This is a genomic window from Methanosarcina siciliae T4/M (assembly GCF_000970085.1).
Taxonomy (GTDB): Archaea; Halobacteriota; Methanosarcinia; order Methanosarcinales; family Methanosarcinaceae; genus Methanosarcina; species Methanosarcina siciliae.
The window spans coordinates 576,715-634,385 of the sequence record NZ_CP009506.1 but is presented as its reverse complement, the minus strand read 5'-3'; the positions used below and the strand labels follow the sequence as shown (position 1 = coordinate 634,385).

General features: G+C 43.1%; 55 protein-coding genes, 2 tRNA genes and 2 pseudogenes (1 of these 59 running past the window's edge). 7 read left to right on the top strand and 52 right to left on the bottom strand.

The window, feature by feature from the left end:
- Positions 1–21: 21 nt before the first annotated feature.
- Complete coding sequence (locus MSSIT_RS02850; protein WP_048169828.1) at positions 22–1,350, top strand: glycosyltransferase; 1,329 nt, start codon at positions 22–24, stop codon at positions 1,348–1,350.
- A 182-nt stretch (positions 1,351–1,532) separates the two neighbouring features.
- Positions 1,533–2,975, top strand: coding sequence for an oligosaccharide flippase family protein (locus MSSIT_RS02845; protein WP_048174467.1), 1,443 nt, complete (start codon positions 1,533–1,535; stop codon positions 2,973–2,975).
- A 420-nt stretch (positions 2,976–3,395) separates the two neighbouring features.
- Here MSSIT_RS02845 and MSSIT_RS02835 read toward each other — a convergent pair.
- The 5 genes and pseudogenes from MSSIT_RS02835 to MSSIT_RS02815 form a co-directional block, all read right to left on the bottom strand.
- Positions 3,396–4,095, bottom strand: a pseudogene (locus MSSIT_RS02835) (IS1 family transposase).
- A gap of 59 nt (positions 4,096–4,154) precedes the next feature.
- The gene (locus MSSIT_RS02830) at positions 4,155–5,177 is read right to left on the bottom strand and encodes a GDP-mannose 4,6-dehydratase (RefSeq protein WP_048169822.1); all 1,023 of its coding nucleotides are present in this window, start codon (positions 5,175–5,177) and stop codon (positions 4,155–4,157) included.
- Positions 5,174–6,292, bottom strand: coding sequence for a DegT/DnrJ/EryC1/StrS family aminotransferase (locus MSSIT_RS02825; RefSeq protein ID WP_048169820.1), 1,119 nt, complete (start codon positions 6,290–6,292; stop codon positions 5,174–5,176). The genes MSSIT_RS02830 and MSSIT_RS02825 overlap by 4 nt, the downstream gene beginning before the upstream one ends.
- Before the next feature lie 865 nt (positions 6,293–7,157).
- Positions 7,158–7,229 (bottom strand) — tRNA-Thr (locus tag MSSIT_RS02820).
- 447 nt (positions 7,230–7,676) lie between these two features.
- Positions 7,677–8,687, bottom strand: coding sequence for a class I SAM-dependent methyltransferase (locus MSSIT_RS02815; RefSeq protein WP_048169818.1), 1,011 nt, complete (start codon positions 8,685–8,687; stop codon positions 7,677–7,679).
- 147 nt (positions 8,688–8,834) lie between these two features.
- On the opposite strand from MSSIT_RS02815, the gene MSSIT_RS02810 reads away from it, so the two are divergent.
- Positions 8,835–9,269: a hypothetical protein gene (locus MSSIT_RS02810; RefSeq protein ID WP_156157247.1), complete on the top strand. Its 435-nt coding sequence runs from the start codon at positions 8,835–8,837 to the stop codon at positions 9,267–9,269.
- Between the two features lie 63 nt (positions 9,270–9,332).
- Here the strand turns inward: MSSIT_RS02810 and MSSIT_RS02805 are convergent, their stop codons facing one another.
- From MSSIT_RS02805 to MSSIT_RS02795, 3 genes are all read right to left on the bottom strand, one after another.
- On the bottom strand, positions 9,333–9,986 hold the full coding sequence (locus MSSIT_RS02805) for a LysE family transporter (protein ID WP_048169815.1): 654 nt from the start codon (positions 9,984–9,986) through the stop codon (positions 9,333–9,335).
- Positions 9,987–10,190: 204 nt separating this feature from the next.
- Positions 10,191–11,204, bottom strand: coding sequence for a transcription initiation factor IIB (locus tag MSSIT_RS02800; RefSeq protein WP_011020659.1), 1,014 nt, complete (start codon positions 11,202–11,204; stop codon positions 10,191–10,193).
- Between the two features lie 193 nt (positions 11,205–11,397).
- On the bottom strand, positions 11,398–11,658 hold the full coding sequence (locus tag MSSIT_RS02795; RefSeq protein WP_048174465.1) for a Gar1/Naf1 family protein: 261 nt from the start codon (positions 11,656–11,658) through the stop codon (positions 11,398–11,400).
- A 319-nt stretch (positions 11,659–11,977) separates the two neighbouring features.
- Between MSSIT_RS02795 and ppdK the strand changes: the two genes are divergently transcribed.
- On the top strand, positions 11,978–14,629 hold the full coding sequence (gene ppdK, locus MSSIT_RS02790) for a pyruvate, phosphate dikinase (RefSeq protein ID WP_048169814.1): 2,652 nt from the start codon (positions 11,978–11,980) through the stop codon (positions 14,627–14,629).
- Between the two features lie 240 nt (positions 14,630–14,869).
- Here the strand turns inward: ppdK and MSSIT_RS02785 are convergent, their stop codons facing one another.
- Positions 14,870–15,835 carry a polyprenyl synthetase family protein gene (locus MSSIT_RS02785; protein ID WP_048174464.1) on the bottom strand — a complete coding sequence of 322 codons (966 nt, stop codon included), beginning with the start codon at positions 15,833–15,835 and terminating at the stop codon, positions 14,870–14,872.
- Positions 15,836–15,870: 35 nt separating this feature from the next.
- Positions 15,871–17,214, bottom strand: a complete 1,344-nt coding sequence (locus tag MSSIT_RS02780; protein ID WP_048169811.1) for an RNase J family beta-CASP ribonuclease — start codon at positions 17,212–17,214, stop codon at positions 15,871–15,873.
- Positions 17,215–17,292: 78 nt separating this feature from the next.
- Between MSSIT_RS02780 and MSSIT_RS22790 the strand changes: the two genes are divergently transcribed.
- Complete coding sequence (locus tag MSSIT_RS22790; RefSeq protein WP_156158777.1) at positions 17,293–17,433, top strand: hypothetical protein; 141 nt, start codon at positions 17,293–17,295, stop codon at positions 17,431–17,433.
- A gap of 1,045 nt (positions 17,434–18,478) precedes the next feature.
- On the opposite strand, the gene fni is transcribed toward MSSIT_RS22790, so the two are convergent.
- The 15 genes from fni to MSSIT_RS02700 form a co-directional block, all read right to left on the bottom strand.
- Positions 18,479–19,576 (bottom strand): type 2 isopentenyl-diphosphate Delta-isomerase, encoded by a 1,098-nt coding sequence (fni, locus tag MSSIT_RS02770; RefSeq protein ID WP_048169808.1) that lies wholly within the window; start codon positions 19,574–19,576, stop codon positions 18,479–18,481.
- Between the two features lie 3 nt (positions 19,577–19,579).
- Complete coding sequence (locus MSSIT_RS02765; RefSeq protein ID WP_048169806.1) at positions 19,580–20,362, bottom strand: isopentenyl phosphate kinase; 783 nt, start codon at positions 20,360–20,362, stop codon at positions 19,580–19,582.
- A 154-nt stretch (positions 20,363–20,516) separates the two neighbouring features.
- Complete coding sequence (locus MSSIT_RS02760; protein WP_048169804.1) at positions 20,517–21,428, bottom strand: mevalonate kinase; 912 nt, start codon at positions 21,426–21,428, stop codon at positions 20,517–20,519.
- 262 nt (positions 21,429–21,690) lie between these two features.
- Complete coding sequence (locus MSSIT_RS02755; protein ID WP_048169802.1) at positions 21,691–22,494, bottom strand: MEMO1 family protein; 804 nt, start codon at positions 22,492–22,494, stop codon at positions 21,691–21,693.
- A 68-nt stretch (positions 22,495–22,562) separates the two neighbouring features.
- Positions 22,563–23,306 carry a 30S ribosomal protein S2 gene (rpsB, locus tag MSSIT_RS02750; RefSeq protein WP_052721491.1) on the bottom strand — a complete coding sequence of 248 codons (744 nt, stop codon included), beginning with the start codon at positions 23,304–23,306 and terminating at the stop codon, positions 22,563–22,565.
- Positions 23,307–23,377: 71 nt separating this feature from the next.
- A complete protein-coding gene (locus MSSIT_RS02745; protein ID WP_048169800.1) occupies positions 23,378–23,560 on the bottom strand; it encodes a DNA-directed RNA polymerase subunit K in 183 nt (60 codons plus the stop codon).
- 113 nt (positions 23,561–23,673) lie between these two features.
- Positions 23,674–23,748 (bottom strand) — tRNA-Pro (locus tag MSSIT_RS02740).
- Positions 23,749–23,937, bottom strand: a complete 189-nt coding sequence (locus MSSIT_RS02735) for a DNA-directed RNA polymerase subunit N (protein ID WP_048169798.1) — start codon at positions 23,935–23,937, stop codon at positions 23,749–23,751.
- A gap of 8 nt (positions 23,938–23,945) precedes the next feature.
- Positions 23,946–24,350: a 30S ribosomal protein S9 gene (locus tag MSSIT_RS02730; protein ID WP_048169796.1), complete on the bottom strand. Its 405-nt coding sequence runs from the start codon at positions 24,348–24,350 to the stop codon at positions 23,946–23,948.
- 13 nt (positions 24,351–24,363) lie between these two features.
- A complete protein-coding gene (locus tag MSSIT_RS02725; protein WP_048169795.1) occupies positions 24,364–24,786 on the bottom strand; it encodes a 50S ribosomal protein L13 in 423 nt (140 codons plus the stop codon).
- A gap of 10 nt (positions 24,787–24,796) precedes the next feature.
- Positions 24,797–25,177 carry a 50S ribosomal protein L18e gene (locus MSSIT_RS02720; RefSeq protein WP_048169793.1) on the bottom strand — a complete coding sequence of 127 codons (381 nt, stop codon included), beginning with the start codon at positions 25,175–25,177 and terminating at the stop codon, positions 24,797–24,799.
- Between the two features lie 155 nt (positions 25,178–25,332).
- The gene (locus MSSIT_RS02715; RefSeq protein WP_048169791.1) at positions 25,333–25,857 is read right to left on the bottom strand and encodes a DUF2240 family protein; all 525 of its coding nucleotides are present in this window, start codon (positions 25,855–25,857) and stop codon (positions 25,333–25,335) included.
- A gap of 180 nt (positions 25,858–26,037) precedes the next feature.
- Positions 26,038–27,609, bottom strand: coding sequence for a phosphoglycerate dehydrogenase (gene serA, locus MSSIT_RS02710; protein ID WP_048169784.1), 1,572 nt, complete (start codon positions 27,607–27,609; stop codon positions 26,038–26,040).
- Between the two features lie 158 nt (positions 27,610–27,767).
- On the bottom strand, positions 27,768–28,634 hold the full coding sequence (locus MSSIT_RS02705) for an RPA family protein (RefSeq protein WP_048169780.1): 867 nt from the start codon (positions 28,632–28,634) through the stop codon (positions 27,768–27,770).
- The gene (locus MSSIT_RS02700; RefSeq protein WP_048169778.1) at positions 28,627–29,979 is read right to left on the bottom strand and encodes a Single-stranded DNA binding protein; all 1,353 of its coding nucleotides are present in this window, start codon (positions 29,977–29,979) and stop codon (positions 28,627–28,629) included. The genes MSSIT_RS02705 and MSSIT_RS02700 overlap by 8 nt, the downstream gene beginning before the upstream one ends.
- Before the next feature lie 410 nt (positions 29,980–30,389).
- On the opposite strand from MSSIT_RS02700, the gene MSSIT_RS02695 reads away from it, so the two are divergent.
- Entirely contained in the window at positions 30,390–31,496 is a 1,107-nt protein-coding gene (locus MSSIT_RS02695) for a NosD domain-containing protein (RefSeq protein ID WP_048174462.1), read from the top strand.
- 134 nt (positions 31,497–31,630) lie between these two features.
- Here MSSIT_RS02695 and MSSIT_RS02690 read toward each other — a convergent pair whose 3' ends face one another.
- From MSSIT_RS02690 to MSSIT_RS25470, 22 genes are all read right to left on the bottom strand, one after another.
- Complete coding sequence (locus MSSIT_RS02690; RefSeq protein ID WP_048169775.1) at positions 31,631–33,346, bottom strand: glutamate--tRNA ligase; 1,716 nt, start codon at positions 33,344–33,346, stop codon at positions 31,631–31,633.
- Between the two features lie 332 nt (positions 33,347–33,678).
- Positions 33,679–33,984, bottom strand: coding sequence for a hypothetical protein (locus MSSIT_RS02685; RefSeq protein ID WP_048169773.1), 306 nt, complete (start codon positions 33,982–33,984; stop codon positions 33,679–33,681).
- Positions 33,984–34,718: a fumarylacetoacetate hydrolase family protein gene (locus MSSIT_RS02680; RefSeq protein ID WP_048169771.1), complete on the bottom strand. Its 735-nt coding sequence runs from the start codon at positions 34,716–34,718 to the stop codon at positions 33,984–33,986. The genes MSSIT_RS02685 and MSSIT_RS02680 overlap by 1 nt, the downstream gene beginning before the upstream one ends.
- A gap of 77 nt (positions 34,719–34,795) precedes the next feature.
- Entirely contained in the window at positions 34,796–35,575 is a 780-nt protein-coding gene (locus MSSIT_RS02675) for a dihydroorotate dehydrogenase electron transfer subunit (RefSeq protein ID WP_048169769.1), read from the bottom strand.
- Positions 35,575–36,480, bottom strand: a complete 906-nt coding sequence (locus tag MSSIT_RS02670) for a dihydroorotate dehydrogenase (protein WP_048169766.1) — start codon at positions 36,478–36,480, stop codon at positions 35,575–35,577. The genes MSSIT_RS02675 and MSSIT_RS02670 overlap by 1 nt, the downstream gene beginning before the upstream one ends.
- Before the next feature lie 38 nt (positions 36,481–36,518).
- Positions 36,519–37,472: a hydroxymethylbilane synthase gene (hemC, locus tag MSSIT_RS02665; protein WP_048169763.1), complete on the bottom strand. Its 954-nt coding sequence runs from the start codon at positions 37,470–37,472 to the stop codon at positions 36,519–36,521.
- 63 nt (positions 37,473–37,535) lie between these two features.
- On the bottom strand, positions 37,536–38,810 hold the full coding sequence (hemL, locus tag MSSIT_RS02660; RefSeq protein ID WP_048169761.1) for a glutamate-1-semialdehyde 2,1-aminomutase: 1,275 nt from the start codon (positions 38,808–38,810) through the stop codon (positions 37,536–37,538).
- 445 nt (positions 38,811–39,255) lie between these two features.
- The gene (hemB, locus tag MSSIT_RS02655; RefSeq protein WP_048169759.1) at positions 39,256–40,230 is read right to left on the bottom strand and encodes a porphobilinogen synthase; all 975 of its coding nucleotides are present in this window, start codon (positions 40,228–40,230) and stop codon (positions 39,256–39,258) included.
- Positions 40,231–40,385: 155 nt separating this feature from the next.
- Positions 40,386–41,750 carry a glutamyl-tRNA reductase gene (gene hemA, locus MSSIT_RS02650; protein ID WP_048169757.1) on the bottom strand — a complete coding sequence of 455 codons (1,365 nt, stop codon included), beginning with the start codon at positions 41,748–41,750 and terminating at the stop codon, positions 40,386–40,388.
- Positions 41,751–41,892: 142 nt separating this feature from the next.
- Positions 41,893–42,555: a precorrin-2 dehydrogenase/sirohydrochlorin ferrochelatase family protein gene (locus MSSIT_RS02645; protein WP_048169755.1), complete on the bottom strand. Its 663-nt coding sequence runs from the start codon at positions 42,553–42,555 to the stop codon at positions 41,893–41,895.
- Between the two features lie 230 nt (positions 42,556–42,785).
- The gene (gene ahbB, locus MSSIT_RS02640) at positions 42,786–43,244 is read right to left on the bottom strand and encodes a siroheme decarboxylase subunit beta (protein WP_048169753.1); all 459 of its coding nucleotides are present in this window, start codon (positions 43,242–43,244) and stop codon (positions 42,786–42,788) included.
- Between the two features lie 4 nt (positions 43,245–43,248).
- Positions 43,249–43,797, bottom strand: coding sequence for a siroheme decarboxylase subunit alpha (gene ahbA / locus MSSIT_RS02635; protein ID WP_048174461.1), 549 nt, complete (start codon positions 43,795–43,797; stop codon positions 43,249–43,251).
- An 11-nt stretch (positions 43,798–43,808) separates the two neighbouring features.
- Positions 43,809–44,858 carry a heme b synthase gene (gene ahbD / locus MSSIT_RS02630; RefSeq protein ID WP_048169751.1) on the bottom strand — a complete coding sequence of 350 codons (1,050 nt, stop codon included), beginning with the start codon at positions 44,856–44,858 and terminating at the stop codon, positions 43,809–43,811.
- A 1,142-nt stretch (positions 44,859–46,000) separates the two neighbouring features.
- Positions 46,001–46,414, bottom strand: a complete 414-nt coding sequence (locus tag MSSIT_RS02625; protein ID WP_231590388.1) for a hypothetical protein — start codon at positions 46,412–46,414, stop codon at positions 46,001–46,003.
- 302 nt (positions 46,415–46,716) lie between these two features.
- Positions 46,717–47,172, bottom strand: coding sequence for a hypothetical protein (locus tag MSSIT_RS02620; RefSeq protein WP_048169747.1), 456 nt, complete (start codon positions 47,170–47,172; stop codon positions 46,717–46,719).
- A 559-nt stretch (positions 47,173–47,731) separates the two neighbouring features.
- Positions 47,732–48,142: a hypothetical protein gene (locus tag MSSIT_RS23925; protein WP_048169744.1), complete on the bottom strand. Its 411-nt coding sequence runs from the start codon at positions 48,140–48,142 to the stop codon at positions 47,732–47,734.
- A gap of 33 nt (positions 48,143–48,175) precedes the next feature.
- Positions 48,176–48,568, bottom strand: coding sequence for a hypothetical protein (locus MSSIT_RS21060; RefSeq protein ID WP_231590387.1), 393 nt, complete (start codon positions 48,566–48,568; stop codon positions 48,176–48,178).
- Between the two features lie 637 nt (positions 48,569–49,205).
- Positions 49,206–49,721 (bottom strand): hypothetical protein, encoded by a 516-nt coding sequence (locus MSSIT_RS02605; protein ID WP_048169742.1) that lies wholly within the window; start codon positions 49,719–49,721, stop codon positions 49,206–49,208.
- Between the two features lie 42 nt (positions 49,722–49,763).
- The gene (locus MSSIT_RS25180; protein ID WP_269430801.1) at positions 49,764–49,898 is read right to left on the bottom strand and encodes a hypothetical protein; all 135 of its coding nucleotides are present in this window, start codon (positions 49,896–49,898) and stop codon (positions 49,764–49,766) included.
- A gap of 239 nt (positions 49,899–50,137) precedes the next feature.
- Complete coding sequence (locus tag MSSIT_RS02600) at positions 50,138–50,611, bottom strand: transposase (protein WP_082088854.1); 474 nt, start codon at positions 50,609–50,611, stop codon at positions 50,138–50,140.
- 82 nt (positions 50,612–50,693) lie between these two features.
- Positions 50,694–50,945: a transposase gene (locus MSSIT_RS25600; RefSeq protein WP_156158775.1), complete on the bottom strand. Its 252-nt coding sequence runs from the start codon at positions 50,943–50,945 to the stop codon at positions 50,694–50,696.
- Positions 50,946–51,129: 184 nt separating this feature from the next.
- Positions 51,130–51,228, bottom strand: a complete 99-nt coding sequence (locus MSSIT_RS25470; protein WP_331456178.1) for a hypothetical protein — start codon at positions 51,226–51,228, stop codon at positions 51,130–51,132.
- A 396-nt stretch (positions 51,229–51,624) separates the two neighbouring features.
- Between MSSIT_RS25470 and MSSIT_RS02590 the strand changes: the two are divergent.
- A pseudogene (locus tag MSSIT_RS02590) lies at positions 51,625–52,775 on the top strand (ISH3 family transposase).
- Positions 52,776–52,850: 75 nt separating this feature from the next.
- On the opposite strand, the gene MSSIT_RS02585 reads toward MSSIT_RS02590, so the two are convergent.
- The 5 genes from MSSIT_RS02585 to MSSIT_RS02560 all read right to left on the bottom strand — a co-directional run.
- Positions 52,851–53,216 carry a hypothetical protein gene (locus MSSIT_RS02585; protein ID WP_048174459.1) on the bottom strand — a complete coding sequence of 122 codons (366 nt, stop codon included), beginning with the start codon at positions 53,214–53,216 and terminating at the stop codon, positions 52,851–52,853.
- Positions 53,217–53,359: 143 nt separating this feature from the next.
- Positions 53,360–54,160, bottom strand: a complete 801-nt coding sequence (locus tag MSSIT_RS02580; protein ID WP_048169739.1) for a hypothetical protein — start codon at positions 54,158–54,160, stop codon at positions 53,360–53,362.
- A gap of 1,135 nt (positions 54,161–55,295) precedes the next feature.
- Complete coding sequence (locus MSSIT_RS02570; RefSeq protein ID WP_231590386.1) at positions 55,296–55,916, bottom strand: F-actin-capping protein subunit alpha; 621 nt, start codon at positions 55,914–55,916, stop codon at positions 55,296–55,298.
- Between the two features lie 419 nt (positions 55,917–56,335).
- Positions 56,336–56,875, bottom strand: coding sequence for a hypothetical protein (locus MSSIT_RS02565; protein WP_187151852.1), 540 nt, complete (start codon positions 56,873–56,875; stop codon positions 56,336–56,338).
- A gap of 154 nt (positions 56,876–57,029) precedes the next feature.
- On the bottom strand, positions 57,030–57,671 hold the 3' end of the coding sequence (locus MSSIT_RS02560) for a DUF3160 domain-containing protein (RefSeq protein WP_048174457.1). Its footprint extends 1,728 nt past the window's final position; only the last 642 of its 2,370 coding nucleotides appear in the window; its start codon lies off the right edge, out of view; the stop codon is at positions 57,030–57,032.

The window sequence follows — 57,671 nt, the reverse complement described above, 5'->3', positions numbered from 1 at the left end:
ACATATAGGAAGGCGAATTGGGTGATTAAGGAGTACAAAATATTAATAGGTTTGGAAGAAATTGCTGGCTACAATAGTAATTTAAAAAAAGGATTTAAGAAACTCGGCATCGATTGCACGTTTATAGATCTGACTTATCATTCATTTCAGTATGGTGGGGATGATAAACCCAATATTTTTGTCAAGATGTACAGATGTGTTCTTCACCAAAGAATAAAGCATGATTCTGGAATTTTAAAAATACCTTTTTTTATTATCTTAATGTTGCTTAGAATTCTGATTTTTTTATGGGCTATAATTAATTATAATGTATTTATTCTTACAGGTGGCAGTTCTTTTTTCAGACATAATGGTCATTATTTTGACTTTCCGTTATTAAAACTATTGAACAAAAAAATAATTATCTCTTCTTTTGGTTCTGAGGAACGCCCGCCTTATATAAATTGGAGTGCGTCACGAATAAATGGTAATAACGATATGGGATTATACAAAAAGAAAACAGACATGATCAAAAAACGTGTTGCAGCTATTGATAGATATTCAAATTATATTGTGACGCATCCTGGATATGCTCATTTCCACCAAAAAAATTTCATAAAAGGATTAGCAATAGGCATTCCATTTAACGCTTCAAATCTGAACTTTAGCGCATCAAATCAGAACAACACTATCGGGACAAAACCAACAAAGAGCGTAAGAATCCTGCATTCTCCATCAGATCCAATCGGAAAGGGTTCAGCTCATATTAAAAAAGCGATTTCTACGCTGAAGGAAAAAGGATATCTTATAAACTTCATTGAGATAACTGGCAAGCCACATCAAGAAGTTATCAAAGAATTACAAAGTTGTGACTTTATCGTAGATCAGGTTTATTCTGACACACCAATGGCCGTCTTTGCCACAGAAGCTGCTTGGTTTGGAAAACCTGCTATAGTTGGAGGATACTATTCAGGCTACATCCATAATCACTATTCTCAAGAGCAAATCCCACCAAGCATCTATTGCCATCCAGATGAGATTACACCAGCGATAGAACGGCTAGTCGTGGATAAAGAATTTCGGTTGAACTTAGGAAAAAAAGCGCATAACTTTGTCAGAACAACATGGTCCGCAGAACAGGTAGCGAAGCGATATATGCAAATTATCGAGGGTACCATCCCCGAAGAATGTATGTTCGATCCCAATAATATCCGTTATGTTCAGGGATACGGCATGCCAGAACCCCAAAGCAAAGAAATTATCCGTAATATGATCGAACAATACGGCATAGAATCCCTCTGCCTCTCAGATAAACCGGAACTCGAACAAAGGTTCAGGGAATATGCATATGATGTCCGTGAATCAAAATAATTTTACAATAGATGAGCTGATCCCAAAAATCAACATCACTTTCCGGAATCCCTATCCAAATTAATCAATCGATTTCGTGATTACGAAAATAGTCCTGAACTTTATGGATTAAAGGGATAAAATTAGTTTTGGGATGATTTATATTATAAAAACCCGGGGAAATATTGGAGGAAACATCCAACATGATTCGCAGATTCTTCCGCGACAGTGCTATCTACACCATTCCCTCAATCTTAAGTAATGGAATTTCATTCTTTTTAATCCCATTATACACTCGTGTTCTCTCCCCCTCCGACTACGGAGCCCTCGATATGATCACAGTATTCGGATCACTGATCGCAGTTACCGTAGCTCTGGAGATCTCCCAGGCTTTTTCACGTTTTTACCGGGATGAGAAGACGGATGAGGGTAAAAAGGTTTTAGCCTCAACTGCCCTCTGGTTTACAATACTTATGTTTTCGGGATTTCTGATCGTGACTTTAGCCTTTGCACAGGAACTCTCTCTCATTGTGATTGGTATACCTGGGCTTGATGATGTCTTTCGTCTTGGAGTAATTTTCATCTGGATGAATGGACTCTTTTATCTGTTGAGGAATCAGCTTCGGTTCGAGCTCCACAGCAAAGCCTATTCTATTGTTAGCATAGTCCAGTCTCTTACAACAGCAGGTGCATCGGTACTGCTTACCTATGTATTTCATTTCGGCATCTACGGTTTTCTTGCAGGCATGATCATCGGGACAGCAACAGGGACTTCAATCGGATTCTATTATCTCAAAACAACATTTCAACTCCGTTTTGATCTCACAAAACTTAAAACGATGCTTGCCTTCTCGATACCGCTCGTACCCTCAAGTATCGCTGTTTTTACAAACATGTACATCGATCGATTAATGATCAACTGCTACCTCTCACTCAAAGAAGTTGGTCTTTATGGTATGAGTTACCGTCTGGCAAACATATCGACTCTTGTCCTTGTCGGTTTCCAAACAGCTCTGATCCCACTAGTGTACAAGCATTACCAGGAACCTGAAACACCCAACCAACTTGCGACGATATTCAGAGCTTTTCTGTCAATTATGATCATGATATTCTTAATTCTCTCCCTCTTCGCTGACGTTGCCCTCTGGATCCTCACGACGCCTGAATATTATGCTGCCGATAAGATGGTAGTCTTTTTGGTTCCTGCGATCCTGCTCTCGCAGATGTATATCTTTGCGCCCGGGATCGGGATTTCAAAGAAGACATATCTGTACATATGGATTAACGTTGCAGGAGCAATTCTGAATATCTTATTTAACTGGCTTTTAATACCCCAGATTGGCCCTATCGGAGCAGGTATTGCAACCTTAATAGGATCTGCATTCGTCTTTGGCGCATATATGTATTACAGCCAGAAATTCTATTATGTACCACATGACTGGGAAGCTATCGCCAGCGTTGTCCTCGTGGCGGTGGCACTCGTGACCATCGGGTTGCATATTCATTTAGAATTGTACATTAACCTGTTCATCAGGGGTTGTCTTATCCTCCTGATGCTGGGAGTGTTTTTATTCTTCGGAATCCTAAAGTGGAAAGAGATAGTTCACGTCCGCAATTTGGTACCGGCCAGATGGAGTCAACGGTGACCTGCTAAGAAGTGTATACGATGTAATATACGAGATGTGAGATAGGTGGAGTTATTTCAAAACAAGCCTCCGGTTTCATTCATACAGTCGGTGAACAACCCCTGTATCCGCCGCGGATCCGAAAGCGAGTTAATTTCCTCGACGGCACGCACAGGAACATCTGGTAAAGGAATACCAGGAACTTTTCATAAAACATAATAATGATGACCATAAAAAAGAGTAGAAGAGCTGATTGATAACTTAACTGTTTATGATTCACCGATGAGTTTCAACAAAAATGCGGGAATGAGGATTTGAAAGAGGATTGGTATAGAAAAGCATATTGTCCTTCTACAGCAAAACCCTATGAGACAAGTTTTTTCAACCTTATTACAGCAGAATTTGGATACATGGGGGGTCCTGATGTAGTCAAACTTTTCGTTAAAAAATTGGGTATTGTATATTAAATATAGTTAACTCTTTATTTCTGTATTTCATCAATAGAAGGACAGAATAATTTAGCATTTCAAGACTCTTCGTATAACATTTTGTATTTCGTCTCAACCTTGCCAAAAAGTGCCTCAATATGCCATAATATCCTTCAACTGTATACGTTTCTGCTTTGGATTGAGTATGGATAGTTTCAGGAAAAAACTCTGCATATGCTCTCCAGTGATCAGTCATCACTTCTCCAATCTCTTTCTTCTTTAATTTTTCCCAGAGTAGTTTCCAGTTTCCGTTCCTCTGCTGCCAAAAGAGCAGTCGATGAACTTTTTCCCAACTCTATCAACAGCAATCCAGATCCAGCAATATTTTTTTTGTTACCGATGTAAGTGTGCATCTCATCCATTTCAACAATAGATAGCTCATTTTCACTTTTTAGGTCCTCTAACTCCTGACCAAATTTCTTTATCCATTTTTGGACAGAAACATGACTTACCCCTAAAAATCGTCCTATTGAGCGAAATCCTAATCCCTCAAGATAAAGTTGCAAAGCCTGTCTCTTAACTAAAGGAGAACTAGCAGTTGATTTTAGCTCGACTGAATAGTTATATCCACAATCGTGGCATTTGTAGCGTTGACGTCCACAAACTATACCGTTCTTTTTATGAGTGGAACTCTTACATCTTGAGCAGTTCATGCAGAACTATAGGTTCTCATAATAAATATACCTATACTTAAGTACCAATACCTAAATATTTAATTCACCGAAATTGGAAGATTCTTAACCGCCGTTGACAATTCATTCTTTAATTCATTTTCCTTTGAAGCACTTTTATACCAATCAATTGTCTTTATGAGTCCTTCATCAAAAGTAACTGCAGGTTTAAATTGAATCAAATCTTCTGCAGAATAGATATTTGCTATATGTCTTTTTACGTCTCCAGTTCTTGGAGGCTCGTAAACAATTCGATTTTCACAACCTAGATACTTAGCAATAGAAGTAACCAAATATTGTATGGACACTTCTTTTCCACTTGCAATGTTTAAAACTTTGCTTCTTGTTTTGTGAGATTTGTATATGTTTATTGCTGCGTCTGCTGTATCAGTCACATACAAATAATCTCTTGTTTGCTTTCCGTTTCCAAAAATTACAGGTGCCTCCCCTCGCAAAATCCTGTTTATTGTTATTGGAATTACTCCGGCATAGCTTCGGTCATTTTGCCTAGGACCATAATTATTAAATGGTCTAATTATTGAGGCGTCTATACCAAATGTTTCACAATATGAAAATATTAGAACATCAGAAGATGCTTTACTAGCTGCATAAGGTGTTGTGCCATTTAATGGATGATTTTCATCCATAGGAGCGTATACAGAAGTCCCATAAACTTCAGATGAAGAAAAATGGATTAAAGTATCAAAAATATCATTACGAACTAATTCACACATTGAAGTAGTAATATCGACGTTGTGTTTGAATGTCCACGCTGGCTTTTCAAGGCATGCCGGCAAGGGAATTACTGCAAGATTGAACACAACATCGATTCCTTCGTTTTCCATAATAGATTTCATTTGTTCATAATTTGAACAATCTTGATTTAATATTTTTAAGTTTGGGTAATTTTTCATTGCATCATTTAAATTTTCCTCTTTTCCCAAAAAAAATGAGTCCACTACAACCATATTATCTGGATTTTCAAGGGTCAATCGATCAACAAGATGACTGCCGATAAATCCCGCACCTCCAGTGACAAGTATAGATTTATTACTTAACTTCATTTCAGCCCACCAACCAATTCTTTAATAGTTTTTGTTATAAAGTCGATATCTTCCTCTTCTAAAGTGTAGTATAAAGGCAATGCCATTGCTCTATTGAATATATCCAATGAATTTGGACATTTATGCCGAGAATTATATACTGGTTGGATATGAGACGCATATGTTCCAATTTGCGTTTGAATCCCATGCTTCGCCAATATTGAAATTAATTTGTTCCTGCTTTTTCTTTTGTCAATGAGAGTCACATAACTTTGATAGACATGTCTAACATTATTTTGGACGTAAGGCTTACTAATAAAATCAATGTCTTCTAATTGTTCATTCCAATATTTTGCTAATTTCTCTTTTTTTTCAATAATCTTATCTATTTTTTTTAGCTGAGCAACTCCTACAGCAGCTGTTATATCACTCATTTTGTAATTATAACCAACGTCCAAAAATTCAGGAATAGTCGGAACCTGATACTTTTCTCTATCCCATGCAGATTTCATTCCAAAAACAGATAAATATTTAAGTTTCTCAGCAAGGTTTTTATCATCGGTAACAACCATTCCTCCTTCTCCAGTGGTGATACCTTTTCTTGCATGAAACGAATAACATCCTACATCCCCAATGGTTCCAGCATACTTATTTCTGTATTTTGCGCCCAGGGAACAAGCTGCATCTTCTACAATCTTAAGATTATAGTCATGAGCAATTTTCACAATTTTATCCATTTCAGCTGGTTGGCCAAATGTGTGAACAGGAATGATTGCCTTTGTACTTTCGGTTATTTGTTCCTCAATGTTATCACAATTGATATTGTAAGTGTCTGTATTTACATCTACAAAAATTGGCTTTGCTCCACAATATAATACCGAATGACCAGTAGCCGGGAAGGTATAATCCGCTACCAATACTTCATCTCCCTGGCCAACCCCAAGACTCAAAAGTGCCAAATGGAGTGCTGCCGTGCAATTTGTAACAGCAATGGCATACTTAGCACCAACATAATCTGCAACTTTATCTTCGAATTCTTTTGCTTTAGGTCCTTGAGATACCCACCCAGAGTCCAATACTTTTTTTATCTCATGCAATTCTTCAGAATCAAAATATGGTCTAGCCAATGAAATCATTAAATCAAAACCCCTCCTCTAACAATGATTTAAACAAGTTATTTCATAAATTTCCACATTATCAACTATTATTTAAACTGTATAGGGTGATGTTTTGAAGTGTCTAATATAATGAAGTATCTAATTTAACTTGTTGAATCACCTTCTTTTTCTGTTAGATTTACTGTGTGAATTTTTTTAATAGATTAATCCAATTAAATAACTTTTTTCTATGTTTTTCCAAGAACACCGCATAACTGAATTAATTTTTAGAAAGTAACTCTTTAAATTATTTAAATGAATCGGTTTGTGAATAGTTATTATTGAACTTGTTTTTCTTAATTACTCCCTTATATTTAGGATATTTTTTGTTCACATAACTAAAAAAATTTATAAATACATTTTCATAAAAGTTTACTTCAAAGTGGGTTTTCATACACCTGAAAATCAGGATAAACACTTATCAAAAGCATAGTGAAGAGACTGATTATCTAGAACAGTACTAACTACGCCTCCCTGAAGGAGCATCTTTTGTCCCTTTACGGATACATAAAAAAATCCAAAACTGAATAAGAAAGGCTGAACTGACAAGCAAGTATTCTCCAGCAGACCTTATTGAACAATTTCGCAAGGTTTACTTGATGGATTTAGACGGACAATTGATTTTAACAGAAGTGTCGAAGAAGATTGGTGAGATTGAGAAAAAGATAAATTTGAATTTATTCCCTAAATGAGCAGAATTAAGGTTAGAAATCGCTACTTCCATTGCCCTATAGTCCTTAGAAAGTAAGCTTTAAACTAAAGAAGCAAAAGAGTAGACCTTCTGCTGCGTATCGATGCGCAGGTTAAGTCCTGGAAAACAAACTTCGAACCAAATAAGTAAAAGAGCCGTCAGGGGGACTTGAACCCCCGACCTGCTGATTACGAATCAGCCGCTATACCGCTAAGCCACGACGGCACATATATTTGAGAATAAGCAGACTTAAAATAGCGATCAAGAATTTAACTATTTCGCTCAACGTAGTTCTTTTATTTAAGCTTGTTGTACTTTATGGAATTATTTTCTCTTTTTGTAGTACCTGATGTAGAACCATATAAAGATAAGGGCAAGCAAAACTGAGAAACCTATCATGAAATAGGCAAATGTGGACATAGGAAATCAGCTCCCTTTAGATATAAATGTGATATAATAATTGAGCATGTTTAAGCAACTTTATTGAAATTGATCCGCAAATGTTTAAACATTTCTTTTATGCAAGGATCTGAGTTATGATTCTTTTGATTCCTTCTTTTCCACCTGCAAAGGAATTTTTTACTGGTGCATCATCCCGGAAGCCCATGAGAGACGTACACAGAAAGCATTCTATATTCCGAATCCTGCCAGGAGCAGGCAGGGGGAAAAAGCTCAAATTATCCTTGCTTCGATGCATATATTATACTGGTGAGGAGCATATGAACGGACTACCCTTTTCTCCAGGACTTCAATCTTCCTTCCTGCTTTTTCTGCCGCTTTTCGAATAAGTTCGACGGAACTTTCAAAGAGGTCTTCTTCGGGAGTTATTCCATAGTAATGGATTACCCCACCAGGTTTTGTAAGGAGGACAGCAGAGTCAAGGAACTCGTGGGCATTGTGAGGCAGGTTCATGATCACATGATCGGCAGTGCCTGCAAACCTTTTTGCCTCTTCCCGTGCATCACCTTCTATTGCTTCAATATTTTTTGCGGAATTAAGGCTTATATTTTCTTTAAGATAGTGTACCGCGTAAGGATTTTTGTCGATTGCCACAACTTTGGAAGGCTTGTTGCTCTTTGCAAGCAGGATGCTGTAAGGACCGACCCCTGAAAACATATCGACAACAGTATCGCCTTCCTTAACCCTGGAGAGGATTCGCGAGCGTTCGGTAGAAAGGCGAGGGGTGAAATAAGCCTTTGAAAGGTCAACTTTGTAGCGGCAGCCGTACTCCCTGTGGACGGTCTCGGTCCCTGGGTCACCTGCAATTACTTCAAATTCCCGGACCCTGAACTCACCGATAACAGGGGTAAGGGACTTGACCACGGTTTTAATGTTTGGCCGGGTAAAGAGGAGGGCTTCGGCAATTCTTGAGGCTTTTTGAGAATCAAGGTCCGGATCTTCCAGAAGCGCAATATCCCCTATGAGCTCATAAGCCGGATTGAAGCCAAGAAGATCTCCGGGAGCGGGATTTTTCTCCTGAGCCTCAAAATCAAACTCAGCAAGTTCGGCTTCTGCGGGAAGAACTGCCAGTTCATTCGAAAGAGGCTCTCGGGAAAGAGGAAGATAAAGAAAAGTATTATCCGAACCTATTTTAAGGGAGTTATCAAGAATTTCAAAATCAAGGAGTACTCTCCTTGCAGATTCTCCTTTCTTTTTGGGAATTCTTATGCATTGCCGTTTCATAGGGATCCTACCTTCTGAACCTCTAAAGCTATCCTTTTGTTATTAAGTTTTCTCAATATCGAAATTGAGCCGGTAACTTATTTTAAGAATTTTACTACCAACGGTATCTTTATACATTGAACCGTATAAAAAAGGAATAATTAGAAAGTGTTAAAATCAAAAGGAAGGGGTAATCTGGGACTTGAAACAACAATATATAGTCTGAGAACGATATCATTTGGGCTACAAATCGGGGTTTTACTGTTATTTTTGTTAAGCCTGATAGTATTGAAAAAGAAATCAAAAAAAGGGGGAATAAAAGGACATGGAAAGATAGCAACCGGGGGATACGCCCTTGCCTTATTATCGGTTCTTTATATGCTTTATTCGGCTTACAACCTGACAATTAGCGGGAGGGATCCTTCAGTCATATATACTCACGGCCTTTTTGGAGCCATCTCCCTGTCTTTTGGCTTTATTTTCGTAATTAACAGGTGGAGATGGAAAACTCGTAGAAATATGAGAATACTGCTGGCTTTATGGGTGCTTACCTTCATTGGAGGATTATCGATCTATCTGACTTTTACTGGAAGGCTCCCCTGAAGAAAAAATTGAAGAAAAAGATAAAAGAGAATTCCATTAAATAAGAAAAATAAAGGCCTTATCTCACGACAGCTGAATGGGATTATTATAGTTAAGCATGAAATAAAGCCCGAAAATCACTAAAAATCCTCCGCAGACGTAAAGGACCATTTCGTGGGTACGCCCGGAGAACAGGGTTTTTCCCCGGCTGAATGACCCGGATACGGCAGTGAACCAGCTAAGGTCTGCTGTCCAGTGCCCCAGGAGATAGGCCAGTGAAACAAGAGCTCCCAGCTCATACGCCCTCAGTACGAGCGCACTGCCCGCAGTCAGCCACCAGATCCAGAAGTAGGGGTTTGAAACCGAGGTGAAAAAACCCAATGCTATGGGACTTGAACTTAGTTTCAAGCCTGAAGTTCCCGGGGGAATTCCTGCAGAAGCTGCAGCTTTTGCATCCTTTGCCGTAAGCAGTCCGAATATCACAAGTGCAAGTCCACCAATAACGGAAATAGCTGAGATTGTACCGCTGCCCATAAGTGAAGCAACTCCGAAGAGAATCAGCACGGAAAGTACAAGCTCAACCAGCATATGCCCGAAAACAACTTTCGGACCTGCAAGCCATCCTTTTTTGAGAGAAAGTTCTATGGTTGCAAAGAGCATCGGTCCCGGGACCAGGGCACCTGTAAGCCCTATAGTAAAGCCCAGGAGAAGGGCTTTGAAAGTCTCAATTGTCAGCATTCTCAACCTGCAAACGAAATATACCCATATTTCTAAAAACTCATCTAAAAACGGAACTTGGAACACTATCTGAAAAAATATATGCACAGCTAAAAGATCCCGATCCGGGAAGATAGAAAGCAGAAAAAAGAGGGCGCATTTTACCCTCCAGATACAGAAAACTTAAATCAGACTGGCTAAAAAAAGAAGCGTTTAGAGAAGCATTTAGAGGATAATTTCGATATCCAACTCTTCTGCAAGCTCCTTATACCTGTTCCTGATGGTAACTTCCGTAACCCCGGCAACATCTGCGACTTCGCGCTGAGTCCTCCGCTCCCCACAGAGAATGGATGCAATGTAAATTGCAGCTGCGGCAACTCCTGTAGGCCCTCTTCCGCTTGTGAGTTCTTTTTCGGAAGCCTGCCTGAGAATCTCAACGCTCTTTGACTGGACTTCTCCTTTCAGGTTAAGCCCTGAGCAGAACCTCGGGACATAGTCGATAGGGGAAGTTGGCATGAGTTTTAAGGCAAGTTCTCTGGAAATGAAACGGTAAGTCCTTCCGATTTCTTTTCTGCTAACCCTTGATACCTCTTCGATTTCATCAAGCGTCCTCGGGACACTGCACTGGCGGCAGGCTGCATAGAGAGCCGCTGCGGCTACACCTTCAATACTGCGCCCACGGATAAGGTTCTTGTCAACAGCTTTTCTGTAGACAACTGCTGCAGTCTCCCTGACAGTTCTTGGCAGACCAAGAGCAGAAGCCATTCTGTCCAGTTCGGAAAGGGCAAAAGCCAGGTTTCTTTCCGTTGCGTTGCTTACACGAATTCTACGCTGCCATTTTCTTAAACGATAAAGCTGAGCACGATTTTTGGAGGAGATAGACTTTCCGTAGGAATCACGGTTCCTCCAGTCAATCATTGTGGAAAGCCCTTTGTCGTGTATTGTATATGTCATGGGCGCACCCACACGGGAACGCTTCATGCGCTGATCATGATCGAAAGCTCGCCATTCCGGTCCTTCATCCACAAAGTCGGCATCGATGACAAGTCCGCAGTCCCCACACACGAGCTCAGCTCTCTCATAATCGTGAACAAGGTTCCTGCTACCGCATTCTGGACACACGGCCTTTTCGTTCTCAAAACTTTGCTCTTTTTGCTTTTCTTTGCGAGCTTTAATCATGGCACGTATTTTTTCCCTTTCAAGAGTGTCCGAATAGCGAACTCTTTCGACTTCTACCATATTATATCACCTTACAAATTAACATGACTATGTTTATGATTCCCTGCAATCTCTAGTCTGCACCATATAAATTACAATATATATATAAAAGAAGGGACAAGAAAACCTGCGACTATAACCAGCAAAAAACATATAAACCAGTTAAAGTTAAACCATAGTAAAGGATTAAAACCTTCATCGAATGTCAGAGATCTCACCGAATATAGACCCTTTCATTAACGAGAGCCCGAGTTTCCGAATCAGGAATTCGCTTAAAGCCCTTCACAAAAAAATATGGATGGTTTACGGGTCCAAAGACACTGGCAATTGTGCCAATCCGATTCAGGGCTTTGTCAACAACAACCGAATTCAACTTAGGAAGACTACCTGAGACGTTATCGGGTCTTACCTCATCCCCTCTAATTATCAGGTTTCTATGACCTGACCTGTGCAGCACGGTACCGAGTCGTTTCATATCAGCCACGAATAGTTATGCCTCTATGCACAGGGCAAAATACCCCGGCTTCGAGTGGATTTAACAGTCAGTCCCAATAAGAATATATATCATAGACTGAAAAGCATATGTAGTCTATGCTTATTATATATAAAGATATCGCAAGGCCTATATTATACTTGAATTAAATTAAGTTAAAAGAGTAAAGTATAAGAGACAGGAGGGGGGGAATCCACAAGCTTATATATTAAATGGACATTGTTGGCAACAACCAGGCCATAGGTCTGGGGATATCCAACTCTAACTCTGATTAATGATCTCGTTCCAAGGAGGAGAATCATTGTCCAAGTTCGTATATTTTTTTGGAAAGGATGTAACTGATGGCAAGAGTAGTATGAAAGACCTGCTTGGAGGTAAGGGTGCAAACCTTGCCGAGATGGCAAATCTCGGAGTCCCCGTACCACCAGGTTTTACAATAACAACCGAAGTCTGTGTACTTTATCTAAAGGGAAATAAATATCCTGAAGAAGTGCTCAGCCAGGTAGGAGAAGCAATTGATAAACTGGAAGCCTTAAACGGCAAAAAGCTGGGAAATCCCGAAGATCCGTTGCTGGTCTCAGTAAGATCTGGTGCCAGGGTGTCCATGCCAGGAATGATGGACACGGTTCTGAATCTTGGACTTACGGATAAATCCGTAATCGGGCTCGCAAATAAAGTCAATGACGAAAGATTCGCTTATGACTGTTACCGAAGATTTATCGCCATGTTTGGGGACGTGGTGCTTGGAGTTGAATTCAGGAAATTCGATTCCTTAATCGATGACAAAAAAAAGGAACTTGGGGTAAAGTCCGACACGGAGCTTGATTCAAAAGCATTAAAAGAATTGGCAGAAAGATTCAAGGAAGTTATCAAACTCGAAAAAGGATTTGAGTTTCCCCAGGATCCGAAGGTTCAGCTTCAGATGGCAATTGATGCTGTTTTTGATTCATGGAATAACCAGAGAGCCATCACCTACAGGAAGCTTAACAACATTGACGACAGCTGGGGCACAGCAGTCAATGTTCAGACCATGGTCTACGGGAACAGAGGAAACACCTCAGGTACAGGCGTTGCTTTTACAAGAAACCCATCTACAGGCGAAAAGAAGTTCTTCGGAGAATACCTCATCAACGCCCAGGGCGAAGATGTGGTAGCCGGGATAAGAACCCCGGACTTTATTGCCACTCTCGGAGACAAAATTCCGGAAGCCTATGCCCAGCTTGTAGACATCTGCCAGAAACTTGAAGCCCACTTCAAGGACATGCAGGACATAGAGTTTACCATTCAGGAAGGAAAACTCTACATGCTTCAGACCAGAACCGGAAAGCGCACAGCTGCTGCAGCCGTAAAGATTGCAACCGACATGGTCGAAGAAGGACTCATAGACAAAGAAACCGCCGTAAACAGGGTTCAAGCCGAACACATTGACCTGCTTCTGCACCCGAGGATTGACCCCGAAGCAAAGCTCGAAGTAATTGCAAAAGGGCTTCCCGCATCTCCCGGAGCCGCTGTAGGAAAGGTAGTATTTACCGCCGAAGCTGCCGAAGAGATGGCAGAGGTAGGCGAAAAGACAATTCTTGTCCGTACTGAGACTTCTCCGGAAGACATCGGAGGCATGGCAGCTGCGCAGGGGGTACTTACTGTGCGCGGTGGAATGACATCTCACGCCGCAGTAGTAGGGAGAGGCATGGGTAAACCCTGTGTTGTGGGCTGTGGAGAAATCTCAATCGACATAAAGAACGCCCTCTTCATGGTAAACGGTTTCACCATCAAAGAACATGACTATATTACAATTGACGGAAGTGTCGGAAGCGTCATCATCGGGAAAATAGACCTGATTGATGCAGAGATAAATGACGACCTGAAAAAGATCCTCACCTGGGCTGACGAGATCAGGACCCTCGGAGTCAGGACAAACGCCGACAACCCGGCTGATTCCGCCCTTGCCCGCGAGCTCGGGGCAGAAGGTATCGGGCTTTGCAGGACAGAGCACATGTTCTTCGGAGAAGAAAGGATTCCTGCAGTCAGGGAAATGATTATGTCAGAAGACGAGAAGGCCAGGAAGAAAGCCCTCAATAAACTGCTCCCCATGCAGAAAGAAGACTTCCTCGGAATCTTTCGTATCATGGAAGGCCTGCCTGTAACCATAAGGCTCCTTGACCCGCCTCTGCACGAATTCCTTCCGGATAAAGAAGAACTGGATGAGAAACTCAGGGAACTTGAAACCTCCGGAGACTGCGGAAAGATCGATGAGGTAAAGAAAGTTATCCAGCGTGTGATTTCCCTCAAGGAATTAAACCCCATGCTCGGACACAGAGGATGCAGGCTCGGGATCACCTATCCTGAGATCTACAACATGCAGGTGCGTGCAATCATGGAAGCTGCCTGTGAACTTACGGCCGAAGGATTGGAAGTAGTCCCTGAAATAATGATTCCGCTCGTAGGCCTTGTAAAAGAGCTCTCACTCTCCAAGGAGGAAGTCTGCAAGACGGCAGAAACAGTAATGGCTGAAAAAGGCATGAAGATCGACTACAAAGTAGGAACTATGATCGAACTTCCCAGAGCTACAATCGTCGCAGACCAGATTGCACGGGAAGCTGATTTCTTCTCCTTTGGGACAAATGACCTGACCCAGACAACCTTCGGGTTCAGCAGGGACGATGTATCCAAATTTGTGCCTATTTACCAGAAGGCAGGCATCCTTGAACACGACCCCTTTGCAGTTCTGGACCAGGAAGGCGTTGGCGAGCTCATGAAGATAGGCATACAGAAAGGCCGCTCAGTCAAACCCAAACTCAAGATGGGAATCTGCGGAGAACACGGCGGAGAACCGAGGTCCATTACCTTCGCTCACCGGATAGGTATCGATTATGTGAGCTGCTCCCCATATAGAGTCCCGATTGCAAGACTTGTAGCTGCGCAGAGCACGATGGAAATGAGAAACTCAAAATAAAAATTTTAAATTTTAAAACTCTGGCAGGATCAAATCCTGCCTGCAGTCCTCTTTTTAGAGAAATAACTTCAGAGCGGAGCGGCTACCCCTGCCCAGCTATTTCTGTTCTGCTACATAACCCCAAAAACAAAAAAACAGTAATCTTTTACTAATTGGCTCTTCCGGCAAAACTCAAAAAAGAGATTTGAATTGCAGCAGAATATGCTACAATTCTTCGAAAAAGATAAATTTTCAGAAACTTCAGTATTCCCTTGCAATCATATAGTCGGCAATCTGGAGGAGAAGTTCTTTTTCAGGACAATCTCTGAGGACATCCAGTTTTTCTTTTCCCTGATATATATATGAGATTGCAAGATTTTTCACGTAATCGATTGATCCGCATTCGGTCAGAGTCCTAACGGCAGCCTCGGTTTCTTCCAGGGTAGCTTCTCCTTTTCCGAAGATGTCCAGTTTTACACCTTTGCCGAAGGAGTCAATAACAATGAGGGTATGCTTTCCTTCCATAAGGTCACTGCCCCGAACCTTTCCTAACACTTCTTCAGGAGCAACCATGTCCAAGACATCATCGTACATCTGGAAACCGATCCCTATAAGGCGCCCATATTCGAACATAGCTTCGGCGACCTCGTCCGAGGCCCCTCCAAGAAGAGCTCCGATCTTGGCTGCGGCTGCGTAAAGGACAGAGGTCTTTTTTTCCACCATCTCGATATATTCAAGTTCAGTTACCCTATCTCTTTTTTCGAAGTCCATATCAAGCCACTGGCCTTCGCAGATTTCGGTACAGGTCTTTGAGAGAACATTCATGCACTTTAAAATCCTTGACGGATCGTTTTCGACCTTTGAGAGGATCTCGAAAGCTTTGGAGTAAAGAGTATCTCCGGCAAGGATAGCTCCGGCTTCACCCCATTTGACATGGACTGCAGGTATTCCTCTGCGGATATTGTCCTTATCCATAATGTCGTCATGTACCAGGGTGAAATTATGTACAAGCTCCACTGCCACAGCTGCAGGCAAAACGGACTTGAGATCGGAGCCAACAGCTTCTGCTGCCAGGATCAGAACCGCTGGCCGAAGGCGCTTTCCGCCGGCTTCCACTAGATAGCGAGAAGCTTTGTACAGCTCCTCCGGACGGGTTACCGGAAGCAATTCATCAATTGCAGCATCAACATGGGAACTTCTCTTTTTGATCTCATCAATAAGCATCATAAACATCACGAGAATACGGGGTTTTTTATTATAGGTTACTCTTCTATATATAACACTTCGCCGTTTCGGAGCAGGTGTACGGTATCTCCGAGTACATAACCCGCATCTTCCGCCATCTCGATGTAGTGCCCGTGCATTTCCATATCTCCATGAGCAGGGATTACATGTTCGGGGTTCACCATGCGCAGAAGCTCCCAGTGGTCTTCCCTGTATGCATGCCCTGAAACATGGACGTTGTCATAGATCCTACCGCCCTTCATCTTGAGTTTGGTCTCAAGAGCATAACGGTTTGCCTGAGTCATCGGGCTCGGGATTACGTTTGCTGAGAAAATGATCTTGTCTCCGGGTTCGATTGTGTAAGGCGTTTCCCCATTTGCAACCCTCACGAGAATGGAGCCAGGTTCTCCCTGGTGCCCAGTAACAATGGGCAGATACTTGTTCTTGCCGTCCTGCATGATGCGCTTGAATGCCCTGTCGACATCTCTTCTCATGCCGTAAATCTCCACATTGGAGGGGAGTTCAAGGTAGCCGATATCCCTGGCAGCACCCACATAGCGTTCCATGGAACGCCCCATAAGCACCGGAATTCTACCCATTTCTTCGGCAGCCTCGATAATTGCTTTGAGCCTGGAAATATGCGATGCAAAAGTCGTAATTATCATGCCCACGTCAGACTCTTCGGTCCCAAGCAGTACATCCCTGACCATGTCCTTTGCAATCTGTTCCGAAGGAGTCTTTCCTGAACGCCCGGCGTTTGTGCTTTCAGTGATCATTGCAATGACCCCTTCCTTTCCGAGGGACTTGAAACGCTCAAAGTCAGGAGCCTCCCCCATTGTCGGAGTCCTGTCAAGCTTGAAATCACAGGCATAAAGGACTGCTCCTGCCGGGGTGTGCACGGCTGCGAGTACACAGTCGATAATACTGTGCTGAACCCGGATGAATTCTATGGAGACATCTTCCGTAACCTGGTAAGTTCCGCCTGCCTGTAAAGGGATGACCCTGTTGCAGACCTCGAACTTGCGCTCGGACTCTATCTGCTGTTTGATAATAGCTGCGGTATAGGGGGTGGCAAGTATGGGGGCATTATACCTGTGGGCAAGCTTCGGGATTGCACCTATGTGGTCAAGGTGCCCGTGGGTACATACAATTGCCCTGACAGTCCCGTTAATTTCTTTCATAATAGTATCGTCAGGAATTGCCCCCATTTCGATCAGTTCAAGGGAATGCATCTTGTCAATTTCAACATCTTCATGAATTTGAACCCGGTCAAGCCTGAGCCCCATATCCAGAATGACAATATCCTCACCAATAATGATTGCAGTCATATTGCGGCCCATTTCGTTATAACCGCCGACTGCAACAATACCTATTTCAGTCATATTTTTAACCTCGTGTATAACTTATTAAATATTCTATCCTTGTGAAACCGAAACCTCAAAACCAAATCGGGTGACGGTATGAAATCAATGACCATGAATGTAAACGGGATAATAGAGAAGTATAGAACCATCTTTAGAAAAGTCACTTCTAAAAGCTACTTCCCATACCCTTTAAGAAATTCTCTTCAGGGTGAAAATGCACCAGGCTACAGTTTCTGAAAGAAGAATACAACTTTTAATATATATTTGTTTCAGTATACAAATATTATAACCTGCAAGAACTTCCGGAAACTACCTCTGATCCTGTTCTCATATAATACAGAATTTAACAGGGCTTTCCGACCCATAGAATTCCAGATCCGGATTTGACCTACAGGCGCTTTCAGTATCCTTCCTCAGTCACAACTATTTTTCAAAAAGCCTGACTCCAAACGTACTCCAGATAAAGGGTAAGCTTTTACCGTGAAATGACTTTACTAACCTGTTTTCCATATTCCAGTTACCTATTTTTTCGGATTCCAGTGATTTGCCTACAATGATTTGCCTTTTATATTTCAATAGCCTATTTCCCGAATACCAGGGCTTTCCAGATTCCAAAGGACTTCCCATACTTCAAGAATTTTTCCATGATCCGGTTTATTCGGTATGGAAAAATCACTCCAATAATTTCCCTTAATGACTTTTTTTATAATTGATCCCTTATACCAGCTGATTTTACGACGATTCCTGATTTAATGAATTTAACAAGCGGCCTTTAATTGAACAATTTCGTAAATGACTCAAATGAATGACTTAAAGAAGCTTATTTTTTAAATCAAGCCTTTAAGAACCAATTCCCGGAATTGGCCATGAAGTTGATGAGCGTAAAGAGTAATTATCAGGGGAAACTAACAATTCCGGATAGACTGTTTTCAGGTTTTCCTTAACTGCGTAAGTGTCCTTTAAACTGTATCCAGTGTCCCGGATGAAATAAGGAAAACTCTGAATCCTCATTCAATTTTAATAAACTGCATTCTTTTACTCTTCCGGCATACCTAAAGGGGAACAAAGATAATTACTTTTTCCCTAATTAAGAATTTAGAGAGTAGCCATTTTTCGGATTATATCAGGATGCTAACTATTTTCTTGTGAGACATTACTTCCGTCTTATGTATAAACATTGTCATGGGATAAATCTGTAATCGAATAAATCTGTAAAGGGCCATGCAGGCATTTAAAAGGTATAAGGAGGAGATGAGGGAATAATAAAAATATCTTTTTTTGATTAAAGCCCATTTTTGGGCAGAGAATAGTCTTTAACATCAAAACCGCGCTGCTCAAGGTATTCGAGGGTCCATCCGGTAACAACAACAGGGGAATTATGCAGGGCCTTGATGTTTGCACAACCGCAAAGAAACATTGCAGCCCTGAATTCATCCAGCATGCGGGAGAGGACCTTGACAACAGATTCTCTGCCTTCAAGCGAAGGGCCTACAAAAGGCAGGGCTGCACTTGCCGCACTGGCTCCAAGAGCGAGGGATTTTGCGATATCAAGCCCTGTCCTTACCCCACCTGTTGCGATAAGAGGGAGAGAAACCCTTGATTCAATTAAACTGGCAACAGTAGGGATTCCAAAGTCCCAGAAAAGTTCCCCGAGGCGTTCAGAGACCGAGTCCTTGCTTTCTTTTGCCCTGTAGACCTCAACTCCTGCCCAGCTGGTGCCCCCTACTCCACCTACATCAATTGCAGAGACTCCGGCTTTATGCAGGAGAATGGCATCTTCCCTGGAAACGCCTGCCCCCGTCTCTTTCACAATCACGGGGGTTTTGAGCACCGAACAGATTTCAGCAATCATATCCAGGCAGCCGGTAGCATCCCTATCCCCTTCGGGCTGGATGGCTTCCTGTAAGAAATTAAGGTGAATAGCAAGGGCATCGGCATCAATCATTTCGATGAGTTTTTCTACCCCTTCAACCCCGTACTGGCGGATCTGGGCAGCCCCCACGTTTCCGTAGACAAAAGCACCAGGAGCTTTGTCCCTGACAACCCTGAAAGAGTCTTCCTGAGCAGGATCATCGATTGCAGCCCTCTGGCTGCCAACCCCTATCCCGACTCCCAGCTCTTCGGCTGCAGCCGCAAGGGCAGCATTGACTGGAAGGGTATCTGGGTGCCCCCCCGTAATGGATGCAATTAAAAACGGGGCTTGCATCCCTTTTCCAAGGAAGTCCACAGAAAGGTCAAGCTCATCCATGTTTAATTCTGGAAGTGCCCTGTGAATCAGGGTCACATCCTCAAAACCCGCATTGACTCCCCTGGCCTCAACCGGGCTTTCCGCACAGAGCTTCAGGTGTTCTATCTTTCGCCTTGAGGTAGTATTGATCATGCTTCATACCCTTTTATCCGGACTGATCCTGGTCCCTATGGATTCCCCATTTAAGAACCTGTAAATGTTATCCGCTTTTCCTGCATTGAATATATAGGAAGTAATACTAGAATTTTTGCTAAGTTCCAGGAGTTCCAGAACCTTTCCGAGCATTCCTCCCGTAACATCCGTACTTCCAGAACCCCCGATACACTGCCTGAATTCCTCAAAGTTTTCAGGAGTGATCTCAGGTACAGGCTTTCCATCCCTATCAAGCACCCCGTCTTCAGCCGATCCCAGCCCGAGCCGTGTGATCCCGAGTTCCTTTGCCAGGTAGGGAACGATCTGGTCGCCCGAAAGGATGCAGGTTCCGAGTTTGAGGTCCATAACAACATCTCCGTGCAGGACAGGGACAAAGCCTTTTTCGAGCATGAGCTTTATGCCTTCAAGGTACATGCTCTCTATCCTCCCGTTTCTGCAAACAGTGCAGCCCATAGGATGAACAGCAATAGCCCGCACTCCGAAACCGTTCAGAGCTTCCACGACCCTTGAGGAGAGTTTTTTTACGGATTCGTGCGTTATAATTGACCCCTCAGGGTCAAAATTCCTATCAAGCCCGTATTTTTTGGCATAGGTATGCCCGAAAGAGCCAGCTCCATGTACAATAATCATTTTGCCCCGGAAGCCTGAAACTTCCCGCGCAATCCTGAGAAGGGCCTCCTCTTTTACAACCCCTTCAAATGCGCCTTTATCGGTAATGGCGCTGCCTCCGAGTTTAAGGATAACAGGTTCGGTTGAAACGTTCATTATATCACTTGATGCCTTTTTAAATAAATTTTAATAATAGTCAGATACTATAATTTCTTCGCGGATCTATTTCTTCGCTGATCTGAAGTGAAAGATGAAAGCAAAAATCTAAAAGATAAAAGCAACTCCTTCTGGAAAAACCTGAAGAGTTCCTTCAGGCTCGGTCAACCTTCAACCCCTGTTCCGTGGGTCTTGTAATGGTGACCTTGCCTCCTGCCTTTGCAATAGCTTCAGCTACCTGTGAAGACTTTTGAGGGGGCGTAAGGGCAACCATACAGCCACCACCGCCGGCTCCCGTGATTTTTGCCCCTAAAGCTCCTGCTGCTCTTGCCGAATAGATTAAACTTGAAAGCTCAAGGATATTTACCCCAAGCGCATCAAGCAGGCCCTGGTTCACATTCATAAGCCTGCCAATGGAAGCATAGTCTCCTGAAAGTACAAGGGATTCCCCGATCCGGGAGATTTTGCCAATCGACTCCATAAGAGGACCTATCAGATCGGGATAACTTTCACGAAGCTGCCTGACATTTGCCACAAGCTCTTTTGTAGAAGAAAAAACACCTGTATCCCCTATTACGATTCCACAGTCGGGGGTTTTTAACTTTCTCCGTTCCGGGATGGTGACTACTCCCCCGAAAGTGGACACATATGTATCGGTCGGGCTTGCTGCCCCCTGGACTTTTATCTCGATTTCATGCCCCAGTTTTGCAATCTCTTCAGGGGAGAGCCCACAGCCACAAAGTTCATTGAGAGCACCTATGCTTGCAATCGTTACCGCAGCAGACGAACCGAGCCCTGAACCCACAGGGATATCGGAATCAACCGTCAAAAAAACGCCATTTATGGAAGCAAGCTCCCTCATTTTCTCAATAACTGCAGAAACATAAGGGTGTTTTTCAAAATCAAGCCCTGTTTTCCCAATCTGGGACCGGATAATTATGGAGCTGTTAAACTCTGCCCTCACCCGGGTTCTCAACTCTACCGCACATGCTATCGCGGTTTCTCCATAAACAACCGCATGCTCTCCGAAAAGATAGATTTTCCCGGGTGCAGAACATGAAACCATATTATTCCTCAAAAAATTTTCAAGTTTTGGTGAATTTGGGCATGTAAATTAATGAATCTTATCCTCGAGAAGGCTGACCATATGTAAAAGTAAAAAATCTATAAAAAAACTTACCCTGCCTGAACTTTATCCAAAGCATTTCCTTTATCGGATATTTTTCGCATAGTCAAAAATGAGAATACTTCATTGTCGTGAGATTTACTCCACAATAATCTTACTCCACAATAATCTTACTCCACAATAATCTTACTCCACAATAATCTTACTCCACAATAATCGCAGCGTATCCGACAACTGCACCCATATCTCCGGAAACGTCCCCACTGTTAGCATATTTAAGCAGTGTTGCCCTGGAACCTCCGAGTTTTTGAGAAGCTGAAAGCATTGCTGCAATAGGCCCGTATCCGCATACTGAGGCGTTTCTTCGATAGAGGCTGTCATACATGCCCGGGACATCGAGATTCAGGATAGCATCTATAATCTCGGAATCCGTCTCCTTTGCACGCTCTGCGGTTTCGTAATGTGTAAAATCACTGGAAGCTATAATGACAACACGTTTCCTGCTTTCGGAAACAAGGTTCGCAACAAGGTTTCCCACCTCAACTGCCGTATCTGCGTCCTGCATGCCCATGCAGATTGGAAGAATTTTAAAGTCCCGTCCGAAACGGTACTGAAGGAAAGGAAGCTGGACTTCAATAGAATGCTCGTATGTATGCCCCAGTTCATCCGCATCAACGATGCTCCCGAGAAATCCGTCGGCAAGTTCGAGGTCAACATCAATAGTGCCCAGGGGAGTTTTCCACGTTTCCCTGGATAATGACAACGGCGAACCGTACCCAGTGTGGTTGGGACCGAAAAGGATATATGTATCAGCTTCAGGGAGGGTTGCATAAACATGTGCAGCTACTTTCCCGGAATAGACATACCCGGCATGCGGGCAAACCGCCCCAAAGACGTTTCGTTCCCTGAGCTCCAGACCTTCGAAACAACGCGCAAGCTCTTTTTCCAGATTATCACAATGCAGAGGATAAAACTGCCCTGCAACTGCTGGCTGTCTCATTTCCAATCACCCATAATATAAGATATGGGCAATTTTTATAAATGCTTGCAGTATGCAGGACGGACGTTCCGGAATCAGAGCGGAGTTTCGAAGTCGGTCAACTCGTAATTGAAGGGAGTGTCATTGAGTCTTGAGACTTCCCTTGCGAGTAACCAGTAGACAAGAGAAAGGGCTTTTCTACCCTTGTTGTTTGTCGGGATTACGAGGTCCACGTTTGAGGTCAGGTTGTTGGTGTCACAGAGTGCTACAACAGGTACCCCGATGCTTGAAGCTTCCTTCAGTACCTGGGCATCCCCGGCCGGATCGGTTACGATAATAACATCCGGCTCAAAGAAACCGTGGATCTGAGGGTTTGTAAGGGAACCCGGGATAAACCTTCCGAGCATTGCCTTTGTACCGAGTGCTCTTGAGAACATTCTTGCAGGGTGCTGCCCATACTGCCTTGAAGATACTACAAGAATTCTGGATGAGTCATAGTGAGAAAGCAATTTGGATGCAACTCTGACCCTTTCGTCTGTGGACTGGATATCAAGGACGTATAACCCGTCAGTTCTGACCCTGTATACGAAACGCATCATATCCTGAGTTTTCTGCTGTGTACCGATGTGAACACCTGCTGCCAGGTACTCGTCAATGGATACGAGGGATGTGGACCCCTCTTTGTGAGAAGCAGTTTCATCCTCCGATTCTGAAGGTATAGATCCGGTCTTTACTGCGGCTTCCTTTTCAGGTGCAGTTTTTGCTTCAGCCACAACATCTTCTTCAGGCATAGGCTGTGCTCCGGTTTCCTCCTGCCCTGTCTGCTCAATTTCCTCCATAAAGTCACCTCATAAAATATAGAATCAACAATAAAACGCATTTAGCATCTGAAATGTATCCCATTACGTTTTTAGCTTTTCTTACGTTTGACCGTTATAGGAATAATTCCGGCATTCAACTCTGCAATGGCTACACCCAGGGGGTCCAGCCGCCCGTCATCTTCAACCAGGACAGGAGCCCCCATTGCTATCTGCAATGCTCTTGCACCTACAATTCGTGCACGCTCGAACCGGGTATACTTTTCCTTGACCAACAGATCACCCTGAAACTTAAAAACGCTCCGATGGATTCCAATAATCGAGAAGCATGATAGATTTAATAGTCAGTACATACACCTGAAAACCAGTACCCATTAAAAAGGGAAAATGGGACCGCTGAGATTCGAACTCAGGTTACGGCGTCCCGAACGCCGAAGGATGGACCAAGCTACCCTACGGTCCCTTACTGGTACGGTGAGAGCACGTCAACAAGCTCGACGTGGCTGAGGAACATTCTGCGGCAGCAGTAGCGAGTGATCCCGAGATCATCCAGCACTGCAGCAGGTCCTTCACCGTCGGTGACGCGCCTTTTGTACTCATCCCAATAGTTAGAGATTACTTTTCCACATGAGAAACATCGGACTGGGATCATATTTTTCCTTACCTGTAAGATTTCTGATATTTAGATCTTGCTCCGGGTCCACCGAAGTTTTTGGCTTCCTTCTGCCTGGAATCGCTTACAAGTAAACTGCGGTCATAGGCTGCAAAGTTGTCTCTGATGGCTGTGTCATTTGTCCATTCCACAATACCTCGGGCAACTGCAGTTCTTACTGCGTTGGCCTGCCCAATGATCCCGCCGCCCCGAACATCAACATTAATATCAAGCCCGGAAACAACATCGTTTCCTGCAATCAGCAGGGGTTCGGAGATTTTCATCATTGCAAGCTCAGGGGTGTAGAGCTCGAGCGGAATTTTGTTGATCCTGACCTTACCGGTACCTTTCATGACTGTTGCACGTGCAGTTGCAGTCTTGTGCTTTCCAGATGAATTAACTACTTTGACCATGAGGACTCACCCATTAGAACTTTGAACCCATTTTCTGGCTCACTTCACCAAGCTCCATATACCTGCTGGAACTCAGAAGCCTCATATCGGCATCCGGAATGGTGACCGTTTCAGCGCCCTTAAGTTCAGAGGGGACACCTACATAGACTTTGAGCCTGGACATTGCGTCTCTGCCTCTTGCTCTCTTATAGGGCAGCATGCCACGAATAGTCCTCTTCAGAATGCGGTCCGGACGTTTCGGGAAGTAAGGCCCGAATTCCGTTGCACCCCTTTCCCGGGTTTCCCGGTACTCTCTAAGGGTGGCTGCCCTTGAACCAGAAATGATGGTTTGCTCGGCATTTATGATATAAACCTTTTCGTCTCCTGAAAGCAGCTGTTTTGCAACTGAACTTGCAAGACGCCCCAGAATAAGTCCTTTTGCATCGATAACCGTCATCTTCAACACCTCAGCGGAATATCCGAATACCGGACCCTTTCGGATTTGCTTCCATGATCTCTTCGAGACTCAGGCACTTCCCACCGGCTTCAGTGATTTTTTCAACTGCGGACTCGCTGAATGTTAAAGCAGCAACCGTAACAGAATGATCAAGAAGCCCTGCACCCAGAACCTTCCCGGGGATAAGCAGAACATCATCTTCAGCAGTGTGCCTGTTGATTTTGCTTATATTCACAGCCGCATATTTTCTGGACGGCGCCTCAAGACGTTTCGCTATATCCTTCCAGATAGGGGCGGAATCTCCGTTTGCCCTCTCTTTCAGAGTAAGAATCAGGGAAACGATTCTTGGATTCGTTTTTCTCGTTAGTTTTACAAGTGATTTTTTACCCAATGTATGTTCCTCCGCAAGATTGTATGAAATCTCACTTACGCGGAAAAAATTCCCTATCGCGTTCGAACATCGCCAGAACTGCCGAAGCAGTAAATTAGAAATCAAGCGATTAGTCGGATTGGTATGATGTGAATAACATTTCTAGTACATAAAGATTATGTGTAATCTGAAGAGCCAAGAACAGCCTTCGAAACCTTCCCGATTACTCCGTCTATGTCGCATCCGAACTTCTTTGCAACGATAAGGGTCACTATCCGGATATCCACGAGATAAGAAAGCCGGTCCTGCATGGAATTGATTTCGGCAACAAGCCGTTGACGGTTCAGGCCCGTGTCCGCGGAAACGAAGTCAAGGATCTGTTCAAAGGACATGGCTTCCTTTTGACGCCCTGCAGAAGATTTCCCTGATTTTTCGGTTTTCTCCTTGATTTCGAGAAAACCCTCCGGCGGCTTGTATGCATGGGGAAGCCGGACACTCTCAACCTCAAAACCGGGGGAAAGGTCACCGTCCTTAAGGGAGAGCAAGCCTGCTTCAATGGCACGGCTCTTTGCCTCAGAAGCAACCTTTGGAGAAAACCATTTAAGGTCAAAGGCAAGGGAAAACTCAAAGTCTTTTTCCGGGAGGGAAGCTACAAGATTTTTCTTAAAAGGAGCCGAAACAACACGTTTAAGTTCTTCCATTCACAAACCTCGAAAAATACTCGAAAAATACTCGAAAAATAACTGCACCTGGAAGGGCTGGATAGTATATAAGTCCGCCTCGGGCGTGTTTCACATATAAGGAATTCCTGGAAAAAGCAAATGTCTCCGGCACAGGAATCAACTTTGAGTCCGTGCCGAAGCAGGATATTTTTTCAGGAATCAGAGAGTCACAAGCTTGGCATTGAGAATGCCCGGGACCTGCCTGACTTCATCAAGGATCGCATCGGAGACATCGGTGTCCACATTAAGGACCATCATAGTCACACCACCGACTTCTGACCTTCCGACCTGCATACCTGAAATATTGATGTTGTTTTTCCCGAGCACCATGCAGCAGGGTCCGATAACGTTCGGTTTGTTAATATGCTTGGCAAAGATCATCCGGCCTGCCGGGAAGATGTCCACCCTGTCCTCATCGATGGAAACAATCTTGGGTTCATCCCCAACAACAGTCCCTGCAACCAGCATTTCCATTTCCCCGCTGGAAAGCCTGATACTGACCGTGGAAGAATACTCTTCTGCGGATTCGGACTTGCTTTCCACAACTGCGATCTGTCTGGACTTTGCAAGGGTCGGGGCATTGACGTAGTTTACCCCGGCTCCGAGAGCCATTTCAAGCAGCCCTTTGAGAGCGGAAACCGTGAGAGGTCTGGTATCTTTTCCGGAGATTTCCCCGTTGTATCCGATTTCTACTTTTTCGTAGTTGCCGTCTACGAGCTGTCCTGAAATCTTACCCATAAGCTCTGCAAGCCTGATATACGGGGCGAGGACTGCCATAGCTTCTGGCTTTACGGACGGGATATTGATTGCGTTCTTTGCAAGCCCGCCGGTAAGGACGGAAACAACTTCTTTGGCGATGTCGATTGCAACATTAACCTGAGCTTCCTGGGTGGAAGCCCCAAGGTGAGGAGTTACGATAACATTGTCAAAATTAAGAAGAGGACTGCCAAAAGGAGGTTCTTCGACAAATACGTCCAGAGCCGCCCCGCCTACCTTCCCGCTTTCAAGGGCTCTTACCAGGGCTGCTTCATTAATAATACCGCCGCGTGCACAGTTAAGAACCCTGACTCCCGGCTTCATTAGATCAAACTGCTCATCATCAAGGATATTTCTGGTCTCCTTGATAAGGGGCGTGTGCACTGTAATGTAGTCGGCCTCTTTTGCAATCTCGTTAACCGTAGCCAGCTTGACCCCGAGTTCCATTGCCCTTTTCTCGGAAATGAATGGGTCGTATCCCATAAGGTTCATCTCAAGCCCGGAAGCCCGCTTTGCAACTTCAGACCCGATTCTTCCAAGCCCTATAACTCCCAGAGTCTTGCCTTTGACCTCAACACCCATGAATTTGCTGCGCTTCCATTCACGGGATTTCAGAGAAGCATTGGCCTGGGGGATATTCCTGGACATCGACATCATCATACCGATTGTGTGTTCTGCTGCCGAAATCATGTTTCCTTCAGGAGCGTTGGCCACGATAATTCCTTTCTTTGTGGCTGCGTCCACATCGACATTGTCGACTCCGACTCCCGCCCTTCCGACAATCTTCAGGTTGTCAGCAGCCTCGATTACTCTCTGAGTAACCTGGGTTCCGCTGCGTATTACGAGAGCATCGTATGCCCCGATCTTTTCCACCAGCTCATCTTCGGAGAGACCGGTGTTGACGTCAACAGTAAAGTGCTCTTTTAGAATCTCCAAACCTTCATTGGAGAGTGAATCGCTGACCAATACTTTCATGTCAATTTCTCCAGATAAATACGATAAACATGAGATGCTAAATTTTAACAAAGGATATCAAATAACTTAATCACACTTAAGCGTTGTCACATTTTTTTGGTGGCAAAATCCGTATGTTTCCGGGTAATATCCCGGGGATTTATAGAGCTTTGCCAGGGTTAACCTACCAGCCTTATGATCCCGATCCTGGGCTCGTAACACTGCCCTCCCGCAAGAAGGGAGCGGACAACTTCTTCTACTACCTCTTCCGGGACACCTTTTGATACCGCGGTTTCTACAAAAACAGCATAATCAACCCCCTTGTTTCCGCCCATTTCCCTGAGCAGTTCAAGGACGAACTCTTTCTGGTAGGCAGCTCCTGCAGTGTCTTCGGCTTCGAAATCAAGAGCTTTAAGCCCTTCCCTGATAGAGGCCCTGAGCTGCTTTGCAAACTCCCGGGGAAAGCGGTCTCTTTCAAGGGCAATGGAAATCCCTTCCGCAAGCTCTTCGGAAACCCCCCTCTCGAGCAGATATTCTCTGAGAGTCTCCCCACGGAATCCGCTTTCAAGAGCTCTCGAAAAAGCCTCAAGCCGGTCAACGGTCTGTTCCGCAGTATCCACAACCCATCTGTTGCGGATCTCTTCGTCCACAACGTTTGCCTCTTCTGCCCGGATCGAAATAAAAACCGATTCCGGTTCGGGCTCGTAAATTCTGGCTTTTCCGGTAAGGGATATGAAAGCCGGGACCCGGACCGTTGAAAAGAAAACGGATGCATCGGGCTGGTATTGCCCTGCGTATACTGTAAAAGCGCCTGTTGGGTCAACTATCCTGGCTTTCCACATTTCACTTTGCGCGCCTATGCTATCAAGTTCGGTAAGTACTCCTACAACAAAGACCCGGTTGAGAATAAGCCCCAGAGGGCTGATAAGCAGGTTGGGAGACTTCGAATCCGTGGGTTCGGAAGAAGATCTTGCGGATTTCTCAAGCTCCCTGCAAGCTTCGAATTCCTTTGCAAAAACCCTTTTTGCAACTTCCCTCTTAAGCAAGGTTAATTCCTCCCTCGGGGCCAGAGCCTTCTTCATCCTGCCCTAGCCTGTGCAGCAGCTCGACTGCCCTGACAGCAAGGTCATCTTCAGGCACCCAGGCACTTTCCGCAACAAAAGAAATCCCGTACTCTCCCTGTGAAGCATTCCCCCGCACTGCCAGGTAGCGCCCGGTAAGGAACCTTCTCAGGTCTTCATAAACCGCATCTTTGGAAATATCGGAGAACATGAGCTGTTCAGCTTCCTCAAGGGTCTTTCCGTAGATAGTTTCGGCGAGCTCCCTCGGAAACATGACGAACATTGAACCTGTCCCGTCATCCAGTACGGCCTTTATCCGCATGTCCCTTACACCCTCCACCTTGCCATGAACCCTGCAGTTTCCTTTCTGGACAACACGGCTGCATTCGGGACAGCGGGTAATTATCCCTGACCCCGGCCTGACCGAAACAACATTTCCTGCGGTAGCCACATCGAACATGCTGTCTCTTGAGGCGATTTCTTCAATTTTCAGGAGGGCAGGGTCTTTTGCTGCGGATTCAAAAGTGAAAGCAAGCTTTTCGGCATCATCAGGCCCGATCGAAGAGACTCTGGTACTGCTGACGAGGCTGATCGAAGGCATTCCCCTGAACATGCGGATCTGGGCTCCTTCAACCCGAATTATGCTCCCTATGTCGATTCCAGGAAGTTCGACCCAGGCGGTGAAAGGCAGTCTGGCAGTCTCGTCTGCAAGTACGCCGGAAATCATCTTAGATTGCTTTCCCCTGATCAAGACTTCCCTGTGCGAAAGCTGAAGTATGCAGGCCACGGTGCTCACGGAGAAATCCGCAGCGCCTATATCAATCAATTTTTTTGCGGGGCTTTCGGAAAGTTCGGAAAGCGGTGGGATAGAAGAATCAGGGATCAGAGCTACAAGAGACTGTTCCCCTATAGATAGTCTTATCCGATTCTGCCAGAGGCGGGTATAGGCGTTCCTGATCGTGAGAACATCCCCGACCGAACCCGGAAGCTCCTTCCAGGAAGAAAACATGACCGAACCCGTTTCGTCTGCAAGAATCCCGGTGTACAGCCTGGAAGGACTTTCCTGAACTCCTTCCCGAGGGCGTATTTCCTTTACCCCAATGTCCAAGATCCTGCCGGTGATTTCAATGTTCTTCAAGGAAGCTGAAAGGTCATTTACCTTCAGGACTTTTCTTTTTCCTCCAAACTTTCGGAGGATACTCTCCTTTGCAAGCTCCGGAGGGACGCGATAAGCAAGAAGTTTATCGAATTCTGCCCGGATGCCGGTTTTGTCAATATCTCCAAGCGCCCTGGTTAGCTCTTCAAGTTGGGGCGCAATTTTTTCATCCATTTTAAGCCTCCATTCGAGACAATAATAAAATGATTAAGGTATAAGGGTTTTAGGTTTATGGTTCAGGCTTTATTTTTATACATGCAGGCAATGAAACTGCAGGCCTTTACACAACGGTTTTTTCCAAACAAATTTCACTCCTGCGAGCTTTTAGATCCTACTTTTCAAGAAAGGATTGTTCAGAAATTGTGATTCAAAAAATATATCTTTTCAGGGCAAAATTTTTATCCTGACAAAATATTGCAAGAATTAGCTCTAAAAAAACAAACAAGATTCATCCTTGAAAACCTGATAAAATCCGTTCCTGAAAAAGAAGCTAAATTCGAAAAAGAGAAATTTAACGGCTTCTAAAGGGATATAACCGAATGAAAAAAACCAAAAGAAAAGGAAGAGTAAAGGGGAAACTAAAGATGGAAAGAACAAAAGAAAGACATTTACAGGCATTGAAAATCATCGCAGTGGCATTTATCCTGGCAGTCATATACACATGCCCTGCCGTTTTCGCAGCAAATCTGAACGTGGGCCCGGAGGGAGGGGACTATACCACAATACAGGCTGCAGTGGACGCCGCAAACGACGGAGATACTATTTTTGTGAGCCAGGGGACTTACAATGAAAACCTCAAAATCAACAAAGAGGTCAGGATCTGGTCGGACTCGCGAAACCCTGAGGATACGATTGTAAAGGCAGCGGACCCTGCAGAAAGTGCCGTAGAGATAACTGCGGACAGGGCGACTTTCAGCGGCTTTGGGGTCGAAGACTCGGATAAAGCCGGAATTTTGCTTACAGGGGTCAATAACTGCTATATCAACAATAACCTGGCAAAAAACTCGGAATACGGGATTCTGCTACAGAATGCGGGGACCAATAACATAAACGGCAACACCATGACCCTGAACGAAGTCGGGATAAGGCTCGAAGGCTCGGACTCAAATACGATCCAGGACAACCTCATCGCTTACAACTACGAGTACGGAATCTCCCTAAAAGAGAGCAGCAAGAACATCATTTATAATAACTACTTCAAAAACGCCGAAAATGTCGAGGAAAACACCGTAAACGCAGATAATAGCTGGCAGAGTACCCTTTCAACCAAAAGTAACATTATACGTGGCCCTTATATTGGCGGAAATTTCTGGGCAGACCTTGAAAACACCGGCTACAGCGAGACCTGCGTGGACGAAAACAGCAATGGGATATGCGACGCCTCATACGAGGTACCCGGAGGCGGAACCGATCAGTCACCGCTTTACCCGAAAGTCCAGGCTGCGGTCACATCCCTCGAAAACGAACTGGATGCCGAAGCTTACGAGCAGGGCCTGGTTGACAGGGAAGGAGCAGTCAATGTGACTGAAACTCCTCTGGAAGAAGTAACGGAAGAAGCAAACGAAACTGCAGTTGAAGGAGAGGAAACTCCCGAAACCGAAACTGAAGAAGAAAAAGGAGCCCCGGGACCGGGCCTGGGAATTGCGGTTCTGGCAACAGGAGCGGCTTATATCCTGAAACGGAAAAGATAAAACTGGTTTGAAATCGAAAAAAGAGAAGGGAACGGAAGGGACAGCTTTACTGTTCTTTTTCTGCCCTTCTTTTTTCCCTTAATTGTTTGAGGACAAAATTTACCCTTGACCATTTCGGACAAAATTTACCTTAATCATTTGTGGGCAAAGTACGCCACAACTTTTTCTCCTTCTACGGCATCAATTCTGCAGAAGCCGAAACGTTCGAACTGGACAATTTTATTAAGTTCTCCTGCAATTCCTTTTTCGCCGATTCCTTCAAGATCGCCTTCTGGTCCGCGCACTTTAACGGAAATTCCGTCAATTGGTGCCCAGTGGATGATCTTAGCTTTTGCTTTTTTAAGGGCTTCGAGAGAAACATCAGAGATCTTTGCCTGAAGCGGGGAAAGCGAAGTGATTTCGATATTACGGAAATCTTTTAGGCGGATGACTGAACCCACTTCCAGCTTTTCGACGTCCTCGGCACAGACAAGCACCTTATTTCCTACGGCTATTTCCCTTACGCCCCGGGAGTGGTCAGTCGGATGGAGGGGAAGTTTTGCAACCGTGGGCTCAGCACCTTCAATTTCCAGTTTTACCGGGGCCCAGACAAAGAAGTACCTGTTTGCAATGGGGTCCACGATTTTGCGGTTTTCGGCATAAAGGGACTCCATGCTGATACTCACATCAGTCATTCCGACACCCATTTCGATCATGAACTTTTTAAGGGCTTCAGCCTGTATTCCGCGGCGCCTGATTGCCCTTATCGTGGGCAGCCCGGGGTCGTCCCAGCCGCTGTACTCTCCGGCTTCGATGGCTTTTCGGAGGGAGCTTGTGCTGAACTTCCCGAACTCGTGGATCTTGACCCTACCCCAGTGGGTTGTTTTCGGGTAGGTCCAGCCGAAGTATTTGTAGACATAACCCTGCCGCTTTTCGCTGTCTATAAGGTCTTTGCCCCGGATGATGTGGGTCATGCCGAGATCATGGTCTTCGATTGCACCTGCAAAGTCCAGGAGGGGCCAGACAACGTATTTGTTCCCTATTTCGGCGCGAGGGTGAGACATCTTTCTGATCCTGAATGCCCCCCAGTCCCTCAGTGCAGGGTCCTTATGTTCGATATCGGTCTTGATCCTGAGCACTGCCTGCTGGTCTTCATATTCCCCGGCAAGCATTTTCTCCCAGTGCATGAGGTTTTCTTCCGGACTCGTGTCCCTGTGCGGGCAGGCCTGCTTGGTGTCCTTTAACCTTTTGAAGTCTTCTCCCTTACAGAAACAGACATAGGCCTTGCCCATCTCAATCAGTTTTCTTGCATAATCGTAATATATAGGGAAATGGTCCGAGGCGTAGACAACCCGGTCAGGCACGACCCCGAGCCATTTGAAGTCGTCCAGGTACCAGTCATAGGCTTCAAGCATTGGACGCTTAATATCAGGATCGGTATCGTCAAAGCGCAGAACAAACTTGCCCTCATACATCTTTACGTACTCGGAATTGACCACCATCCCCCTTGCACTGCCCAGGGTCCCGGGCCCGTTGGGGTTCGGGGCAAAACGCATTACGACTTTTCCGGGCTCTGCCCCTTCGAGGGGTTTTAAACCCTTATCAGGTTCTTTCTTTACACTCAGGGCTTCTATAAGCTCCGGAGCAATTTCCGACAGCCTGGCTACCCAGGTTTCTGGGTTTCCCTTAGCGATTTCGGAAACAATGTCTTTGAGTGCCGCAGAGACGGCCCCGGGATCGGCCCTCAGGTGGGGGCACTCTCCCATTACCTTGCCCATTACAGCTTTGGGCTGGGGGGCTTTTTCGTATTTTACAGCATTTTGAAGGGCGTATTTTTCTATTGTTTTAAGATCTTCAGGACTTAAGGTCATAGGAGTTTCTCCCGAAATAAACGAGGATTAAATCTTGATCGAATCAATAAACATGAATTAAACCTTATGTTAAATATGAATTAAATCTTGATCGGATGATATAGGAATATCACGAAGATTCAACTCAGAGGATAAAACCGCAAAAAGGGATTAATCCATAAAATGTGCCGAATCCGATGATTGCGGAAAAACATGTAAATAGGATTATAAAAAGTCACCGAAGCCCGGAGAAAAAAAAACCTACAGCAAAAAAGTATATCTTAAAAAAGCTTTTCAAAATCAGAACCTTTACTTTGAGGACATTTACTTTGAGGACATTTACCTTGAGAACCTTACTTCGGGATTGAAGCTTCAATCTCCCGGAGGCGGGACACTTTCTCATTGATTTCACTCAGGTCTCGCTCAAAGTTCTGCAGGAATTTAGGGACAGCATCCCCGGGCACAGCCCCCTGTGCCGAAGGCTTGATAAGATTTGCCTGTTCAAGGACCCTGAGGGAATAGCGCACCTTGTGGTTCTGCATCCCGGTAACTTCTGCAAGTTTAAGGATTCCTATTGGGCCTTCTTCAATTACCTTTTTGAGCACTATCAGGTGGCGCTCCGTAAGGTCAAGTTCATTTCCAATATGTTCAAGCAGCATTAGACAACCTCGTTTCTAAGTGTTCCGATTCCCTGGATCTCAACTTCCACGGTATCCCCTCTTTGCAGTTCTCCAACTCCCGGGGGTGTACCTGTAGCGATTACATCCCCAACTTCCAGGGTCATAATCTCGGTGATGAATTCGATAAGAAAAGGAATGTCAAAAATAAGGTTTGAAGTTCTCGACTCCTGTCTGGTTTCCCCGTTTACCCTGCAGGAGATCTTCAGGTCAGAAACATCAATTTCGTCCGTAGAGACAATATAGGGCCCGAATGCCGCAAAGGTATCAAAACTCTTTGCCCTTGTCCACTGCCCGTCTTTTTGCTGGAGATCCCGAGCAGTCACATCATTAAAACAGGTATAGCCAGCAATCACGTCCTCTGCCTTTTCGGCAGAAATATTCTTGCAGCGTTTTCCGATCACGACTGCAAGTTCGGCTTCGTAGTCCACCCGCGAACTGGACGGGGGATAAATGATCTTGTCTCCATGCCCTATAACCGCAGATGGAGGCTTTAAAAAAAGAACAGGGGTATCAGGGACTTCCATGGAAAGCTCGTCTGCATGATCCTTATAATTCAGGCCGACACAGACAATTTTTGAGGGAAAAGAAGGAGGCAGAACCCGAAGTTCCGAAAGTTCGAATGTGCCGGCCGAGACCCCTTCGTTGGAATACACCCGCCCATCTTCGATCTCCCCATAAAAAACGTTATCGCCTGACCTGAACCTTCCAATCATAGTTTTGCCTTCCTCGTCCTGTTCTCACAGAGCTGTTTACCTGCTCTCTTTCATTTTTTAAAAGGATATATCGAAACTTAAATTTTAACTCTTCGCCCACTGGCGTCCCGTGAATATTTCCCGAACTCCGAACCAAGGAGCTGAACCCCGGAAAACACAGGTCCGTCCTTGCAAACCCTGAGTCCGGACCGGTCTATGCAGCATGCCCCGCAAACACCGATGCCGCATTTGAAATAGCGGTGGAGGCTGAACTCTGCATTTTCCAGGACCTTCCTCTCCTCAAGGAGCCTGAACACCGAAGCCATCATTATTTCAGGGCCGCAGACTGCAATTCGGTCATAGGCTTCAACATCAAGCCCTTTGAGGACATCGGTCACAAACCCTTTAATTCCTTTTGAACCGTCATCAGTCGAGACATAAACCTCTCCGAGAGCTTCGAAGCGCCCTTCAAAAAGCAGGTCTCCGGCACTCCGCGCCCCAAGAATTGTATGCACTTCCGCGCCTGCGGCAGAGGCTGCCTCGGCATAAGGTGAGAGAGGAGCAGCTCCGACCCCGCCGGCTATAAGAAGGACTTTTTCGCCTTTTGAGGGAAGGGTAAAGCCCTTTCCGAAAGGCCCCCTGAGCCCGAAAGAGTCGCCTTCTTCTAACTCAAAAAGCTTTGAGGTAGCCTCGCCTACCTTCTGAACCGTTACTGAATTATTTCTGGAAAGGCCCATAGGGACCTCATCCACACCTCTGACCCAGACCATTACAAACTGGCCCGGCGCCATATCCTCAAACCTGTAATCAAAGAAAAAAGTCCTGACCAGGGGGGATTCTTCAGTTATCTGTATTATTGTAGCATTAAGAGGAAGCATCAGACCATCTCGTGGGCAAGCCCTATAATTTTCTTTATATCCGAATAGCCTTTTCTTTCGAGGAAAGCTTCTATTCCTTTCCCGATTTCAGAAAAGATGTCCACCCTGTCGTATACCGCAGACCCGACCTGGACAGCTGCAGCTCCTGCCATCATCAATTCCACAGCGTCTTCCCAGGAAGAAACTCCTCCCACCCCGATTACCGGAATTTCAAGAGCAGTATAGAGGTCATAGACGCATTTGACGGCTACGGGTTTGACAGCTTTTCCGGAAAGCCCTCCCGAACGGTTTCCAAGTACGGGATATCCGGATTCAATATCAATAGCCATTCCTTTTACGGTGTTGATCGCAACAACTGCGTCAGCTCCCCCGGATTCGGCTGCATTCCCTATGCAGGTAATGTCTGCAACATTTGGGGTCAGCTTGACCCAGACAGGAACGTCAACAACATCTTTTACCGCCGCTGTCACTGCCTCTACCAGGCAGGGGTTGGAACCGACTGCAGCCCCGTACCCTTCGGCGTGGGGACAGCTCACATTCAGCTCGAGAGCGTCAGGCTTTGCAGGCAGCAGCCCCTCGGCGACCTCGGCAAACTCCGAAGGATTCCCCCCGAAAATGCTTGCAATTACCGGAACTGCAGAGTTACTTTTTGCAAACTCGAGCTCCTGCATGAAGCCCGGATAAGAAGGGTTCGGAAGCCCCATTGCATTTAAAAAGCCACAGTCCAGCTTTATCATGCTGGGGTTGGAGTGGCCGGTTTTGGGAGCCGGACCTATGGATTTGGTCACAACTGCTCCTGCCTCCCCTTCACGCGCGACCCTGCAGAGGGAAGCCCCGGTTGTCCCGAGCACCCCGGCTGCAAGGATGGTCGGATTTTTTAATTCAAGTCCGGTGAGATTGTACATTGGATAGCTCCGTTTACTGCCCGCAGGCAGGCTCTGTATCAATAATCGGATGAATTCTCCGTACTGCACTCATTTCTGGATATCTGGAGGAGCGCCTCTTCGGCAAGCCGCTTGCCACCCATATCCACAAGCCTGTGCCCGAGTTCCCTGGCTTGCTCAATCCCCCCGACCATAGGGATAAACTCATCAATCCGGACATCTTCCCTGCCATCAAGAGAAAGGACTTCAGCCCGGACATGGATTTCTTGTTTATCGGGGGTAAGCTCAGCGTAAGAACCAATCGGAGTCGTACAGCCTCCTCCAAGTTCGGAAATTAGGATGCGCTCGATTTCGGTAACAATTCGGCTCTCGGTATGGTCAAGTCCGGAAACCGCAGCTTCAATCTCAGGATCTGCCCTTGTAACCACTGCAACCGTGCCCTGGTTCGGAGAAGGGCAGAAAAAGTCAGGGGAAAGGATTTCCCCTTCGATTTCCCAGCCCATGCGCTCAAGCCCGGCTTTTGCGAGCAGGATCCCATCATACTTCCCTTCTTTGAGCTTCCTGAGCCTGGTGTCGATATTGCCCCTGAGTTCCTGAGTAATAAGGTCTGGCCTGTAGCGCCGGATCTGGGCAGTCCTTCTCAGGGAACTGGTACCTATGATAGCCTGTTCGGGCAGTTCGTCAAGAGTTGTCCCGTCATAAGTGAGCAGGATATCAAAGGGGGTGTCCCGCTTCAGAACTGCAACCGTCGGGAGCCCTTCGGGGCGGATTGTGGGCATATCCTTCATCGAATGGACAGCGATATCGATTTCTCCTGCAAGCATGACATCGTCCAGTTCCCGGACAAATGCCCCGACTCCTCCGGATACGGCATGCAGAGGGCGGTCAGTAAACCGGTCCCCGCTGGTTTTTATGATCTGGATGCTGGTTTCAACGCCCCTCTCTTTAAGCAGGCGTGCAACATTTTCGGTCTGGGCAAGCGCAAGCTGGCTGCCCCGGGTACCTATTATCATGTAGAATCCTCAAACGTTTTCAAAGATAAATCCTGAGAGGCATAAGTTCTCAGATCTAAGCCCTCAGAGATTTTCCATATAAGCCTCAAGGGTCTTTTCAATGTCTTCTTCGCTGTGGGCTGCAGATATGAAGTTGGTCTCAAACTGGGAGGGAGGCAGGAAAACCCCGCTTGCAAGCATCCTGTGGAAGAAAGCCAGGTAACCTTCTTTGTCACATTTCAGGGCTTCCTGGTAATTATGGGGCTCGGTCCCGAAGAAGATCTTGAACATGGAAGCAATGCCGCATACCGTATAGTCAAGCCCTTCGTCCTCAACGATTTCCGAGAGCATGGTACGCATGTAATCCCCGGTGGAATTCAGCTTTGCGTGAATATCTTCCTTTTTCAGGTAATCAAGCATGGCAATTCCCGCAGCCACCGAACAGGGGCTTCCGCTGAAGGTCCCTGCCTGATAGACAGCTCCGGAAGGAGCGATCATTTCCATAATTTCCCGGCGGCCTCCGAAGACTCCGATGGGCAGGCCTCCACCTACAATCTTTCCGAGGGTGGTCATGTCAGGCACGACCCCGAAGAATTCCTGCGCCCCGCCCATTGCAAGCCTGAACCCGGTAATAACCTCATCGAAAATGAGCAGGACATCATTCTCCTTTGTGAGTTTTCGGATTTCTTTCAGGTATCCGGGAAGCGGGAGGATAGGCCCGATATTCCCAAGCACGGGTTCTATGATCAATGCTGCAAGGTCATCCCTGTTCTTTTCCACAATTGTGGTCATTGTTTCGATATCGTTATACGGAGCCTGCAGCGTATATTTGGTGAAATCGGCTGGGATTCCCGGGGAATCTGGCTCTCCGAGGGTTGTGGCTCCGGAACCTGCCTTTACGAGCACCGCATCATGGGCCCCGTGAAACCCACCTTCGATCTTGATAAACTTGTTTTTGCGTGTAAAGCCGCGGGCAAGGCGGAGAGCGCTCATAGTGGCTTCCGTGCCTGTAGAAACGAACCGGAGCATATCAATGCTAGGATAATAACCTGCGACCTTTTCTGCGAGGGTCACCTCAAGCTCGGTAGGAGTCCCATAGAGCCAGCCCTTATCAAGCTGCTCTTTGATTGCTGCCTTTATCACCGGGTGGTTGTGCCCGAGGACAGCAGGCCCGTAGGCAAGGCAGTAGTCAATGTACTCGTTTCCGTCAAGGTCCCTTATCTTCGAACCGTCAGCTGACGCTGTATAGAAAGGATAGGGTTTGATTGCGCGCACCGGACTGCTAACCCCGCCCGGAATTAGGGTCTTTGCTTTCTCATACATCTGTCTGGACTTATCAAGTGTTACCTCAAATGTCATGGGAATCTCACCGGATGGACTTAAATATTCGATAAAGGACTGTAAACAGGTTAATTTGGGCAAACTAAGTAAATTAGGGTAATTGAGTAAACCGAGTTAACTTAGTCAATTGAGTAGATTAAGTAGATCAAATCAAGGCAAACCAGAGCAAATTAAAGTAAAGCAGATTTTCATTTTCGAGCTTCTGGATCAAGTTAATGCTCCATCATATACTCTACTTATCTTTATCTATACTCCACTTATCTGTATCTATGCTCCGTCATCTCTATAACAACAGAGACTTCACCTATTAAGCAGTTATTGATGAAAGCGCTCCTTAAGGACAGCATAACAGGTAAAATTAACAGGCAATTAACAGGCAGGCTTAAAAATAAAATACAAAAAGGAGCCGGAAAGGAAGCCCTGATCTAAGCTCCTGAAAAAGTGAATGCCTGGAAAGAAGCCCTTACCTCAGCATCCGGGCAGCATCCTTTGCAAAGTAAGTTATAATGAAGTCCGCCCCTGCCCTCTTGATCGAGATAAGGGACTCGTAAATGGCTTTTTTCTCGTCAAGCCACCCATTGGCTGCAGCTGCTTTGACCATGGAATACTCTCCGCTCACATTGTATGCGGCTGTTGGCATATCGAACTCGGTCTTGACTCTGTATACGATATCCAGGTAGGGGAGAGCAGGCTTTACCATCAGGATATCCGCACCTTCTGCCACGTCAAGGGTTACTTCCCTGAGCGCTTCGTCGCTGTTTGCAGGGTCCATCTGGTAGGTCGAACGGTCTCCGAAGGAGTATCCCGATTCGGCAGCTTCCCTGAATGGGCCGTAGAAACAGGAATGGTATTTTGCGGCATAGGACATAATGGGAATATTCTCAAACCCGCTGAAGTCAAGCGCCTGTCGGATTGCGTCTACCATCCCGTCCATCATTCCCGAAGGAGCTATCATATCAGCCCCGGCTCTTGCATGGCTGACAGCGATCTTCCCGAGAACTTCGAGCGTCGGGTCGTTAAGAACTTCCTTGGTTTCAAAGTCGATTATCCCGCAGTGCCCGTGGCTTGTATATTCGCACATACAGAGGTCCGTGATCACAACAAGTCTGTCCCCAAACTCGGCTTTAATCCTCCTTACGGCTTCCTGAACGATATCTGCTTCCCCATAAGAAGAACTCCCTTCCGCATCCTTATGTGCGGGAACTCCGAAAATGATTACTGCAGGAATCCCGAGGTCCGCAATCTCTTTTGCTTCTTTTGCAACCCCGGAGAGGGGAAGATTATATATTCCGGGCATGGAAGAGATCTCAACCGGAGAATCGATGTTCTCGTTCACAAAAATAGGCATGACCAGGTCGTTAACCGACAGCGTCGTTTCACGGATAAGATCCCTGATTTTTCCTTTCCTCAACCTTCTCAACCTGACTTCTGGAAACATGTGATCACTCCTGAAATATGACTTGTTTTAACTGAGAATTACTTTAATCCGGAAATTAATTCCCGGGGAGTTGATTTTATCTGAATTATTCTTTAGGAATTATTTCTATATACGGGGAATTTCGTATCTGCCTACCAGCACGTTTAGTCTTGGCTTTAATCTTTAACAGCCGCCTGCTCTTTAACCGTTACCTGCTCTTTAACCACTGCTTGCTCTTTTGCACAGCCGGATTTTATCTGTTCAAACTTTGCCTGGTTTATTTTTTCAAGCTTTGCCTTATCCTTTTCGAGGCAGAAGACCCTTGAAACCACATCAAGGAACTCTTCGTTTCCGAGTTCTGCAGCCTGACGAAGGACTTTGGTAGGTTCGGCCAGGATCTTGTTAACAATCGAATGGGTGAGGTCGTCAAGCACCTCGGTTTCAATCTTTCCGATAGTATGATAGGCACTAAGCCGGTTGACTGCTTTTTCCCGTTCCCTTATGCGGACATCATAGACCTGCCTGTAAAGCTCGGAAATTAAACGATCGGCTTTCTGGCGTTTGTACTGGATATTTAAAAGTCGGATTTCTTCCCGGATAATGTCTTCGGCTTTTTTTGCTTCTTCTTTTCGCATCTTCAGGGTCCTTTCACTTATGACCCTCAGGTTATCGATATTGCAGAGCTCTACATTTTCAAGTTCCGCAACGGACTCCTCAATATCCCTGGGATTTGCGATATCGATGAGAAGGAGCTTTCTGTCCCTACCCTTCACGGCTTCTTCAATGATATCCCGCGTAAGGATATAATGGGGAGCCCCGGTGCCGCTAATCACGACATCCGCACCCGGGAGAAAAGCCCTGACATCGTCAAGCCTTACAGCGTATCCTCCAAGCTCGTAGGCGATTTCTTCGGCTTTCTTAAAAGTGCGGTTTGCAATATAAATTGCTTCGATATCCTTTTCGGCAAGAGCCTTTGCGACCAGGACTCCTATTTCACCGGCTCCGATTACGAGCACGGATTTTCCTGTGAGCCCTCCGAAGATATCTTCGGCAAGGTCCACAGCCGCAGAACCTATGGAGACCGAACCATTATTGATCCGGGTCTCGTTCCGGATCTTTTTGCCTACCTGAATCGCCTTTTCAAAAGCCGTATCAAGGATCTTGCCTGTGGTTCCGGCTTTCTTTGAGTAAGCGTAAAGATCCTTTATCTGCCCGAGAATCTGGTCTTCTCCCACAATCATGGACTCAAGTCCCCCCGCAAGCCTTAGAAGGTGTTCCAGGGACTCGTCATGCCCGTAAAAGTCAATGATGCGGGTGGAAGCTCCCATTTCTTTTGCAAAAGAGAAAAGTATACTGCTGCTTTTGGGGGAAACAACGTAGATTTCAACACGGTTACAGGTTTTTAAGACGACACACTCGTATACGTATTCATGGTTGTACAGGTTATTGAGCAGCCCGTCCAGATCTCCGTGCCAGGCGGACTCCATTTCCTCAATCTTTGCTTTTTTATGGGATATAACCATACTTGAGATTTCTGTCACAGAGAGCCTCCGGATAGAATAAATAAAGGAAATAGAATGAATGATATAGGGAGTTTTAAATTAAACTTGTCCGAAAATCTTCAGCCATTTTTATTACTAAAGAGTTTTCATTTAAAGATTGATTGTTCGATATTATTTGAAATTATTCGAGATTATCCGAGATTATTGCATATGCATTTTCTACGGCCTTTTCGTAAGATTCGGAAAAGCCATTCCAGACATTCTCGCTTTCCAGGACTTTCCAGAGAAGGGCTTTCCTTTTCCTCTGTTCCTTTACATGCAGTTTGAGGTAAGTCCTCAGTTCGTCCTGAAGCCGGATCATATCGGAATATGCAGGAGTTATCACCCCTTCGATCTGCCTGCGGGTGTATTTTGAGACCGCAGGACTATGCCCGAGAGTGGAAATCCCTATCACAAGGTCCCCTCTTTTTATAACCGAGGGGATTACAACACTACCTAAAGCATCCACCTGATTAATCAAAATATCGCTTTCCCCTGCAATATCAGTGATTTTCCGGTTAAGTTCGGAACTGCTGGTTGCAGGAATAACAAGAAAAGCTCCTGAAACGATCTCCCTGATCTCGGTGTCCGTTGCTGCCGAAAGATCAAGCCTGAGCAGCCGAACCTTCCCTGAGGCCCCGAGTTCCTGCAGCTTTTCGGAGAAGTCAAGGCTGACGACAAAGGTATCCGCGCAGCCGCAGAAAAGCTCAGCCTTACGCTCCCCAACGGAGCCACCCCCGAAAATCACGATTTTCCTGCCTGAAAGGTCAAGCATGAGGGGGAGAAAATTGTTTGTTTCATCCATTTTCAGGGACCTCGCAAATGAAAGCTTTGATCAATGAATATAAATGATTAATAAATTTTAAGTAAATACATAATAAATGAACAATAATAGGGTAAGAAGTGCTTAACAAACGAATAATAAACGGATAATAAATGCTTTAAAGCCAGCTTTTACAGCCAGCCTCAAAGACTTCCAGCCTTATTTACATCCGGCTTTTAAAGCCAGACTCCTTTTTAAAGCCGGGCTCCTTTTTAAAGCCGAACTCCTGTTTTCTTGAATTCTCTGTCGCTGAAGAAAAGGGTATAATCCTTAATCCCGGTAGCTTCCGAGATCCTTTCAGCCACTTCTTTGCAGTCTTCGGGAGTATAGGAATGGACCATCGTAAACAGGTTGTACTGCCAGTCAGAATAGCGGGGGCGTTCATAGCAGTGCGTAACTTCGGGAAATTCAGCCATGATATTCCCTACCGTTTCGATCTGCTCATCAGGAACATTCCAGACACACATTGCATTGGCTTTTATGCCTATGGCTCTGTGCCCGATTGAAGCCGCAAAGCGCCGGATCTTCCCGGCTTTCTGGAGGTTTTTAAGCCTGTCAACAACCTCCTGCTCACTGATTCCAAGTTCAGAAGCAAACCCTTTGAAAGGAGAATGAGTGATAGGAATTCCATCCTGCACGAGTTTTAGCAGTTTTACATCCGTTTTATCCATAATTTCACCTGATATCAAACTTTACCTGAATCTTAAACAGGTGCTTCGTAGGAAGATCAAGAAGAGGACAGCCTGTTTTCTCCCGAATTTCGCTGAGAATCCTCTCAAGCCTGTTTTTATTAGAAGCAGAAAGCGTAAACCAGAGATTATATTGTGCAGCACTTCTAAGATAATTATGGGAAACTTCGGGATACTCGTTAATAAAAATAGCAACTTCCTCTATGCGGGACTCAGGCACTTTCAGGGCTACAAGAGTACTTACTCCTCCCATATTTCTCATACTGAGGACAGGGCCTACCCTTCTTACTGCCCCTTTCCTGTTGAGTTCACGCAGCCTTTCAATGACTTCGGTTTCGGAAAGCCCGAGAATCTCGCCTAACTTTGCAAAAGGTTCGACTTCGAGGGGGACTTCCTGCTGGATAAGGTTAAGGATTTTCTTGTCGGTCTTATCAAGTTCTATTACCGGAACTTCCCTGTCAATATGATCCATATCGCAGGAAAACTCGGCAGCCTCTTTCTTGAGCTGATCTTTTAAATTATCAATGTCAATCATCCCGATCACGATCACTTTTTTCCTGGCCTGTATATGCAGTAAGGCTCTTCTTCGAGATAGTCGCCTGTAGCAGCATAGGCTCTTGCCCTGCAACCTGCACAGACTTTTTTGTATTCACATATCCCGCACTTTCCTTTAAGCTCTTCGGGATCTCTCAGCTTCCTGAAAACCTCGGCATTCTCCCAGATATCCCTGAAAGGCTGCTCCCTTATGTTTCCGGCAAGCACCGGCAGGTAGCCGCAGGGATAGACCTCTCCGACGCTTGATACGAAACAAAAGCCTGTCCCTCCGAGGCAGCCTTTTGTCATGGCTTCATAGCCGTGGGTCTTTACGGAGATTTCGATACCTTCTTTTTTTGCCCGCTGGCGCATTATCCTGAAATAGTGGGGAGCACAGGTCGCCTTCAGCTGGATTTCCGATTCTTTCTGCATGTCATAGAACCAGTGCAGGACACGCTCGTAGTCTGCGGGGGAAACCTCATCGGATTCTTCTCCCCTGCCTGTGGGCACAAGGAAAAAGACATGGTACGCAACTGCCCCGAGCTCTTTTGCAAGCTCAAAGGTCTTCGGGATTTCCTCAAGGTTGCGCCTTGAAATCGTGGTGTTGATCTGGAAAGGAAAATTAGCTTTCCTGAGGACTTCGATGCCTGCAAGGGTCCTGTCAAAAGCTCCCGGAACGCCTCTGAACTCGTCATGGGTCTTTGCAGTCGCTCCGTCGATACTTACGCTGAGCCTCTGCACCCCGGCAGCTCTTAATTTCTCCACAAGCTCGGGGGTCAGAAGGGTCCCGTTTGTTGCAAGCACCACACGAAGCCCGGCATCGGTGCCGTAGCGGGCAATTTCAAAAACATCCGGCCTGGTAAGAGGTTCGCCTCCGCTCAGGATGAGGATGGGCTTTCCAAGCTCGACAACCTCGTCAATGAAATGTTTAGCTTCTTCGGTAGTAAGCTCCCCTTCGGGAACCGAGGATGTGGAAGCTCCCCTGCAGTGCACGCAGTTAAGATTGCAGCCTGCAGTGAGTTCCCATGCAATAAGCCTTGGTGGATTTGTCATAGCAATCATGAAGTAAGGATTTTATCGGTGACAGTCAAAGGTTAATGAAGGTTACGGATTAACGATAATAATGACGTAAGAATCATAACCTGAAGACTGAGTATAGATAAGAATTAATTTTACTGATAGTTAATCTTATTGAAACTTGAGAGACCATATTAATAAAGTAATATTAATATTCTGTCATTTCAAACAAGAACTGATAAAAATATAACCGGAAGTCAGGTTTATTTGACTAAAGTCCGAAGATTTTGCTATCAAAAGCTTAAAATCCCTACCTTCTCAGGACGGGAGAGTTCCGAAAGTTACGACAGCCTTGCCATCGGCACTCCGGTGGAGAGAACATTTCAGGAAAACATAACTTCCAGCGAAAAGTCTGGCACCGGAGATGAATTCAGTAGAAAATAACTTCCTACCAGGTCTAACTATTTGTTATTCTAGTGTGCTATTAATGCGCTTCGGTTTTAACAGTAATCAGTTTGAGATTTCTCCTGGAAGCTGAGATTAAAAAAATATTTGGTTGGAACTTAAGATTTGTACCACCAATAGGGTTTGAGAAAACTATACATTGGGAAGGAGTTTGTTTTCTGTCATGCAAAATATGATTTCAGTGATGTGGAAATTTATAAGAGAATACCAGGGCAAGCTTTCTCTCAAACCGTTTCTATCATAATCATTATTGGACCCTCATTTTCCCAGTCTATCATCTTGGTTCTCCTCCATGTTATGTGCCTTGCACGAAAAAATCCAATACGACCACCACACCCTGGAGGGAAAGGAGAGGGTTCAGCAAGTGCAGACATGACTGTTTAGAAAAACAGAAGGAAAGTTATGAATAGCCTCATCCTTTGTTTCATATCTCCTGAAAAAATAAAATAATTGATCCAGTTTAATGCGCTGTTGATATGTGTAACAATCCATTGAATAGAAGAACAGTAGGCTGTTATCTCTGTGTATCACATAGTCCGTCATTTCCAAAGTTTGCCCAATAAACTTTGAAAATAATTTTCCATGAATCGTAGTTGAATGAAAAAGATGATCCTGTATCACTCCATGTATCTGCCGCATCTCTCTCACACTGCTTATAGTCAGCTCTTCAGAAGTTTTCCTCGCTAAGTTTTCAAATTATTGTTATCAGTTAGAGTTTAAAATCAATTGATTCCACTTAAGAAAACCGGAATCCACAGTATTCCAAAAAAAATGGAAATAATAAGGTACTTAAATTCTCTCTTTGATGAAAAATACCCGGCTAAACCACCAAGAGTTGCCAAACTCACAGCATAGACAAGAATAATCAAAAAACGGCTGATATTGAGACCGTCCTTATAGATAAGATTTCCAAAAAATAAATTTCCAAAAAACAAAAGAATGAAAATAGGAACTGTTCCAACTATAATTGCCCCAATCTTATCTTTTATAATCCACCCATAAATAATCGGAGTTACAGGGAAAATAAGTAGAGTAATAACTGTCTCAAATCTCTCACCATAAGTTCCAAATATCCTGTAAATATCTATAGTTTCAAGACCAGCTACGATGCAAATAACTACAAAAGAGATTATCAAAGGCTGGACTAATTTCTTTTGAAAATTAATGTTTAAGCCCCCTAAAAATAGGAAAGATGATTTTTTTTATCACTTTCTGTTTGATATGCATTTGTAGAATTTTGATTGTTTAACTTCATACATTTATATATAAGTGGTTTCTACATCATTCCGCTGTTATAAGTTGGGCGTTCCTACTTCATTATCAAGCTCTCGGGGATCATATAATACTTAGATGTTAAATGGAGTTGGAGACCTTTTGAGTACAGTAAAGGAAGGCCAAAAGTTCTAATGTAAAATAACATGCCAAAACTATTCTGTTATTACTCGAAATCTGAAATTTCATATAGATTCTTTCTCATTAAAAAATAAATGGAAATTATTATAATGTATCCACCGGCTATATTGAGAGAATAAGGGATAGTAATTTTAGATAAGAAAGTAATTATTGCTATTAAGAGCCACAGAATAAAGCCTATTAATGCGCTTTTCATACCGATGATGTCACGACTTTTTTCAATACTGCTCATGTTCTTACTATACAGTAAATAGTGTCCAAAAATCAAAAAAAATAAAATAAGACCTGCCCCAAGCCATTGATCTATTTGACCCCAATATTGAGCCCTGGTCATTTCGTTGCCATTTACAACTATTGTTTCTGAAAAAAATAACATTTTTATATCAGATTTAAATATTAGCCAAGAATAAAATAACACGACTCCAAATAAAGCTCCAACTACTTCCTGAGTTTTATTTAGAACCGAGGTCGTATCTTCCATACAATAAAACCTCTCAATAATTCAATTTGAGTTTCTATGTTTGAACTCCATTAACTACTTTTAGATTGCTCTTTATAAGTTTTCTTATCAGTGGATTCAACAACCAAATAGCATGTTATAGTTACGATTATATTTTTTAATATCAACACATGATAGGAAGAATTGTTTGATGATTCGGCCAAGAAGAATATATATCTTAAATGCTACCAGTACTTTTTTGCAACGAAATAAACTACTTTAAAATGGTATTATGTGGAATCCATCCCCATTTTTAATTTTTCCTTTTTTACGTAGTTGAAGAAAAAGAAGATCAAAACTACTATCAATATTTTATTTAACAGACTCAAATTATCACTCCTTTCCAAAATTGTAGGATAACAATCTGTATTATTCTGTATATGTGCGAAAATATTCACTTAGTTATAAAAACATCAACTCATGCCTCTAGACACAACAGGGGTTCAAATCTACTCTGGAAGATTCGTTTGAACCCTATAATACAAAAATATAATTTCAGTGATGTGGAAATTTATAAGAAAATAATTGGATAGCTATCTTCTCAAACCGTAGATAACATTATCATTATCGGATCCTCGTTTTCCCAATTTATGTCTATGACAGCCGTGCTCCAGCGATGTAAGGATACTGGAATGGTTTCCTCTTCAACTCCGTTATCCAGTGTAATCTTGAATGTATATTTTTTCATTCCAGTAGAATATTGAAGATCGAACGGTTTTGCTTCTGAAGCCCTTTCATCCGGATAAAGTTTGTATGATTCTTCAAATATGGAACTATTGTGCGAGTCCAATATTTCTACAGTTACTTCATGGGTCCCTGCATCATTATTTCTGATTTCAAAAAAATTAGGTAAAGCCGGACCGCCCAGAAGAAATATCAATGCATAATAACCCACAATTGCAACTATGGGTATGATCAGCAAGAAGAGAAGTATTTTTCTGATATGTTGCATTTGAAATCCTCCTATGACCGCAGGTTCAAAAGATTAAACGGTTATTTCTTTTATGCAGATTTGAGAGTTAGAATCATTCGCTTCATCTATATCTATAATTACAGAATTCCAGGGGTGTGGCAGTGTTCTGTAGGTATTCGTAATTTCGCCATCTAAAATAACTTTAAATTCATATACTCCCTCTGCCCAATACGTATATTTTCCTTTGGACCATGGCATCGACCATCGAAGCAGCAGCCATGATGATTTGGGTTGTGCTATATGCTCTTCGGGAGCCAGTTCATACGTTTCTTTGAATATAGACTTATTATGCGAATCAAATACTTCAACTGCTACTTCATGGCTCTGAAGATCATTATTATGCACATAAAATAAAGGTGTTGGAGATCCGACTAACAAAAATGGGAAAATAAAGAAATAGCTCAACAAAATCAATATTAAAATTCCTAAAAAAATGAGTATTTTTCGGTAATTTTTAATGTTTATACCTCCGTAAGAACTCAAGACATGACTTTTTTAGTGGGAAATATTGAAAAAGAGGGATTTACACCTCGTGTTTAATTCTATGTACCATTATTTACGACTTTAATTCATGGACTGAACCATATGTTTGTACCGCCATAAGCCCATTCAGAATTCATTATGCATTCAGCAGGATGTTGATACTCGAAAGTGCTTCCTTCCTCAGTATCAAAATCATGGGAAATTTCATGTTGAACAATACTGTCGTGTGACCAGCCAAAACCAGGATACAACTTAAATTTAGAGTGATATCGTAAATGTTGTAATAATACGAAATGCATAGACTACGACTGCGTAAGTCCTAAAAAGTTTCATTTTTCGTTGATTACTTTATAAATTTTATTTAACAATAGTGCAATATAGAAAAGCAAAATGGTGTTAAGGAGTGGGGAGATAAATGATATGATCTCCTTAAAAATAGAGAGAAATGGAGTAAAGGTCATTTACCTGTTTCTCCTTTTAATCATTGTATGCGGTAGCTGTACCTGAATAACCTGTTCCTTCATCATCCAGAAATTCACCCCAATATTGCCATTGCCAGTTAACCACTAACTCCATTTGTATATGCCAGTACGTATAGTCCATTCACGTCTATGGTATCATCATCTATGAAGTTCAAGCTAGGATCATAGAGTGTAAGGTCAACATCGTTGTAAACCCAATCGTATAAATCGGAGTCAATTTCTATTCGGTCTTCGTCAGAATTTATAGTCCATGTCCACCAGTCGTCAGGAGGAGATAGTTCACCAGCAAATTTATAACTCCGAGATGTTGACCTTAGTGATAGATCAGAAGAGTTATCTGTTTTGTTTACAGAGTTTTCAGAAGTATCAGATACTTCAGTTATTAGGTTTATTTTGTTATGTTTTCCCTTTAATTTATCTTTAAGAATTTCCTTCAAAACTTTTCCTTCCGCGTTGACAATATATGTATTGTTAGATCCTTCTATCATGTCTACATCTTGTAATTCATCTATTGCCTTAGTATCCCATACCTGAACCATTACTTTATATGTTTTATCAGGGTTTTGTTTCACTTTTTCAAGTAATGTATTCATTATTTTTTGCTTAACTACCGCAGCCTCTTCATCGGATAATTTTCATGGAGAGTTTTCATCATTCGTGATTTCAGCAGTTGTATCTACTTGCGCATTCACAATAGGCACAAACGCCATGCTCACGATCAATATTGCAGCAAGTAGTGCGCCAATTCCAAATTTTCTGTTTGAAATCATTCTTTAACCTCTTTACTTTACTCCAGAGGCAGAATCAGACAAAACTTAAATAACCGCAAAGCTAACACTAACAATGCCTCCGGGCACAATGGAGTTCAAATCTACTCTGGAAGGTGCGTTTGAACTCCACAAACTATTTTCTCAGACATATTATATAAAGTATAAAGTTTTTCACCATATCATCTAACAATAAACGCTGAATTTACGATTACTTTCATCAGTTGTAACACTTTATGAGCCTATCCCAAAAGCTCATTTAATCTAATTATTGCTGCTACCATTACAACTCCTAAATATGATGTCTCTTTAATTTCATATCTTGGAAATACTTTCTTGCATGACTCTATCCAGCTAAAGAACCTTTCTACTATGCTTTTCTTTTTGTATTCTTCCTGATCTACCTTTATTGGTCTTCCTATCTTCTTTTTCTTCCGATTTCTTTTATTTACTGGTATATTGGACTTTATTCCTCTTCTCCTGTTATATTTTCTAATTTTAGCTGTATCATACATTGCATCAGCTGTTACTTTGGAAGGCCTGTTAACAGGCCTTCCTATAGGTCTCTTTATATTGAAATTTTTAAGTGTCGGTATATAAAGTGTAGAATCATTCTTATTTGCAGGAACAATAATAATCGAAAGAGGTAGACCTTGTAAATCTACTAAAACGCTTATTTTTATTCCTTTTATTTTTTTGTGACCATCGTAGCCGATATTCCCCCTTTTTTAGCCGGAACATCCTTTGTATCAGTAAAGCATTGAGAAAGATCTATTTTATTCAAATCGTAACCTTTGTTCAAAAGTTCATTGAAAATCTTCTGATAGATACCATGTTCACACAGATATAGATGAAATCTATGAACTGTTGACTTTTGATCCATATCTCTTTGGGAACGTCTTTCCACGTACAACCGGTCATAACAACGTAAAAAATACCATTCATTAACTTCCTCATATTTGCACGCGGCCTTCCTGTAAGTGGTTTCTGTGGAGGAAGATAAGGTTCTATGGAGTTCCATAGAACATCATCGATTTCACGAAATGACATAAAAGTAAATTTATAATTTCAACATAATATTACTTTTGGGATAGGCTCTATATGAGAAATTACATGATGATTTTGACAGAATGATTGTAACTCCCAAATGTTGCCAGTACTTATTTTACAAAAAAAGAATGTGAAGTCTGTAACTTCACCTTTTATTTTATTCGTTCTGAAAACTTCTCGGATATCAGGAGAAGGATTCTGCAATATTAAGCAGCTCCCCCTTATCAAAAGAAGAAATAATAGTAATTTCGAATTCCCCATCTTGCCAGGTCAGAGCTTTCATATTTCCTCCAAATACCGAAGAAATAGTACCGGACTTGTTATTGACCGAGTACCGGACTTGTTATTGACCGGAACAGGCTCTCCTTCACTTTCAAAATTCTGAGTTTCAGGTAAAATCTGTTCAGAAATGCTTTCTACAATACGTATTTCATCGTCCCCATTAGTATATACCAGAGTAACCTTTTCTTGCGGGTATCCTGCAAAAATGCTGAAGCTGCTATGGAGAAAAGTGGAATAAAGCCTATCGATACCGGAAGATACTGTTGAATAATTAAATTCATATACATGCGTCTTCGATTAAGTAAGGAATTGTGATATATTCAGTACTTCGCTAATTTTCATTTCCTCCTAAACGAGGCTGTTCGATACCTTTATATGTGATAAAAACTGCCTCAGTATGTCTTTTCCACCATATAAGTCTGGATATTCCCCTAAAATAGAATTAAAGTCAAAAAAATGTATTGATACCGTATTAAGACCTCTCACTGACCATGTTACCATCAAGATCAATGGTTCTCTTACAAGTGAAGACGTTTTTCGTACCGTTGTGAGTATGTCAATCAACAGGAATTCTGTTCATTCTGTTACGACACAGTATAAGAATGTTGCTTGCGAAACATCTCTACGATACCATCTTAAAAAACTAAACATGGAAGAACTGATCAAATCGAATGAAAAGATTCTCCTTCAAGAACTCATAAAAACCCTGAAAACAGGCAAGTGCTATGAATTCGCTGCTGATTATACCAATGATCCTTATTATGGAAAAAAAGATTCATCTAATGAGAAATATGTAATAGGTGGACAGGCTAAAAAGTCAACAAACTCCTTTTACTCATATGTCTCTCTTTATATCATTAACAAGAATGAGAGGTTTACCATATCTGTTCTTCCTGTCGAAAAGGATAAAACAAAGGTTGAATACCTCTCCCATTTAATCGGCCTCATCAAAAAACTGAACTTTAATATTAAGATTCTCTGCCTGGATAGAGAGTTTTATTCTATTGACGTGTTTAAATTTTTGCAAAGTAACCAGGTTCCACATATAGTTCCAGTTGTTAAGAAAGGCGAGCGGATAAAGCAGATCCTGAAAGGGAATAAGGCACGTAGCGAACAATATGTTATGGGGAACTCTAAGAAAAAGATTCTTTTGGACATTGTAATTGACGTCAAGTACCTTAAAGGCAAAAGAAAAAAAGGGGATGTGAAAATCTTGGTTTTGTCGTTTTTGGAGTCAAATGGTCTCCAAAAAAGGTCAGTACGGTTTACAGAAGAAGATTTGCTATTGAATCTTCATACAGGATAAGGAATGTAGTTAAACCAAAGACCTCATCTAAAAACGCAATTATCAGGTACTTTTATGCACTGATATCTTTCCTGTTAAAAAACATATGGCTATACATTCAGAAAAAACATTTTACAATTGTCAAGAGAGGACCACAAGTTATAGATGAAGATAAGTTCAGATTTGAAATGTTTATACTTCTAATTGAAGAATGGCTGAGAAGAAAGTTGAAGGTTAGATTAGTAGTGGAGTGTCTGAGGTAAACGAATGGAGAGAAGACATGGAGAAGAGATTTTTAGCGAAGTACTGAAATTATTGCCATCAGTTAGACTTTAAAATCAATTGATTCCACTTAAGAAAACCGGAATCCACAGTATTCCAAAAAAAATGGAAATAATAAGGTACTTAAATTCTCTCTTTGATGAAAAATACCCGGCTAAACCACCAAGAGTTGCTAAACTTCCAGTATAAACAATTACTTTGAGAATTCTATTCATGTAATATGTACTTCCTAAAATAAAATTTCCATAAAGTAAAACAACAATGATTGGTGTTACTCCAACTACAATGGATCCTACCTTATCCTTTGTAACCCACCCATAAATAATTGGAGTTATAGGGAAAATAAGTATAGTAATAGTAGAAATAATATACTTAACATCCGCTTCATAATCACCAAATATTTTGAAGAATGTGCTTTCCATATTAACAATAATTACAGTGACAAAAATAATGAACGAGATAATTAATGGTAAAATCAATCTTTTTTGAAAATTAATGATCTAGCCTCCTAAAAATAAATGTGGTGATAAAATCACCTTCTCCGCTATACTATAATACCTTCAAATTAACTTCCAACTTTATATATGCAAGTTGCATACTCATCGTTCAGTGGATTTGCTATGTAATTATCGAGCTCATAATGGTCATGCAGCACCCACCAATTATTTAAATCATTATCAAAAAACCCAGCGACTAAATCTTCAGCTTCTTCATATTGATCAGCTTGATGGGGAGAATCGTTATCATGATGTGCATTTGCAACAACATCACCATTGCTCATCTGCCATAACCTTGTATGATAGCGACCCAAAATACCATATTTATCGTCCGCTACACCTTCATCCAATATCCAACCATATTGCGGATCAGATACGTATTGATCATACTCGTATGGGTAAGACACACTGATCCAACCTTGATCCAACATTTTTTCTTTTACAGTATTGAGATTTGTATATTCCCATGCAAGATTTATCGGGTCTTCTCTGGCATACTGGCCATTGTCTTCTGACCATGTCCATTGAGGATATTGATAGCCATAACCCCACCAGGGGTATGGATCAGTTTGACTTGTTATTACTACTGTTTTTTCAGTTACGATAACTTTCTCGCTTCCTTCTTCAAGAGTGAAGGACTCACCATTTAAAATCGTGATTTTATCTTTTGCGCTGATTGGTATTTTATTTATTTTTGTAAAATCATTGACTTTAGCTTTATTTTCAGGATCTTTACTTGTATAAACTTCTTTTATTTCGAGTTGCCCATTATAGTATTTGTAAGTTGTAGTTGATGTTACATTTACAGTATGATTTTGCATCCATTGTTCGGTTTGTTTCGCTCTCCAAATTTTTGTTTCTTCATCCACCGTATTTTTTCAATCCATTCTTTTACTTCTTCTGGCATCTGTTGTTAATTGGTTTTCTCAAAAGAGGCACTCACAGCCGGCACAAACGCCATGCTTACCAGCAGAATTGCCAAAATTAGCATTTTGATTCCAAATTTATTTTTTATCATTTGTTTCTACCTCACCATTTTGTTACTCCAGAGGCAGAATCAGACAAAACTTAAATAACCGCAAAGCTAACACTAACCATGCCTTCGGGCACAATGGAGTTCAAATCTACTCTGGAATGTGCGTTTGAACTCCACAAACTATTTTATCAGATATATTATATAAAGTATAAAGTTTTTCACCATATCATTTAACAATAAACGCTGAATTTACGATTATTTTCATCAGTTGTAACACTTTATATGAGAAATTACATGATGATTTTGACAGAATGATTGTAACTCCCAAATGTCGCCAGTACTTTTTTACAACAAAAAAGAATGTGAAGTCTGTAACTTCACCGCTTATTTTATTCGTTCTAAAATTTCTCGGATATCAGGAGAAAGATTCTGCAATATTAAGTAGCTCCCCCTTATCAAGAGAAGAAAAAATAGTAATTTCGAGTTCCCCATCTTGCCAGGCCAGAGCTTTCATATTTCCTCCAAATACCGGAGAAATCGTAACATCCTTGTTATTTGACCAGAGCAGGCTCTACTTCATTTTCAAGATCCTGAATTGCAGGTAAACTCTTTTTAGAAATGCTTTCAACAATACGTATTTCTTCGTCCCCTTTTGTATATACCAGAGTGACCTTTTCGTGAGGGTAGCCTGCAAAAATGCCGAAACCGTTATGGAGAAAAGTAGAATAAGGCGTATCGATACCGGAAGATACCGTTGAATAATTAAATTCATATCCATGCTTCTTCGGTTAAGTAAGGAATCATGATATATTGCATCCATTTCCACAACAGATGTTCAAAATTTTAACGTATAAGGAGATAGAGCAGGTGTCAATTTGAGGAAGATTGGGCAAAATTGAGGCAGACTTCTGGTGCAAAATCGATAGCTTTCGGGCAAGAAAATTCCTTAGCTGATGACCAATGGAATCACGTATTGAATTTTGGGATCTGCTCATCGAAAAAAATGCAAATGAGGGCTAACCTTTTTGTTAAAACCATGGAAGTAACGAATTACCCGTTCCTTTTTTATTCCCCATCTTTAAACCGTCAACTTTTCCTTCTTCATTAGACATATAAAAGGATTCTGCAATCAATTTTTTCAGCGCTGGAGTTTCTTCAGAGAGATTTGTTGTTCCCATGATTCCGTAATAAGCTATGAAATAGTCTTCTCTCCCTTTAAGGAAAGGTCTCTCGTATACTATAAAGTATCCCGACGTATTAGGGCTTTCATATCTTGTTGAATTAAAAGATGTGATATTAGGGAAATTTTCAACTTCACGTCTTTCAATTTCTTCATGAAGTTCTGTACTAATATTCAGTTCCTGATGGAACACATTACCGTTTTCTTCCAGATGGAGATAAAGCATCTCTTCTCCGTTTAGAAATTTAGATTCATCATCAAAGTACCAGACACTTATAAATTTTCCTCCGGAAAAATTCCTCTTATCACAGTAAGAAGAGATTTCCGGAAAAAGTGATGTACAGCTCTGTTCATGTTTTTGCCAGGATCCGGGGATGTACCATTTTGGCATGGATTCAGAAGGAGGTAAGCCGGGACCAATTTTAATGAAATTAAGTAAAAACCACACCCCAACAACAGCAACTACCAAAAAGATAAAAAACACTATATTTCGGTTAATTTTCTTGTAAAACATGTGCCTGCTCCAGTTCAATACTTAAATAATCAAAATGCTAAAATAACCATGCCTATGGACACAATGGAAGCTCAAATCTATTCCGAAAGATTTGTTTAAACTTTATAAACTATTTTTTAACATATTTAACATAAATAATAAAGTTTTTAGCCAGGTCATCAAACAATTCACGCTTAATTATGATCATATTTCCAGTATTAACACTTTATAGGACAGATATATGGTGCTCGGATAGATATGGTGCTCGGATAGATATGATGCTCGGATAGAAAACATAGTGTATCTATAGCTGCTATCATTATTTACGAGGAAGAAAAAACCATGAGGCTTTATAGATGGTTTTTTTTCCTGAAAACCACGATTCAGAATATACTTTAAGGTTCATTTTCCGAAACTTCTTCAATTACAGCTACTGTAGTCCATTCAGGCAACTCATCCACCTTTTCAATCGATTTCACGGTTTCATTTGGCGTATCAACAATTATCACATAGAATTCTCCACCGGTAATTTGCGAATAAGTGGATATTACGGACCCGTTTAGAGAATCAGCTTCTTTGTAGAGCTCTTCCATAGAGGCACTCGGTCCAATGGTTTTTGATGTACCGTTTTGCAGCTCAATAGTTGCTTTATGAATATACCAGCCGTTAATCCGGATATATACTGTGGATTCCCCGGTTTCATTGAAGATTGCACCTGCACCTGAATAGTTGCCTTTTGTCAGGTTTTGGAAATCGCTATCATTCACGTATATTTTTCTTAATATTTCCGATACATCTCTGTTAATCCCTCCATAGTTATCAACGTCATTCACACCCAGGGACAAATTCCCGGATTCATAGAGGGATAAAAGAAAAATTGCCGAGATAAAAACGAGAATCAACATCGAAAGCCATTTACTTTCATCCAGAACCATTCCTCCCTGACCATCAGTGTCTATAAATATTCTGTGTCTTATTTAGAATTTTAGAGTTATAGAGCCCTGGATGTTACTGCTTTTTTCCGGGCTACGCAAGCATATCCATGAAAGGAAAATGAAGGGAAAAAGAAGCCATAAAGAACAGCATCTTTTACGCCTTAAAAGACTCAACCCATTCCGGCCTTTCAGGAGGGTTATTTTCTAACATTTCTCCCCATTCTTCATCAGTCAACCTTTCTCCTGAAGGCTGCCAGAACTCATAATAACTCATTACAGGGCCTGCTCCAAGCACTATCCTGCCGTCAGGCTGTTTATAGGCTACTACTATCAGGTCCAGTTTCCCGGTTCCTTCTTCCAGAGCCTTCCTTTCCTCTGTGTATACATCGGCAACCATGACAGAGCTCTGGGAATCCTCGTCTATGTTCGCAAGCATCGGGGCTATGTTTTGTTCGAAATTCTTAATAAACTCATATTCTTCATCTTTCAACTCTTTATTTTCAAGCTCTTTAATCGAGATTTCCAGCAGTTTTTCAAGAGTGCTTTCAAGAGTTGTAAAGTCTTTATCCGACTGTTCGTCAAGTACTTCCATTTCAGCCAGCCCACTATGCGCCATTTTTGTAAGGGCAAGCATCCTGGCATAGAATTCAGGGACTGGCTCCACATATCCTTTCACAGGTTTTTCTTCCAGATTATAGAACGCACTTATGAAGTAGGCCTGCTTTGCATAGAGGATAGTATCATGCCTGAGTTCTGTCCAGGAAGCAAGGGCCGTGTTAAGCTGCTTATCTTCCCA

Coding starts and splice junctions, on each gene's coding strand:
- MSSIT_RS02800 (WP_011020659.1), bottom strand. CDS start 11,204: ATGGTAGAAGTCGAAAGAGTTCGCTATTCGGACACTCTTGAAAGGGAA.
- MSSIT_RS02825 (WP_048169820.1), bottom strand. CDS start 6,292: ATGATTTCATTGGCTAGACCATATTTTGATTCTGAAGAATTGCATGAG.
- MSSIT_RS02585 (WP_048174459.1), bottom strand. CDS start 53,216: ATGGAAAGCACATTCTTCAAAATATTTGGTGATTATGAAGCGGATGTT.
- MSSIT_RS02690 (WP_048169775.1), bottom strand. CDS start 33,346: ATGACCTTAAGTCCTGAAGATCTTAAAACAATAGAAAAATACGCCCTT.
- MSSIT_RS02845 (WP_048174467.1), top strand. CDS start 1,533: ATGATTCGCAGATTCTTCCGCGACAGTGCTATCTACACCATTCCCTCA.
- MSSIT_RS25600 (WP_156158775.1), bottom strand. CDS start 50,945: ATGTCATTTCGTGAAATCGATGATGTTCTATGGAACTCCATAGAACCT.
- MSSIT_RS02760 (WP_048169804.1), bottom strand. CDS start 21,428: ATGGTTTCATGTTCTGCACCCGGGAAAATCTATCTTTTCGGAGAGCAT.
- MSSIT_RS23925 (WP_048169744.1), bottom strand. CDS start 48,142: ATGCAACATATCAGAAAAATACTTCTCTTCTTGCTGATCATACCCATA.
- MSSIT_RS02795 (WP_048174465.1), bottom strand. CDS start 11,658: ATGAAACGACTCGGTACCGTGCTGCACAGGTCAGGTCATAGAAACCTG.
- hemL (WP_048169761.1), bottom strand. CDS start 38,810: ATGACATTTGAGGTAACACTTGATAAGTCCAGACAGATGTATGAGAAA.
- MSSIT_RS02620 (WP_048169747.1), bottom strand. CDS start 47,172: ATGGAAGATACGACCTCGGTTCTAAATAAAACTCAGGAAGTAGTTGGA.
- MSSIT_RS02805 (WP_048169815.1), bottom strand. CDS start 9,986: ATGCTGACAATTGAGACTTTCAAAGCCCTTCTCCTGGGCTTTACTATA.
- MSSIT_RS02680 (WP_048169771.1), bottom strand. CDS start 34,718: ATGATTGGAAGGTTCAGGTCAGGCGATAACGTTTTTTATGGGGAGATC.
- MSSIT_RS02645 (WP_048169755.1), bottom strand. CDS start 42,555: ATGGATGAAACAAACAATTTTCTCCCCCTCATGCTTGACCTTTCAGGC.
- MSSIT_RS02785 (WP_048174464.1), bottom strand. CDS start 15,835: ATGATGCTTATTGATGAGATCAAAAAGAGAAGTTCCCATGTTGATGCT.
- ahbB (WP_048169753.1), bottom strand. CDS start 43,244: ATGGATAAAACGGATGTAAAACTGCTAAAACTCGTGCAGGATGGAATT.
- ahbA (WP_048174461.1), bottom strand. CDS start 43,797: ATGATTGACATTGATAATTTAAAAGATCAGCTCAAGAAAGAGGCTGCC.
- MSSIT_RS02715 (WP_048169791.1), bottom strand. CDS start 25,857: ATGGAAGAACTTAAACGTGTTGTTTCGGCTCCTTTTAAGAAAAATCTT.
- rpsB (WP_052721491.1), bottom strand. CDS start 23,306: ATGGAGGAAATTGAGCAGACAGGGCAGGAGGAAACCGGAGCACAGCCT.
- MSSIT_RS02695 (WP_048174462.1), top strand. CDS start 30,390: ATGGAAAGAACAAAAGAAAGACATTTACAGGCATTGAAAATCATCGCA.
- MSSIT_RS02725 (WP_048169795.1), bottom strand. CDS start 24,786: ATGACGGTTATCGATGCAAAAGGACTTATTCTGGGGCGTCTTGCAAGT.
- MSSIT_RS02780 (WP_048169811.1), bottom strand. CDS start 17,214: ATGACTGAAATAGGTATTGTTGCAGTCGGCGGTTATAACGAAATGGGC.
- MSSIT_RS02670 (WP_048169766.1), bottom strand. CDS start 36,480: ATGTACAATCTCACCGGACTTGAATTAAAAAATCCGACCATCCTTGCA.
- MSSIT_RS02565 (WP_187151852.1), bottom strand. CDS start 56,875: ATGGTTCTGGATGAAAGTAAATGGCTTTCGATGTTGATTCTCGTTTTT.
- fni (WP_048169808.1), bottom strand. CDS start 19,576: ATGATCAATACTACCTCAAGGCGAAAGATAGAACACCTGAAGCTCTGT.
- serA (WP_048169784.1), bottom strand. CDS start 27,609: ATGAAAGTATTGGTCAGCGATTCACTCTCCAATGAAGGTTTGGAGATT.
- MSSIT_RS02700 (WP_048169778.1), bottom strand. CDS start 29,979: ATGGATGAAAAAATTGCGCCCCAACTTGAAGAGCTAACCAGGGCGCTT.
- hemC (WP_048169763.1), bottom strand. CDS start 37,472: ATGATAATAGGTACCCGGGGCAGCCAGCTTGCGCTTGCCCAGACCGAA.
- hemB (WP_048169759.1), bottom strand. CDS start 40,230: ATGTTTCCAGAAGTCAGGTTGAGAAGGTTGAGGAAAGGAAAAATCAGG.
- MSSIT_RS02735 (WP_048169798.1), bottom strand. CDS start 23,937: ATGATCCCAGTCCGATGTTTCTCATGTGGAAAAGTAATCTCTAACTAT.
- MSSIT_RS02815 (WP_048169818.1), bottom strand. CDS start 8,687: ATGAAACGGCAATGCATAAGAATTCCCAAAAAGAAAGGAGAATCTGCA.
- MSSIT_RS02675 (WP_048169769.1), bottom strand. CDS start 35,575: ATGCTTCCTCTTAATGCTACAATAATACAGATAACTGAAGAATCCCCC.
- ahbD (WP_048169751.1), bottom strand. CDS start 44,858: ATGATTGCTATGACAAATCCACCAAGGCTTATTGCATGGGAACTCACT.
- MSSIT_RS02830 (WP_048169822.1), bottom strand. CDS start 5,177: ATGAAGTTAAGTAATAAATCTATACTTGTCACTGGAGGTGCGGGATTT.
- MSSIT_RS02685 (WP_048169773.1), bottom strand. CDS start 33,984: ATGCTGCTTGAACATATTGGAAATGAACTTGACCTTACGGAGCGCCAC.
- MSSIT_RS02605 (WP_048169742.1), bottom strand. CDS start 49,721: ATGAATACATTACTTGAAAAAGTGAAACAAAACCCTGATAAAACATAT.
- MSSIT_RS25180 (WP_269430801.1), bottom strand. CDS start 49,898: ATGATTTCAAACAGAAAATTTGGAATTGGCGCACTACTTGCTGCAATA.
- MSSIT_RS25470 (WP_331456178.1), bottom strand. CDS start 51,228: ATGAAAGCTCTGACCTGGCAAGATGGGGAATTCGAAATTACTATTATT.
- MSSIT_RS02765 (WP_048169806.1), bottom strand. CDS start 20,362: ATGAACGTTTCAACCGAACCTGTTATCCTTAAACTCGGAGGCAGCGCC.
- MSSIT_RS02730 (WP_048169796.1), bottom strand. CDS start 24,350: ATGGTCAAAGTAGTTAATTCATCTGGAAAGCACAAGACTGCAACTGCA.
- MSSIT_RS22790 (WP_156158777.1), top strand. CDS start 17,293: ATGAAATCAATGACCATGAATGTAAACGGGATAATAGAGAAGTATAGA.